Genomic DNA, 54,092 nt, shown 5'->3' with positions numbered 1-54,092 from the left:
GGCACAACGACAAGACCGGCCGGCCCACCGCCCGATCCCTCACCGCCTACGACCATTGACGCTCAGCCGTACGGCTTGGAATCAGTCATCTAGGGGTGGTTGCCCGCGGGAGCCGCAAGGGGACGGTAAGCGAATCTGATCCGCGTGCTCGCAGCAACAGTGAAAGGCCCACAGGCGCGGCTCCCGGCGTCCGACTAAAGCACGACCTCAACGACCAAGGAGATACGACGTCCGCGGACAACCACCCCGATTTTCAGGCCCGAACGGCCTCCACCGCCAGGGGAGATTGGAGACTAAAGCGGGTGCTGAACGTTCGAATCCTGCCGGGACACTGATCTCTGCCAGGGTATTTCAGGCCCTGACCTGTGGTTTCTCGACCGCAGGCCTTCTGCTTTGCAGAGCCTCGATATCCCCCCAGGGCACCCGTATGCAGCCGTAGGGCCACGAGTTGACTGGCTCCAGCAGTTCGGCAGTGTTCGTCCTTGCCAGTCCGATCGGTACAGGGATGAGGTGCTATCGAACGGGACAGATGGGCGCCCCGAATTCCGTAGGGGCACTCATACGCGCGGCTCCAGCAGCTTCGCCAGGAAGTCCTGCGTCGCCGGATCGACCGAGTACACAGCGGTGCCCATCATGCCGCGAGTCAGCAGCACCTTGTAGGTGTTGCGGATCAACCGGTCCGCCTGTTCGTCACTGACCCCCTTCCGCACCAGAGCCGGGTCCTTGCTGGCACTGCGAACGGTGACCAGCCTGCCGTCTCGATACACCAGGTCCGGGCCGAAGATCACACCGTTCCAGTCGTACTCGAAGCCCTGGGCGGTGTAGACGCACCCCACCTGCTCGAACCCGCCGGGTGCGGTGGCCCACAAGGCGCTGGCCGGAGCGTTCCCCACAGCCCTGTCACCCTTGACGTTCCACGGTCGCGTCCAATCGCCGACCCGTACGTCCGCGACCAGGCTGTCATCCCCGTTCGGGGCGCTCCAGGGCCAGCAGAACCCCGCCGTCATCCGCGCCGAGTACCCCGCGTCCAGCCTGCTCCTCAGCAGGGCCTCCAGCTCGTACGGCGACTCGGCGAGGGAAACGGCGAAGTGGTCGTCACCCGTCCATACCTCCGGAGCGTCGCCGTCCAGGCCCAGCAGCCGCAGCACCCACTCCTCGTACGTGCGGCTCCCGCCGCAGCGGAACTGCGCGTCAAGATCGACCTGGTGTACGGCAAGGCCGAGAGAATGGGCATATGCCGTGATGTCAGCGACCCGGCCCATCTCGCCCGGCCGTACCACCTGATGCTCGTCCAGCAGGAACACCGGCACCCGCGCGGCGGCGATCAGCTCGTCCAGCTGCGGCCGGCCCGTCCGCTCGGTTGACCTGGTGAACCGGTTGGCTGAGGTCTCGCGAACGCGGTGGGCCTCGTCGCAGATCAGTACATCGAGGTCGTTGGGCTTGGCGGTCATGAAGTTGTTGAAGTACTTGAACATCGCCTTCATCCGGGTCGACCCCTTGGCGACAACGCGCCTCATCGTCTCGGTGAAGGAGCGCGAGCCGGTGGCATGCAGCGCGGAGTAGCCGCGGTCGGAGAGCTCGCCCAACAGGGACAGCGCGATGACGCTCTTGCCGGAGCCGGGTCCTCCCGTGATGATCACTACCTGCTTCGAGTTGCCCGCCCGTGCCTTCTCCACCGCGTGCAGCACCATCTCGTACGCCAGACGCTGCTCGGCCAGCAGAACGAACTGATCGCGATTCTTGATCTCTCCCGCGGCGACCTTCAGCAGCTGCTTGGACGGGCGGATGGCGCTGGACAGCAGGCGATCGGCCGCCGCGGCCCCGGACTCGGGCGCGAACTGAGCCTTGAGGTAGTCGACGAACTGGCCCCGACGCGTCTTGCTGAAGAGCCGGCTGCGCTCGTCCTCGACGTGGTCATAGAGATCGTGGATGTCCGGATCGCTGGCGTTGTGCAGGTAAGCAACCCCACGCACCGCGTTCCTGTGCTGATCCAGGGCTCCGACGAAATCGGCCAGGTATTCGCAGTAGCCCAGCACCTGCACGACGGGATGAAGCTTGGGCCGATCCCCCATGCCCGACACCAGAACCAGGTCGGCGTCGTCCTCGTACAGCTCGGCCTGGCTCCACTGCTTGAGCTCGACGATCAGATAGGAGTCCGCTCCCGTCCGCCGGTCGCGCCCGGCGAGGATGACGTCGGCCCGCTTGCTGGTTAACGGGAGCTGGTACTCGATGAGCATCTCAACGCCACCCAGTCCGGCTTCGACCAGATCACGGGCCAGAATCGGGATGCTCCGGTCCCAGGACCTGCGTTCACCCTTGCCTGGGTTGATCCCTTGGGTGGCGCGCAGGTAGTCGGCGATCACATCGCTGAGGACGCGCTCGGGCACCGACTCGGACACCAGCTGGACCAGACTTTCCGCCGAATGCCGGAAAACGGCCACGGATCTACCCCCAGGCAGCACGAAAGACTCGTGCGGTATGGGGGCGTGTCCGCCATCAGAGCGGAAGCCCGTCGGGCCGCATCACCGATACGTCCTGAGATTACCGGGATCTTCACTCAATACAGTGCCCGATCAGCCAATCAGGGGCCCACGGCGCGCAGCGGTTACTCTCAAGCTTGATCGTCGCGCGCAAGGAGTCATGTATGATCTGGGGGCGACTGGAACAGGCAATACGCCGAGCAGAGGGCTGGCCGATCAAGCCAGGCCCGGTCTCGACCGCGCAATGACGCTTATGGCGTAGAACGTCTGAACCGGCCCTGCCGCCCTGCGCTTCGCCGACGAACCGGTCACTCAGCGTCACGCCCCGATCGGGGCGTACGCCGGTGCGGTGGAAGAACTCCGGGCGTTGTTAGCCCGCAGCCAGCGTGACAGCCACCGGCTTGCCATGGGTCAGTTGGAAGGCATCGGTCTTCCTGACCGCGATCGTGGTCGTCCCTGCCAGCGCGCCCACCGGGACCAGCCAGGCTGCTGAGGCCACTGTCGAGCAGCCTTTCAGGTTCTGGCTGACTGGCTGGACCAGCACCTATATGGAGTTGGATATCGGTTTTCTCCTGATATCGCTATTGGACATCAACTGGGCCAATCTGCTTTGCTCCTGCCCTCCGACGGGCGACAGACAAGGACAATGACATGCGAAATATCAGCGTCCGCCGTCTCCGGGCAGGGCATGCGCGCCACTTCGCCGTCAAGCTCATTCCTGGTGGGCGGCACTCTTACCTCGCGTACGGCGGCGGCGCCCGCTGACGCCGTTCCGGCCCGTGAACGCGGCCCACTTGGAGCGCTGTTTGCAGGACTGCAGTCCCGCACCGAAGTCCATAGAAGAAGACGGTGGCGGCTCACGGGAGCCTGACACCGACGCCCCCGTCGAGGAAGCCGACTCCCCTGAACGGCGATGCCGAGCCTGGCAGCATCAGTTCTCAGATCGTCCCGGCCGCTGAACCGTCTGCCGTGCTGGGGGGAGCGCGGCCATGGCGGCGGCCGCAGCCGGCGCCCCGGGCCCACGAGGGTCGTAACGACGACGTTCGCCGCTCTGTGCGGCACGCCGGACTGCGGTCCTATGGCACACGAGGCGAGGTCGGCACCGTGCAGATTCGACCAGCCTCGATCTACCAAGAGGTGGTGGATGCGGCTTGCGTAGGAACAGCCCAGGTGCTCTTCCTGCACCCATCTGTCAGGTCAGTACGTCGTCGACCGGCAATCAAGACAGTCGAAAGTGAGAACATCAATGCGGATGGCCCTCCCTGCCGTGGTGACGGCGGCGCTCCTTGTCGCGGCGAGCGGCGGGTGCAGCGACGGCGGCGAGCAGGCGAGGGGACGCCAGGCGTCTCCGACCGGCAGCCCCTCGCCTTCGGCGTCGCCGACCCCGGCCATCGCCGCCTCGGCGGCCGCGAATGTGCTCAAGCGGTACATTCTGGCGATCAACAGCGCCAACGGCCGGTTGGACAGCAAGCTGGCCGGCAAGGTCGAGACGGGATCGGCGCTGCAGATCCACACCGCGCAATACGAGGTGTACAAGCGGAACGGCCTGAAGTTCGGACGGGTGAAGTACACCGCCGGGCTGGCGGCCGCGCCCAGGTTCTCGGGTTACCCCAGATGGTTCTTCGCCGCGGCCACCGACCGCGGTACGCAGCCGGCCTCGCGGGACATCCTGGTGTTCGTGCAGGAGCGGGAGGGCGGGCCGTGGCGGGTGGCGTACACGCCGTTCTCGGCCACGACCAAGGGACCCCTCGCGCCGGGGGTTGACGTCGAAGACTTCCCTGAGGTGGTGGCCGGCGACGATGCCAGCCTTGCCCTGCCGCCCGGCGAGATCGCCACCGCACTCGCCGACGTCATCTCCCGCGGCACCCGAAGCCCGTCGGCCACGTTGTTCGCCTTCGGCCGGCTGATCAGGTCCCCGTATCGCTCGCTGATCGACAACAGGAACGCCTACCAGGGCAACGGCTGGGCGGGCCAGAGCCGGGCCAAGGACGCGGGCACGGCCGTGTACGCCGTACGCACGAAATCCGGTGGAGCTCTGGTCTGGTTCGGTGTCGACATCGAGCACTCCTACCGCAGTAAGACCCGCAACGACGGCATGATCTGGGAGAGCTCCAACTTCGGAGACTGGCACAAGGGCTTCGGCATACCGTCCACGGTGCGATCCTCGATGAGGCGCGCGGAGCGCAACGAGCTGCTCGCCTACATCCCGGCCAAGGGCAAGGGGAAGGTCCAGATCATCGCGAACCGATGGTTCCCGGTATCGGTCCGCGGCCGCTGACCACCATGACCCAGCGTCCATCGTGAGCCCTGCGGGCCGCACCGACGTTATGGCCGGCGCCAGGGGTCCCGTCCGCTCTGCCGCCGGCGTATCGGACACCTCAACCGAGACCGTGCCGACGAAGGGTCACGCCTGGTGTCAGCAACGCGGGAGGTCATACCTTCTTGACGACGATCGAGTCCGGGACCAGCTTCTCAAGGTCGTCCACGTCTGATGTGAAGACGGTGACGTGCCCCTTCTGCTGTCGTGCGATGACAGCGAGCACGGCGTCGATCGCGTACTTGTGCCCGTGCAGCTTGGCATCGGCCAGGAGCCGGCGGGCCTGGCGGGCCTGGTCCTTCCCGATGTCGGCGATGTTGAGCCGGGAGAGCACCCAGTCCCAGCGTTGCTCGGTGATCCTGCCGTCGTACGCCTCGACCATCGTCATCGGAGACGTCACCGCCTCCCCCTCGGCCCAGGTGGCGAGGTCGAGCCAGGCGATCATCTTCCGGTCGCCCCGTACAGCCAGGGACATGGCCTCGCAGTCGAGCACGAAGATCCGCAGCGGCTGCTGCCCGCGCTCACCGCTCGGCTTGCTCACGCAGCCTCTCCTGCGTTGCGCTTTCCGCGGGTACGGCGGCGCTCGTGCTCGGCGTCGAGATCTTCCAGCTCCTCCATTGCCGCTGCGCGCTCGTCATCGGTGACCGGCCCGTATTCTTCCTCCAGCCAGTTCACCAGCTCCAGCAGCCGGTCTCGGTCACGCTTGAAGCGCAACGCCTCGGCGACGTACGCCGACAGACCCCGTTCAGCCGCATCCGCGCGGATCTCCTCAAGAAGTTCCTCGGGGATCGTCACCGTCACTTTTTTGGTCGCCAAACCAGTGACCATACTCTGGTATTCGCCTCCTTACTAGCACGTCAGCGCGCTTTACAGTCGCCCACGTGGTAGCCGTAGCCGACCCGCCCGAACTCGATCTGGTGCCGCACCGGATAGGCGCTCGGGTGATCCGTTGGTCGTTCGATGTTCGCTACAAGGAAGGGGATCCGCTCGCTCTCCCATGAGCGGGGTTCGACTACGGGCACCGAGACAGGGGCTGCACGTCGCTCTGTCCAGCGTCTTGGCATGCGAACTCCGTGCGATCAGTTGGGGGCTGACAGCGCTTCAGTCGATCGTCTTATAGAGACATGCGCACCACTGGCGAATCGGTGGGGCCCGAATAAGGACTCTCGGCCGAATTGCCCGACTTTCGGGCTTGGCTTTGTCGAGGCTCGGGCAGCGTCAGCAGTATGAGTGACAGAAAACGGGCAACCAGCATTATTCGCTCCGTCTTCGCCGGCTCGGCCCTGCTCGCGGTCGCAGCCTGTGGGAGCGCTGCCACCCAGTCCAGGGCCGTCGAGGCTGCGCCCGCGGGCGGTGCCATCGCCGGCCTCGCGTCACCATCGGAGATTCCGGGCGACCCCAGCCAGGAACCCGGCGGCATGGCGGGCCTCGAGAAGGCGGGCGCCGCGGCCGTCGCCGCCGTCCAGGGCTCCACGATCCTCTCGGTCCAGGCGGAGAACGACGGTCAGCTCTGGGAGATCCAGCTGGCGGGGCCCGACGGCACGGAACGCGTGATGGAGGTGGACGCGTCAGGAAAGGTGGTCTCGGAACCTCGGGTCAAGGACACCGGCGAGACAGAGAAGGGCAGGGTCATGAGCATCGCCAAGGACGCCAAGGTCACCTTCAAGGAGGCGGTGGAGAAGGTGTCCTCGGCAGTGCCAGAGGGCAAGATCACCCACCTGAGCCTGGACAGGTACAACGAGAACACTCTCGTCTGGGACGCCGATGTCGTCACCCCGGACGGCACCTGGCACGGGGTCAAGGTCGACGCCACGACCGGCGACGTGACCAAGGAGGGTGGCTGAACCCTCGCTCGCTGCCGCCCAATCCTGTCGTTGTACGAACACGCTCACGATCATCCGCCTGCGCATCGCGGCTTCGAGGGATCCGCGCAATGTCTGGCCGAAGGTTACTGTCAGCCTCCGCCAAGGGCTGGTGACCGCATGAGGTTCTGCAGGAGCTCGGCCTGTTCGACGGCATCGTCCAGAGCGTTGTGCGTGTGAGGTCTGGCGGACAGCAGGTGGGGCGGCATGGTGCGCTTCGTCGAACGCACGATGGGCGTGGACGCCTTGGCCGCGTAGAGGGTCTTCATGTCCAGGCATCGGGAGTGGCCGAAGGGTGAGCCCTCGTCCGCGAACGTCATGAAGTACCAGTACATCCACATCCAGTCGTAGCCCAGCGGGTAGGCGGCGAACACCGGCGACGCCTGGGCCTCGTCGGCGCAGCGGGCGATCCAGGCGGCGGCCGCGTTCATCGCGTCGCGCGGCGCCTGCCCGTCGACGATCAACCGGGTTCTGTCCAGCCCGCTTACGGCGAGCGCCTCCGGGTCGTAGGTCTCGCTGATCGGCTGGAGTTCGGCGTAGAAGGTGTCCTTGGCCGGGTCCATCGCCTGGAAGGAGGCGCCGTCGAACGCTCCGGCGACGGCCAGTCCGAAGCTCAGCATGGAGTACGGCCCCGGGATCGGTCCGTCGGCCTCCACGTCGACGGAGAAGTACAGGTCAGGCTTGGCCATGGTCGCCTACGCGCTCGCGGCTCGAGTCTGCGCCGTCACGGTGACCCCGACAGCCGCTGCGGCGTCGAGGATCTGGCGCCGCGATTCCTCGACCTCGTCGGCGGGAAGGGATCCCGCTCGCAGGCGAGGCGGATGCACCGTTTGTCGTTCGCTGCTCAGCTGCACATGCGCTCCCGTGCCCAGTGGTGATCCGGTCCGTCTCGCGGAAGTGGGTGGAGATGCCGTTGCCTTCCGCCCTCTTGTCGGGCGGACCGGCCGAGGTGAAGAGCCCCGAAGCGACCTTTCGCCCGAGAGCAGCCTCCCAGCATTTCGGAAAGGTGTCACGGGCTACGCGGTCCTGCTGGCGGAGGTGGCGGCCGGGCAGGGGGTGCGGGTCACGCCTGCCGATTGCAACCCGGCGATCGTCACGTTGCCACGGGTCAGCACCGAGCCGCTGCCCGTCATTACTTAGGGTGATTTTTCGGGATCTTCACATCTCGTTCACGTAGATACATAACATGTATGCATTCAGGCGATCGACCCCATCGCAGCGGAGGCACCCCCCATGCCACCAGACCCTCCAGGTCCGTCGAAGCCGTGGTACGCGTGGAGCGAGGATCCCGAGCTGTCAGCCGACTGGCCGGCTCCCCGGGCGGACGTCGAGGTGGACCACACCCGGCTCAAGACGATCGGCACCGCGATGTGGACCGACCTCGGTGGTGGACGCAACCCCGACCCCGGAGCGGACACGTGGGAGGGGCTCCCTTCCCGCTTCAGCGGGCTCCTGCTGGACGACTTCACCGACTGGGCCTGGTGGGCTTCGATGCAGGCAGTCAGAACGGTCCTCATCACCGTCGACGACGCGCTCAAGCGGGGTGCCGTGGCCGTTCACCGCAGCTACGCCGACCTCGGCGGCCTGCTGTACGCCTCCGGCGACAACTACGACCGGGCCGTGGAGCAGCGCCCGCTGCTGGACAACTCGATCAACGGTATGGGGCTCCGGCACGACGTGGTCGACACCAAGCAGCCGTGGGAGGACGAGGACGTCTCGCCGTACAACGCGTCCAGCGTCAAGGAGTGTCTCGATTCCGTCGATCCGCTACGGCTGGCCGCGCAGGGCACGCTCTGCTCGGACCTGGCGATGTGGTTCGCCGAGCTCCAGGGCGACCTCGAGGGGCGGGCCCGCGAGCTGGCCAACGCGTGGCGCGGTCACACCTCCGAGCTCGCGCTCGAAGGGATGCGCAAGGTGCACGCGACCTGCCGGGCGCTGGCCCATGTGAGCGGGCAGACCGGCGAGACGATGAGCTGGCTGGCCGGGGTGCTCCTGCAGTACCAGTTGAACTTCGAGAGCGTCCTCGATCCCGACGGGCAGGAGGCCGGCGCCGAGCAGGGGGACGGCGACGGCTGGGCTCGGTCGATGGGAGCCGGGGCGCACGAGCGGGCACGTGACTACCTGCGGGATCTGAACGTCCAGCTGGCCGTCGCGCACGGCATGCTGCCCGACCAGGTCGAGACCCTGCTGCCAGGGGTCGTCGCCGCCGCCGGTGCGAGGGCGCCGCGCAGGCAGCGGGAGCGCGGGGGCGAGCACGTCCTGGGGAGCGGGGGTGGCGGGCGGGAGGCGGGCGGCTTCCCCGGCTACCCCGGCTACCTGGTGCCGCCGATCGCGCCCATGGCGGGTGGCGGTGGTGGAAGCGCGGGCACGGGAGGATCCCCGTCGCGTGGCCAGAGGCGGCTGCCGCCGAGCTCGTTCGCCGGCGAGACGAGGGTGCACGCGTATGAGCCGGAGCGGGACCGGGTGCGACGCGCACGGCCCCTGCCGGAGCCGCGCGAACAACGGCAGGCGGAAGATCGCCGGCCCGGCGCGGACCGGCCTGGCGCGGATCGGTCCGGCACGACCCGGCCCGGCGTGGACCGGCCCGGCACGACCCGGCCCGGCATGGACCGGCCCGGCGCGGATCGGCTCGGCACGGACCGGCCCGACGGGGATCGGTCCGGCGGCGCCGACCAGGCGGGGAAGGGCGACCGTGAGGGTGCCGACCGCCTCAAGAGGGCGTCCGGCCAACCGGAGGGCGACTCGGCCGAGCAGTTCGTCGACACCGCGGAGGAGCCGCGCCCAGACCAGGTCGTCGACGTGAGGGAGGAGCCCTGGCCGGGCCGGAGTCTCGACGCGATGGAAGAGCCCTGGCCGGGCTGGAGTCTCGACGCGATGGAGGAGCCCTGGCCAGGCCGGAGTCTCGACGCGACGGAGGAGCCCCGGCCAGGCCAGGGTCTGGACACGACACAAGAATCCGGCCCGGGCCAGAGTCTCGACATGATGCACGAGTCCCAGCCGGGCCAGGGTTTCGGCACGGCGCAAGAGTCCCATCCAGGCCAGGGTTTCGGCACGGCGCAAGAGTCCCATCCAGGCCAGGAGAGCATGGCGAACGGGCCGCACGACACCCGACCGGGCCAGGAAACCGACGTGGCCCACTCGCCCGCCGGCCGGGGGCCGGGTCAGGGGGATGACAGGGGAAACTCGCCGTGGGACCCCCGCCCAGGCGGCCGGGAGGACGATCCGGCGGACGCACCAGGTGAGAGGTCCCACCCGGCCCCGGAGGCTCGCGTGGGCGGGGACGGGGCTGCCGGTCCGCGCCCGGATCTGAACGACGAGGACCGGCCAGACGACGTGCTCAGGGGTGGGCGGTGAAGCGGCCGAAGCTGCCCTGGTGGTACAGGAGCGGACGGCCCCGGTGGTGGATGTCCGCCTCCGCCACCAGGCCGACGACCAGGATGTGGTCGCCCACGTCCACCCTCTCGTACGGCAGGCAGATCAGGTGCGCGGACACGTCCGCGAGCAGGGGCGCGCCGAGTTCGCCCGGCCGCCATCGGGTGGGTTCGGCGAACCGGTCGATGCCTTTGCGGGCGAACCGCGTGGCCAGTTCGGCCTGGTCGCTGGCGAGTACGTTGACCGCGAAGTGGTCGGCGGTGGCCAGCCACGGCCAGGTGGCGGAGGCTCGGTCGACGTAGAAGGAGACCAGGGGCGGGTCGAGGCTCACCGACGTGAAGGAGGTGGCCGTCAGCCCGACCGGCACTCCCCCGTTCTGCGCGGTGATCACGACGACACCGGAGGCGTGGACGGCCAGGGCCCTCCTGAACCGGTCGGCGTCCACGGCGCGCTCGGGCATCGTGTCGGTCATGAGCCCACCACATCGAGTTCGCGTTCGGGTGCTGCCGCGTACCGGGACGGCGGTCTGGCAAGCCCGTAGTTCTCCCGCAGTGTCCGCCCCTCGTACTCGGTCCTGAACAGCCCCCGGTCCCTGAGCTCGGGCACCACGTGGTCGACGAAGTCCTCGAGTCCTCCGGGCAGGATCGGCGGCATGATGTTGAAGCCGTCCGCGGCGCCGTACTCGAACCATTCCTGCAGTTCGTCGGCGATCTGCTCGGGTGTGCCCGCGATCACGCGGTGGCCGCGCCCGCCGGCGAGGCGGGACAGTAGCGCGCGTACGGTGAGCTGCTCGCGCCTGGCCAGGTCGACGACGAGTTTGCGGCGACTCTGCGCTCCTTCGGTGTCGACGCCGACGTCGGGGAGCGGCTTGTCGAGGGCGTCCTCGTCGAGGTCGACGCCGATGAGGGTGGACAGCTGGACGAGCCCGTAGGCGGGGATGAGCAGGTCGTCGAGTTCTTTCTCCAGGCGCCGCGCCTCCTCCTCGGTGGAGCCGATGATCGGGGAGATACCGGGAAGGATCAGCAGTTCCTCCTGGCGTCTGCCGTGGGCGCGCAGGCGGTTCCTGAGGTCGATGGAGAACGCGCGCGCCTCGCCCAGGGTCTGCTGGGCGGTGAAGACGGCTTCGGCGTGGCGGGCGGCGAAGTCCTTGCCGTCCTCGGACGAGCCTGCCTGGACCAGCAGCGGCCGGCCCTGGGGGGCGCGGGAGGTGTTGAGCGGTCCGCGGACGCTGAAGTGGGGGCCGGCGTGCTCGATCGGGTGGATCTTCCCGAGGTCGGCGTAGGTGCCGCCGGCGCGGTCGCCGAGGACGGCGTCGTCCTCCCAGCTGTCCCAGAGCTTGCCGACGACCTCGAGGAACTCGGTGGCCCTGGCGTAGCGTTCGGCGTGCGGCGGCCGTTCGACGCCGAAGTTGTGCGCTTCGGCCTCGCCGGCGGAGGTGACGATGTTCCAGCCGGCCCGGCCGCCGCTGATGTGGTCGAGCGAGGCGAACTTGCGGGCCACGTGGAAGGGTTCGTTGTACGTCGTGGACACGGTGGCGATCAGCCCGATGTGCTCGGTGACGACGGCCAGCGCCGACAGCAGCGTCAGCGGTTCGAGGCCGCCGAGCGCGTTGTGCTTCACGTTGCCCCACAGAGCCAGGCCGTCGGCGAGGAAGACCGAGTCGAGGGTGCCGCGCTCGGCGGTCCTGGCCAGGTTCTGGTAGTGGCGGACGTCGGTCAGCCTGGACGGCTCGGCGCTCGGGTGCCGCCATGCGGCCTCGTGATGGCCGACGCCCATGAGGAAGGCGTTGAGGTGCAGTTTTCTCGTCGTGTGGGTTCTCGTCATGTGGTCCTCCAGGTCGAGAAGCGGCGCTCCACGCTGACCAGGAGCTGGTTGAACAGCAGGCCGATGGCGGAGATCGTGATGATGCCGGCGTACATGTCGTGGATGCGGAAGCTGGATTGGGAGGCCTGGATGAGGTAGCCGAGCCCGGCCTTGGCGCCGACCATCTCGGCGAAGAGCAGGACGAGGATGGAGTACGCGCCCGCCAGCCGTACGCCGGTGAAGACAGTGGGGACGGCGGCGGGCAGGATCACTTTCTGGAACAGCCGGAACGGGCCGAGGCCCATGGATCGCGCGGACTTGACGAGCAGGGGTTCGACGGTCTTCACGCCGCTGATCGTGTTGAGCAGGATGGGCCAGGAGCAGGCGTAGAGGACGAATGTGATCTTGGTGGTCTCGCCGATGCCGAGGATCAGCGTGAACACCGGCAGCAGGGCGACGGCCGAGGTGTTGCGGAACAGTTCGAGCAGGGGGCTGAGGAAGGCCGCCACGGGCCGGTACCAGCCGATGGCCAGGCCGAGCGGGATGGCCAGGGCGATGGCGAGGGCGAATCCGGCGAAGGAGCGCAGCAGCGAGGCGCCGAGGTGCTCGCCGAGCTGGCCGGAGAGCAGCAGCTCGTACCAGGCCACCAGGTTCTCCGACAGCGGTGGCACGAACACCCGGTCGACGACGCCTGCCCTCGGCAGCGCCTCCCAGAGGGCGAGCAGCAGGACGATCGCGGCCGAGCGCTCGACGGCCGTCGACAGCCGCCCGGTCCTGGGCTTCCTCTGGGCGCCGGCGTCGGAAGGGCCGTGCCACCGCGCCTGGGCGGGCCGGCCGGACAGGGCGACCGGCGAGGTCAGCTCAGCCAACGGAGCCCACCTCCTCGCGGCGTGCGGCGGCGACCTCGTCGCGCAGCAGGGCCCAGATGTGGTGGCGGTAGTCGCCGAAGCGCGCCTCGGCGCGCAGGTCGCCCTCGCGGGAGCCGAACTCGACGGCGAGCGTCTCCTTGATGCGGCCGGGCCGGGAGGTCATCACGGCCACGCGCTGGCCGAGGTAGACGGCCTCGTCGATCCCGTGCGTGATGAAGACGATCGTCTTGCCGGTCTTCTGCCAGATGTGCAGCAGCTCCTCCTGGAGCGACTCGCGGGTCTGGGCGTCGAGCGCGGCGAACGGCTCGTCCATCAGCAGGACGTCGGGGTCGAAGGCGAGGCTGCGGGCGATGGCGACGCGCTGGCGCATGCCGCCGGACAGTTCGTGCGGGTAGCGGTCCTCGAACCCGGCCAGCCCGACCAGGTCCAGGTAGTGCCTGGCCCGCTCGGCGCGCTCCTTCTTCGGCACGGCCTTGGCCTCCAGGCCGAACTCGACGTTGCCGGTGGCCGTGCGCCAGGGGAAGAGCGCGTACTGCTGGAAGACGATGCCCCTGTCGAGCCCGGGGCCGGTGACGGGGACGCCGTCGATGAGGATCTGTCCCGAGGTCGGCGGGGTCAGGCCGGCGATGAGGTCGAGCAGCGTGGACTTGCCGCAGCCGCTCGGCCCCACGAGCGTGAGGAACTCGCCGGCGCGGATGTCGAGGTCGATGCTCTCCAGCGCGGTGAACGGCCGGTCGGCGCCTCTGACGTCGAACACCTTGCCCACGTCGCGGATGACGATCTTCATGAGGCGCTCCCGCCGGCGTAGGGGTTGTAGGCGTTGGTGAACAGCTCGGACAGCTTGACCTGGCCGGGCTGGATCTCGCCCTCGCGCTCCAACCAGTCGATCCAGGTCTGGAACTCCTTGTCGGCGATCACGCCGCCGGCGCCCGCGATGCCGGAGCTCTTCCAGAACGTCACGGCGGTGGCGTCCTCGCTGCGCCCGCGCCTGGCGATGATCTTCTGGAAGGTGGCGACCACCTCCTGACGGGGGTGGGTCTGCGTCCAGCGCACGGCCTTGGCGAACGCCTCGACGAAGGTCCTGGTGGTGCGGGGGTTGGCGGCGATGAAGTCCTCGCGCAGGACGACGGCGCCTGCGGTGAACGGGCCGAACAGGCCGACGTCGGTGAACAGCGGGCGCAGCCCGCCGCGCTGCAGCGCCTTGTCCTTGAGGATCCCGCCGAGGGTGCCGACGTCGAGCTGACCCTGGCGGATGGCCTGCTCGGTGTTGACGGGCGGGACGACGACGAGCTCGACCTGCTTGATCTCCTCGGGGGTCAGCCCCTCGCGCTTGAGGTACTCCTTGATGACCGCTTCGTGGTGCGCGCCGAGGGTGTTGACGCCGATCTTCCTGCCGATCAGGTCGCGGGCGGTCCTGATGGGGCTGTCGTCCTTCACGTAGTAGCCGTTGAAGCTCCGCTCGTCGGAGCCGTAGTAGCCGATGACCGCCTTGATCGGCGCCTTGGCCGCCTTGAGCTTGATGATCGCGCCGTTGAAGGCGCCGCCGATGTCGGTCTGGCCGGTCGCGACCGACTGGATGTTCTGGGGTCCGCTGGTGGTGTTGCCGACCCAGGTGAGCTTGATGTCGCCGAGGTAGCCGAGTTCCTGGGCGAGTTCGGGGAAGGTGACGGCGCCGGCGCTGCCCTGGTAGCGCAGTTCGGTCGTCTCGGCGCCGCTGCCGGTGGCCGAGCCTTCGGCCGTCGCGCAGGCGGCCAGCGTCGCCAGGGCCAGCGCGTACGGCAGGGCGTGTCTGATCTTGATCAAGGGAGTGTCCTCACGAGAGCACGGCGGCCCGCGGCGGGGCGGGCACGCCAGGGGAGTGTTCGTCGGTGGGTCGCGCGGGCGCCTTCGGCCACGCGGGAGGGAACGGCGCGCGATCGGCACGCGTGATGAGCTCCGTGATCAGCGACACTGCGCGCTGGCGACGTGGCCGTGGTCCACGTGCGGGCGCGTGGTCAGGTAGGGACCCTGCCTCATACCGGCGAACCTACGCGCTCGCGGGCATAAAGTAAATATTTCCTACTGGTTTTACATAGATAATTACCTATTGACCTTGTAGGGATATCGGAGATGCTGGGACCATGGCACTCTGGACCCCCGACCCCACCTTCTACCCCTCGCCCCGAGACGCCGCCGCCGCGCCGGCCGAACGCCTGGCCTACGTCGCCGCCTTCGACCGCAGCGCCGAACGGCCCGACGCGATCGCCGTGCTCGACACCGACCCCTCCTCCTCGCGCTACGGGCGCGTGGTGGGCTGGACCGACCTGCCGTACACGGGTGACGAACTGCACCACTTCGGGTGGAACGCCTGCAGCAGCGCGCTGTGCCCCTACGCGCCGCACCCGCACGTGGAGCGGCGCTACCTGGTCGTGCCGGGGCTGCGTTCCTCACGCATCTACATCCTGGACACCAAGGACCGGATCAGCCCCGAGATCGTCAAGGTCATCGAGCCGGAGGAACTGGCCGCACGGGCGGGCTACTCCCGCCCGCACACCGTGCACTGCGGGCCCGAGGGCCTTTACGTCTCCGCGCTCGGCGGGGCGAACGGCGAGGAGGGCCCCGGCGGCATCGCCATCCTCGACCACCAGTCCTTCGAGGTACTCGGCCGCTGGGAGGTCGACAGGGGGCCGCAGTACCTCGCCTACGACTTCTGGTGGCACATCAACCACGACGTGCTGGTCACCTCGGAGTGGGGCACGCCGTCGATGATCGAGGGCGGGGTCGTCGGCGAGCTGCTGCTCGGCCGGAAGTACGGTCACCGGCTGCACTTCTGGGACCTGCGCAGACGCCGGCACGTCCAGGAGGTCGACCTCGGCGACCAGTACCAGATGCCGCTGGAGCTGCGGCCCGCCCACGACCCGACCAGGACCTACGGCTTCGTCGGCGTCGTCACCAGCGTCGAGGACCTGTCGGCCTCGGTCTGGACGTGGTTCCACGAGGACGGCCGCTGGCAGGTGCGCAAGGTCATCGACATCCCCGCCGAGCCGGCCGACCCCGCCCTGCTGCCCGACGTGCTCAAGCCGTTCGGGGCGGTGCCGCCGCTGGTCACCGACATCGACCTGGCGGTCGACGACCAGCGGCTCTACGTCTCCTGCTGGGGGACGGGCGAGATCAAGCAGTACGACGTCGCCGATCCGTTCAAGCCGGTCGAGCTGGGCTCGCTGCGCATCGGCGGGATCGTCGGCAACCGCGCCCACCCGGCCGCGCCCGGCGAGCCGCTGCGTGGCGGCCCGCAGATGGTGGAGGTCAGCAGGGACGGCAGCCGCCTCTACGTGACCAACTCCCTGTACGGCGCGTGGGACGACCAGTTCTACCCCGAGGGCGTGGGCGCCTGGCTGGCGAAGATCGACACCGGGTCCTTCACCTTCGACGAGCGCTTCTTCCCGCACGGCGACGACTTCCGCGGCCTGCGCCCGCACCAGGTCAGGCTGCAGGGCGGCGACGCCTCCTCCGACTCCTACTGCTATCCGTGACGGTCACGGCGGCGCTCCTGCTGGGCGCCTTCCACGGTCTGAACCCCGCGATGGGCTGGCTGTTCGCCGTCGCCCGCGGCCTGCAGGAGCGCAGCAGGAGCCGGCTGCTGGCCGCGCTTCCCGCGATCGCGGCGGGCCACCTGGCCGCGGTGGCGTTGGTCGGCCTGGTCGTCGCGGTCACGGGTTCGCTGGTCACCGGAACGGTGCTGTCGGTGGCGGGTGGCGTGGTGCTCGTCGGCTACGGCCTGTGGCTGCTGCTGTCCAGGCGGCACTTCCGCTGGGTGGGGATGCGCCTGTCGCTCCTCCAGCTGGCGGGCTGGTCGTTCCTGATGTCCTCGGCCCACGGCGCCGGGCTGATGCTGATCCCGGTCTTCACCGGCCTCCAGGGCGAGCACGCGGGACACGGCTCTCACGCGCTCGCCGGGGGCCTGGGCGTGGCCGCGCTCCACACGCTGGCGATGTTCGCCGTCGCGGGAGCGGTCGCGCTGCTCGTCTTCGAGGTGGTCGGGCTGACCGTGCTGCGCAGGGCCTGGTTCAACGTCGACAAGGTGTGGGCCGTCGCCCTGGTGGGCGCCGGGGTGCTCACCCTGGCGCAGGCGTAGGGAGGATCCGTCGTGAGCCTGCCAGACTTCCTCGTCGTCGGCGGCCCCGAGGTGGGGCCGCGTCGCCGTCCCGCACGCCAGGCTCATCGTGGGCCCGCGCGACCCCGTCGAGCGGGCCCGCTCAGCGCAGCTCGGTGAGCAGTTCGTGGGAGCCGTCGGGCCTGGTGAACTCGTAGTACACGCGGGTGCGCCCGTCCGGCAGGTCGACCAGGTCGAGGTAACGCAGGCCGCCGCCCGCGTGCGGGGAGGCGGCGACCGGCAGGGTGCCGACGGGGCGCAGGTCGGCCGGGTCGCCGCCCTCGGCGATGCCCGTCCGCTCCTCGTAGTTCTCCGCCGCGCTCGCCCGCCCGTCGTAGAAGGCCTGGACGAGGCCGCCGGTGAAGCGCACGGCGCTGAAGCCTGTCACCGGCCGCCGCGCTGGGCGCGCCCGCCCAGTGCCCCTCCCCTGCGACGGGGGGCGTCGCCACGACCACCGCGCGGTCGGGAGCGGGAACCAGCGCCCCGATACGGCGCGCGTCCTCATTGATCGACATGTGCTCGACGGTAGGCCCCGACACGGGGTTCGGCATGGCCTTTCACCTTCTCTTGGCTGGTGGAGCAAGGTTTCATGTATTCCCTATTGACTTCATGGGGAATATCGCCGAGTGTCAAGGATGTGATCCACCGCGAGCCTCTCGTCGCTCGCCTCACGAGAAGGGTCCTCCACGGGCGGGGCGTTGGGAGGCGCCCCGCCCCCTTCCCCCCGGCGTACCCCACCTCCCCTGGCACCCGCCTTCCCGGCGCGCGCCCGCCCTCCCCGGCACACCCCCCACAGAAAGGCGCATTCCATGAGCGAGCACGAGACGCGGACCGACGGCGACAGCCGCGCCGCCCTCAACGAGGACTGGGCCGCCACGATCGTCGGCCTCGCCCTCCTCCTGCTGGTCATCACCGGAGTGATCCCGGCGGGGCTGATCCCGTGATGAGCACCACCCGCCTCCCCTCCCCGGCCACCGCCACCTGGGTGTGGCCCGCCGCGGGCGTGCTGACCGTGCTGGTCCTCGCCGCCGCGACCAGGTTCCTGGAGCGGAACGTCCCCGTGTGGTGGTCGGGCTCCGACCTGGCCAAGGCCGTCGAGTACCCCGTCTACGCCATCGCCCTCGGCCTGCTCGGCAACGTGGTCCTGACCGCCACCGGGCTCAGGGACCGTCTGGCGGGCGGCTTCCGCACCGAGTTCTTCATCAAGACGGGCCTCGTCCTGCTCGGCGCCTCGATCAACCTGAAGGTGATCGTCACCGCCGCCGGGCCCGCCGTCGTCCAGGGGATCGTGCTCATCGGCACGGTGTTCCTGTTCACCTGGTGGCTGGGCGGCAGGCTGGGCCTGGACGACAAGCTGCGCGCCCTGCTGTCGGCCGCCGTGTCGATCTGCGGTGTCAGCGCCGCCATCGCCGCGGCGGGAGCCGTCCAGGCCAGGCGGGAGCAGCTGGCCTACAGCGCGAGCCTGGTGATCGCCTTCGCGCTGCCGTCGATCTTCATCCTGCCCGGACTGGCCACGACGCTCGGGCTGAGCCCCGCGGTGGCGGGGGCCTGGATCGGCGGCAACATCGACACCACCGCGGCGGTGACGGCCGCGGGCGCCCTCGTCGGCGAGGACGCCCTGGCGGTCGCCACCATCGTGAAGGTCACGCAGAACGCCCTCATCGGCGTGGTGGTCGTGGCCCTGACCGCGTGGTTCGCCTTCCGCGTCGAACGCCGGCCCGACGCCGAGCGCCCCGGCGCCATCGAGTTGTGGCGCCGCTTCCCCAAGTTCGTGCTGGGGTTCGTGGCCGCCTCGGTCATCGCCACCTGGTACCTCGCCACCGTCCCCGCCGCCGCGGGCAAGGAGGTCGTCGGGGTGGCCAACGACCTGCGGGTGTGGTTCCTCATCCTCGCCTTCGTGAGCATCGGGCTGGAGTTCCGCGTGGCCTCGCTGCGGGAGGCGGGATGGCGTCCGGTCGGCGTGTTCGCCGCGGCCACCGTGGTGAACGTGCTGGTCGCGCTGGGACTCGCGGTCCTGCTGTTCAGCGGCTTCAGCGCCGGCGCGTAGGAGGGCATCGCCGGAGGCGCGTTGACAAATACGAGCGAAGACTTGTATTAATCCAAACACGAGTAATTCGTCGTGTTTGGAGTGAGTCGTGGGTGCATTCCTCGTCCGCCGGCGCCGCCTCGTCATGCTGCTGTCCCTGCTGGCCACGCTGGTCATGGGCGCGCTGGGGGCGGGGACGGTGAACGCGCTGTCGCTCGCCAGGTTCGAGGCGCCGGGATCGGAGTCCGACCGGGCGGGGGCCGAGCTGGCCGAGCGGTTCGGCACCGGCAGCGTCGACCTGATCCTGCTCGTCACGGCCGCGACCGGCACCGTGGACGACCCGGCCGTGGCGGCGGCGGGACGGGAGCTGACCAGACGGGTGGACGCCTTCGACGGGGTGGCGGAGGCGGCCTCCTACTGGACCAGAGGCAACCCCGCCACACTGCGCAGCGAGGACGGCACGCGGGCGCTGGTCGTGGCGCGCATCCCCGGCGACGCGGACGTGGTCCGCTCGCGGATCCTGCCCGCGCTGGTGCCCGAGGTCACCAAGGGCGACGCGGTCGTCTCGGTGCGCGCGGGCGGCGGCGAGGAGGTGTTCAGGCAGACGGTCCCGCAGGCCAGGCAGGACTTCCTGCGCGCCGAGATGATCATTTTTCCGCTGGTCTTCGCGCTGCTCTGGCTCTACTCCCGCAGGGTGCTCGGCGCGGTGCTGCCGATCATGGTCGGCGTCTTCGCGATGGTGACGACGCTGGCGCTGCTGCGCGTCGTGCTGCTCTTCGCCGACGTCTCGACGTTCGCGCTGAACATCACGCTGGCCATGGGGCTGGCGCTGGGCATCGACTACTCGCTGTTCGTCATGGCCCGCTTCCGCGAGGAGGTACGGCAGGGCCGCGCCCCGCACGACGCCGTCGTGGCCGCCGTCGCCCGTGCGGGCCGTACGGTGGTCTTCAGCGGGACGACGGTCGCCGCCTCGCTGGCGGTGCTGCTGGCTCTGCCGTTCGGCTTCCTGCGCTCCTTCGCCTACGCGGGGATCGCCGTGGTGATCGGCGGCGTCGTGGGCGCCGTGGTGGTGCTGCCGGCCGTCCTGGCGGCCGTGGGACCGCGGGTGATCCCGCGGCGCGACCGGGACGAGCGGGCCGTGGGCTTCTGGCACGCGGTCGCGACGCGGGTGATGCGCAGGCCCCTCCGGTACGGCGGCGCCGCCACGCTGGCGTTGATCGTGCTCGGCACGCCGTTCCTGGGGCTGGACTTCGGCGTGGCCGACGACCGGATCCTGCCGCCGAGCGCGCCCGCCCGGCAGACGCAGGAGATCATCAGGGCCGAGTTCCCCGCCGAGGAGACCGACGCGCTCCAGGTGGTGTCCACCGGCCCGGCCACGGGCGTCGCGGCGTACGCCGCCGCGCTGTCGCGCCTCGACGGCGTCGCGCAGGTCGACTCCGCGGCCGGCTCCTACGTCAGGGGCGTGCGGGCCGGCGACGGCGACCCCGCCAGGTTCCGCGGCGGAGAGGGGACCTGGCTGTCGGTCGTGCCCACCGCCGCCCAGATGGAGGGCGATCCGATCGAGCTGGTCTCGCGGGTACGCGCGGCGCCCGCGCCGTTCGAGGTGCTGGTCGGCGGCTACACGGCCGAACTCGCCGACTACCGCGCCTCGGTGGTGGACCGGCTGCCGCCGCTGATCGGGCTGATGTTCGCGGTCACCTTCGTGATCCTGTTCCTCATGACGGGCAGCGTGCTGATCCCGCTGAAGGCGACCGTGCTGAACCTGCTGAGCATGGCGGTGATGTTCGGCGCGCTCGTCTGGGTCTACCAGGACGGCCACCTGTCGGGGCTGCTCGGGTTCACCCCGACGGGAAGCATCGACCCGAGCATCCCGATCCTGATGTTCTGCATCGCCTACGGGCTGTCCATGGACTACGAGGTCTTCCTGATCGAGCGGATCAGGGAGGAGTACGCCAGGACCGGCGACACCGTCACCGCGGTCGCCCATGGCCTGCAGCGCGGCGCGCCCCTCATCACCGCCGCCGGGGCCATCCTCGCGCTGTCGTTCGCCGCCTACGCGACGGCCAGGGTGGTGTTCGTGCAGATGCTGGGGGTCGGCATGGCGGTGGCGATCCTCGTGGACGCCACCGTCATCAGGGCCGTCATGGTGCCCGCGTTCATGCGGCTGGCCGGGGCGGCCAACTGGTGGGCGCCCCGGCCGTTGCGCCGCCTGCACGCTCGGGTCACGCGGCCTCGAGCCAGATCGGACGCCAGTCGGGCAGCTCGTGGTAGCGGCGCAGCTCCGCCAGACCCGACAGCCAGCCGCCCCACGCCGCGTGCGGCGGACGGGCCGCGTCGAAGCCCGACTGGACGAACGTGAGCCTGGTCCTGCCGTCCGACTCCGCCAGCTCCCAGCTGGAGATGCCGGCCGATCCCCAGTCGACCGACATCGCGCGGCCCTCGACCAGGTCGACGACCTTGGCGGGGTCGGGGTTGTCGAAGCCGCCCATGGCCCAGCGGCCGCCGACGAACGGCTCGATCTCGATGGGGTAGCCGAACCAGCGGGTCGCCTCCGCGCCGTCGGTCAGCGAGCGGTAGACGTCGGACATGGGCGCGTCGATGACGACCTCCTCCCGCATGACGGCCGAGGTGTAGTCGACCTTGGGGGTGAGCTCGCGGCCCTCCACGTGGTCGACGAGGTTGGCCAGCGACAGCGCCCAGTACGTCTGCAGGGCGCCCCTGATGCTGGCTCCCGTGATCACGTCCTGGAAGTCGAAGTGGCTCTGCCTGAGAGTGACGATCGTCGTGTCGTCGCCCTCCTCCTCGAGGGAGATCTCGGTGGTGGTGGCCTCGCCGTCGAGCGTCCACTCCAGGGTCAGGGAGCGGTCGTCGGCGCGCAGCACCCGCTGGTGCGGCGCGTCGCCCTCGGGGGTGTGGCGGCCCCAGAACTCGAAGCGGTGGGGCAGGTCGGCCTCGGCGTGCTCGGCCAGCCACGTGCGCAGCGACGCGGGGTCGGTCAGCGCGTGCCACACCTGCTTGGCCGGGGCGGCGACGCGGACGCGCAGGGTCATCGGCTCAGTCATGTGTCTCTCCCTTGGGGTAGCAGGCCACGGCCAGCTTGAAGGCGTCGCCCTCGGCGCCGCCGTATCGGGTGAAGAGGTCCTGCAGGGCGTCGCGCAGGTCGTTCATGAACTCCTGGCGCCGCTCGGGCGGCACCCTGATCTCCCCCGAGACGCCGATGGACGGCAGCTCGGAGGCCGTGCGATCCAGGGCCGCGATGTCGGCTTGGACCTCCTCCATCAGGTCGAGGAGGTAGCCGAGCGACAGCTCGTCCTGCGCCTTCCTCAGGCCGCCGATGCGCCCGACGAGACGGGGCGAGAGCCAGTAGGAGCGGGCGGTGGCCTGATAGATGCCTTCGCTGATGCCGCGCACCTTGCGCTCGGACACCTGCTCGACCAGCCCGGCCTCCACCAGCCGTTTGACGTGGTAGTAGACGCGTTGCGGGGTCTGGGAGAGCCGGGCGCCGACCTCGGTGCAGGTGCGCGGCTCGGCCAGCTGCCGCAGCACCTCGATGCGCTGCGGCTTGAGCAGGGCCTCGGCCTGCTCGATCTGTTCCAGGTACAGGACGTCTCTCATTGCGAAAACAATGTTGTACGTAAAAATCCTGCTTGTCAATGAGCGTGACAGACTCCGGCGCATGGCTTTGGACACCGTGGTAGTGACAGGAGCCGCCGGGCTGGTGGGGACCGCGATCCGCGGTGCGCTGCGCGAGGCGGCCACCCGGCTGGTGCTCGTCGACCGCAGGCCGCTGACCCCCGAGGCCCCCGGCGAGGAGGTACGGCAGGCCGTCCTCGACAGCCCCGAGACGGTGGCCGGCATCGTCGCGGGCGCCGACGCGATCGTGCACCTGGCGGGCGTGCCCGACGAGGCCCCGCTGCCCGACCTATTGGAAGGCAACGTGCTGGGCACCCACCACGTCCTCGAAGCGGCCAGGCGCGCGGGCGTGCCCCGGGTCGTGCTCGCCAGCAGCAACCGGCTGACCGGGTGCTACCCCTCCGCCGTGACCGTCTCCCCCGACATGCCGCCCCGCCCCGACGGCCTGTACGGCGTGAGCAAGGTGGCCGTCGAAGCCCTCGGCAGGCTGTACGCCGACAAGTTCGGCCTGGAGGTCGTGTGCCTGCGCATCGGCAGCCTCGAACCCGAACCCGCCGACGCGCGCCAGCTGTCGACCTGGCTGAGCCCCGGGGACTGCGCCGGCTTCTTCGTCGACGCGCTCACGCGGAAGGACGCGGGCTTCCGCACGCTCTACGCGGTCTCGGCCAACACGCGGCGCTTCTGGGAGCTGAGCGAGGGCTACCAGCCGCAGGACGACGCCGAGGCGTACGCCGGCACGCTCGGCGGCACGGAAGGTCCGGCACTCCAGGGCGGCGCCTACGCCGACCCGGCGTACACCCTGCGGCACCTGACCTGAGGCCGCGCGGAAGCACCCCCGGGGCGGCCCGACCCCCGCCCCGGAGCCGCGGCTCGACCCCTACCCCCGAGCTTCCGACACGACCGACCCGTCCCCCGTGCCCGAAACCGCGGGAAGACCGCGGGGATGACTCGCCGCAACGCCCGCTTTCCAGGGCTCCTTCCTCTGGCGAGGACCCAGAGGCCGGGCTCCAGGGACCTGGCGCCCGGACGTGGAGCGGCGGGCGGGTCATGGCAGGAGGGGCAGGACCTGGTTGACCGTGCTCGCGTCCGCGAGGGAGAAGCGGGTCTTCGTCAGCGCGAACGCCAGCCCGGCCGCGGTGTCGCCGAAGGCCGCGCTCCCGTTGATGCCGACCATGCCGAACGAGGTCTCGGGGCGCGAGCCGTCGGGACGGCCCGCCGCGTAGCCCAGCGCCCACGTGACCGGGTTGCCCATGAGCTGGTCGGTGCCGGTGAAGGCGGGCGCGGTCACCTCGCGCAGGTGCTCGGGCGACAGCAGGCGCACGCCGTCCACCTCGCCGAGCAGGGCGGCGTACATCCGGGCGATCGCGCGGGCGGAGAAGGTGCCGCCCGCGGGGATGTCGGCGGTGAGCACGTCGGCCCTGTTGGCGTAGTCCGCGCCGGGCATGAGGGCGCGGGGCGTGCCGGGGAAGTCGCCCATGGCGGCGAGGATCGCGGCGTTGCCAGGCGCGTCGTCGAGGCGGGCCACCCTGCCCAGCGCGGCGGCCGGGACGCCGAGGAACAGCTCGTCGGCGATGCCGAGCGGCTCGGTGATCTCCTCACGGAGCACCTGCGAGACGGGTCTGCCCGTCGCCCTGCGGACGACCTCGCCGAGGATCCAGCCGAACGTGTGAGCGTGGTAGCCGGTCTTCGTGCCGGGCTCCCACCACGGCACCGAGCCGGCGATGCCGCGGCACATCGTGTCCCAGTCGCTCAGGTCCTCGACCGTGGTGCCCTCCGGTACGGCGGGCACGCCGACGGTGTGAGTGAGCGCGTGCCGTACGGTGGCCGCCGCCTTGCCGTGCGCGCCGAACTCGGGCCACAGCGCGGCGATCGGCGTGTCGTAGGACAGCACTCCGCGCGCCACGAGCACGTGGACGACGGTGGCGGTGACGGCCTTGCCGGTGGAGGCGCTGTAGACGAGAGCGGACGGCGCGAGGCCGCCGGCCGTGGCGTCGACGACGAGCTCGCCGTGCCGGTAGACGGCGACCTGGACCCCGCTCTCGGCACCCGAGGCGACCAGTTCGTCGATGGTCTTCTGGATGGTGTTCACGCCGGGCACACCTCCCGCCCCGCCTGACCGGTCAGCTCGACGAGCATGTCGCGCTGCTCGTCGGACAGCGTGCCCGCGGCTTCCGGGTTCATGGAGATCGTCAGTAGGTAGTTCATGCCCCTTGGTCGGACACCGCCGGGCGTTCTCGACACGCCGCGGAGAAAATCTTTGCGTGTTCGCGACGTGACACACCGTAGTCACTAGAGTCTGGGTCATGCTTGCCCTGATTGCCGCCGTGGCGGCCGCCGTCGCCGTGGTCGCGCTCACCGCCTTCCTGTTCAGGAAGCTTGGCACCGAGGACCGCGACCCGGGTGGCCCGTCCACCGGCCACGCGGGCGCGATGCTGTCGGCGCTCTTCCTCCTGGTGTTCGCGATCGCCATCATCGTGCCGTGGACCACGGCCGACGCCGCCCGCCAGAACACCTTCGCCGAAGGCCAGGCGGCCGTGGAGACCTACTGGGCCGCCGGCGACCTGCCCGAGGCCGACAAGATGTGGATACGGCAGAGCCTGAACGACTACGTCAGGTTCGTCGTGCGCGACGAATGGCCGCTGATGGCGGAGGGCCGGATGTCGCCCGAGGGCGGAGCGCGCCTCGACGCGCTGCGCAACAGGATCGACGCGGCCGACCTCGACGCGAACGCCAAGGCGCAGGTGCTCGACAAGGTCGAGGAGCTGTCGGCATCGCGCAGCCGCAGGGCCGCCGACGCGGGCACCACGCCGCCCGCGGGACTGCTGTGGCTGACCGTGCTGACCGGGATCGTGGTGATCGTCTTCCCGTTCCTCGCGGGGGCGCGGCCGCGCGGACTCACCCTGGTGCCGCTGATGGCGATGGCCGGGATGCTGGGCGTCGGCATCTACCTGACCTGGGACATCTCGCACGCGTTCGCGGGGGCGCTGGCGGTGGGGCCTGAGGCGTTGCAGGCCGCGCTGCAGGAGTTCCAGCGGATCGCGGGGAGCGCGTGAGGGCGGCGGCACTGGTGGCGGGCGCGCTCTGCCTGGGCCCCGCCCTGCCCACCATGCCCCAGCCGTCCGCCACCCCCGACCCCGCCCTCCCGACCTCCGCCGCCCTCTCCCTTCGCACGTCCGCCACCACCGGCTCCGCCCTTCCCACCTCCACCGCCGTCTCCCCTCGCACGTCCGCCACCACCGGCTCCGCCCTTCCCACCTCCACCGCCGTCTCCCCTCGCACGTCCGCCACCCCCGGCTCCGCCATCCTCAACCCGCGGAAGAGCACCACGACGTCCCACCCCGTGACCGCAGCCCGAGAGATCGCCACCTCCCACCCCGTGACCGCTTCCCGCAAGACCGCTATCGGCACCCGCGGCACCGCCGCCTCCGCCCCAGCGGTGGCGGCGCGGAAGAACCTCACCCCCGACGCGACAGGCACGACCCCGAAGAACATCACCCCCGGCCCGGCGACCAGCGCCCAAAGGGACGTCACCACCGACGCGACAGGCACGACCCCGAAGAACGTCACCCCTGAGCTGGCAGCCACCGCCCAGAAGAACGTCACCACCGGCCCGGCAACCACCGCCCAGAGGAATGCCACCGCCGACGTGACAGGCGCGGCCTCGAAGAACGTCACCGCATACCCGGCGCGCATGGCGCACGACAGCGCCGTCTCCGGCCCGGCGGTCGCGGCGCGGAAGAAGGTCACCGCCTACCCGGCGATCGGGGCCCGCGGAGGCGCCGCAGGGAGCGGCTACGGTCCGCGCCTCGCGCGCCGGGCGGGCGCCCGCCCGGTGGCGGTGCACCAGAAGGACGTCACGCCCGAGGACGAGGCGGACGAGCAGGGGTGGGTGAGCGTGACGGCACCGGGCCCCGGTGACAACGCGGTCGAGGTGAGCGTCGGCATCGCGGTGTGCATCAGCGTGGCGAACGTGGTGGTCCAGGTCGGGCCGGACGCCTGCCAGCCCCCTCCGCCGCCCCCCGCGCCCCCCACGCCGCCCGCCCCCACCCCCCAGCCCCCGGAGCCCGAGCCCGAACCGAAGCCCGAACCGAAGCCGCAGCCGCCGCCCGAGCCGACCCCCGCCCCCACCCGGCCGAGAAGCAAGCCGTCCAGGCCCACACCCCGTCCTGAACCGGTCCTGCCCGTGCGCGCCCGTCCACCGGTAAAGACGCCGGAGGCCACGCCGACCCCCTCGAAGCCGCCCGTGCCGCAACACGTCCACGCCAAGCCGGAGGAGCCGAAGCCTCAGCGGCGCAATCCGATGCGTTCGGTGCTGTTCCTGGTCGTGCTGACCACGGTGATCGCCTCGACCACCGCGGTCGCGTTCGGCGCGATCAGATAGGGGGAACCGCGACCGCCCGACGTGACCGAGGAGGGGACCCGCGACCGCCCCGCATGGCCGAGGAGGGGACCCGCGACCGCCCGACGTGACCGAGGAGGGGACCCGCGACCGCCCGACGTGACCGAGGAGGGGACCGGCGACCGCCCGGCGTGACCGGTTCGGCGCGACCGGGGAGGGAAACCCCGGCCGCCGGGCGGGATCACGTAGGGAAGCCGGGCGGGATCACGTAGGGAAACCGTGCCGCCCGGCGCGGCCGGCGAGAGGAACCCCGACGGGTCGGGTGTGCCGGGGTCAGATGACCAGCAGGGTCTTGCCCGTGGTCTGGCGGGTCTCGATCGCGCGGTGTGCCGCGGCCGCCTCCTCCAGCGGGTAGGTCTGCCCGACCGTCGGCACCAGCTGCCCCTCGGCGGCCAGTTCCAGCGCTCTGGCGACCAGCCGGCGCAGCTCGTCCTGGCTGGGCGGTCCGCCGCGCTCGATGACGGTGATCGGCAGGCCGTCCGTCCTCGACCACGATCCGCTCGCCATGCCGTACAGGCTGGCTCGGCCGCCGGGGCGGAGGGCGGTCAGCGCCTCGGTGCCCACGTTGCCGCCGACCCCGTCGAAGACCACGTCGACCTCGAGGGAGCGGGCCCATCCTTCGGCCGAGTAGTCGGCGTAGGAGCCGAAGCGCTCCACGACTTCGCGCTTGCCGCGCGCGGCCCCGGTCACGACGGCCCCGGCGGCCTTGGCCAGTTGCAGGAGCAGGCCGCCGACGCCGCCGCCGGCGGCCAGCACCAGGACGCGCTCGCCGGGCTTGATCTCCGCCTGCTCGTGGAGCATCACCGCGGTACGCCCGTCGGCGAGCAACGCCACCGCGTCGCGCAGCGGCACGCCGTCCGGCACGGGTACGGCATCGGCGGCGGCGGCCACGGCCAGCGAGGCGTAACCGCCCGCGCCGCCGGTGGTCGTCACCACTGTCGTTCCGACCAGCCCCTGGTCGACGCCTGGACCGACGGCGACGATCCTGCCGCCGACGCCGTTGCCGGGCGTGCGGGGCAGCGCGGGCGGCGCGAAGGGCCCGGTTCCCGCCCTCACCTGGGTCTCGACGAAGGTGATGCTCGCGAACGCCACCTCCACCAGCACCTGGCCCTCGCCGGGGGCAGGGTCGTCAACCGTGCGTGGCCGCAACACCTCGGGCCCGCCGAACTCGTCCATCACGATCGCTCTCATGCACCCACTCTATCGGAGCGATTCGCTCCGCATGAATAGCGGAACGAATCGTGCCGCAATGGCTCCTACGCTGAGACCATGAACTGGAACGCCCGTCGTCTCGCGCGCCACTTCCCCCAGCAGGGCGGCCCCGCCGACGTCGTCGCCGCGATGTGCGGGGCGCACGCGCAGATCCTGTCCGCCGCCGAGCTGTCGGTCAGCCTCCGGCTGCCCGGCACCACCAGGGTGGACGTCCGCGAGGCGCTGTGGACCGAGCGCAGCCTGACCAAGACGTACGGCCCGCGCGGCACCGTGCACCTGCTCCCCACCGCCGACCTGGCCATGTGGACGGGCGCCCTCTCGTCCATCCCCGCGGGGCGCGTCGACCTGCTCACCCCCGACCAGATCGAGAAGGTCGTCGAGGCGATCGGCAGCGCGCTCAAGGACCGGGCACTCACGATCGACGAGCTGGACGAGGCGGTCGTCGACATCGCGGGCCCCTGGGCGGGCGACCGCGTCATGGACGCCTTCCAGACGAAGTGGTCGCGCTGGCGCCAGGCGACCCACCTGGCGGCGCACCGGGGCGTGCTCGCGTTCGGGCCCAACCGGGGCCGCAAGGTGACCTACACCAGCCCGGACGTACGGCCCGCCGACCCCGGGACCGCGCAGGCCGAGCTGCTCAGGGCTTACCTCCACTCCTACGGCCCGGCCACGCCCCAGCACTTCGCCCGATGGCTGGCGGCGCCCATCACCTGGGCGGCCAGGGTGTTCGAGCGGGCGGCGCTCGACGAGGTCGAAGGCGGCTGGGTGAACGCGGGCGACACCGAGGCGGCCAGCGAGCCGGCGAGAGGCGTGCGGCTGCTGCCGTACTTCGACGCCTTCGTGGTCGGCTCGCATCCGCGCGAGCAGCTGTTCCCCGGCAGGGCGTGGGACCGCGCGCTGGGCGGAGGACAGGCGGGCAACTATCCGGTGCTGCTGGTCGACGGGATCGTGGCGGGGGTGTGGCACCAGCGCCGGTCCGGCAGGCGCCTGGACGTCACCGTGGAACCGCTCGACGAGCTGAGCGCCGCGCAGCTGAAGGAGCTGGACGAGCAGGTCGGCAGGGTGGGCGAGATCCTGGAGGCCACCCCTCGGCTGACGATCGGCACGATCACCGTGGGGCCGCACGCGTAGCCGATCGGCGCGCTCCGTCCGGTGGCGGTGTTCAGAGGTGGGCACCACGTCAGGTGACGTGGTTCGCGGGTGGACAGCGGGTCAGGTGACGAGGCCGGCGGCAGGGTGTGCGGGTGGGCAGCGGGTCAGGTGACGGGGTCGGTGACGGTGTCCGGAAGGGGCACGCTTGGATGTGGGCATGCGCATCGGGATACTCGGCCCCCTCCACGTGCCAGGCGCGACGGTTCGCGGCGCCCTGCCGCGCGCGCTGCTGGTCAGGCTGGCGCTCGACCCCGGCAGGGTGGTGGCGGCCGAACGCCTCGTCGACGACCTGTGGCAGGACGACCCGCCCGCGCACCCGGCCGCCGCGCTCCAGTCGCTCGTCTCGCGCGCACGCAGGGAGGTTCCTGGCCTGATCGTCACGCATCCGTCCGGCTACCTGCTCGACGTGCGGGCCGACGACGTCGACGCGTGGCGGTTCGAGCGGCTGGCGCGCGAGGGCGCGGCCGAGGAGGCGCTGTCTCTGTGGCGCGGTACGGCTCTCGCGGACGCCTCCGGCCTGCTCTTCGCCGTCGCGCCCGCCGCCCACCTAGAGGAGCTGCGCCTGGCGACGCTCGCGACGCGGATCGGGGCCGACCTGGCGCGGGGTGTCGACGCGACGGCCGAGCTCGAGGGGCTGGTCGCCGCGCATCCGCTGCGGGAGCCGTACCACGCGCTGCTGGTGCGGGCGCTGCTGTCGGCAGGGCGGCGGGCGGAGGCGCTGGAGGTGTTCGAGCGGATCAGGCGGCGGCTGGCCGACGAGCTCGGCACCGACCCCGGTCGCGAGCTGCTCGACGCCTACGAGGCGGCGCTGCGGGAGGATCCGGGCTCGACGCTGCCCGCCCAGCTGACCAGCTTCGTCGGGCGTGCCGCCGACGTGGCCAGGGTGCGCGAGCTGCTCGGCGTCGCCAGGCTGGTCACGCTGACCGGTCCGGGCGGCGCGGGCAAGACGCGGCTGGCGATCGAGACCGCCGCCACTCTCAGGGTTCCCGACGGTGTGTGGCTCATCCCGCTCGCGCCCGCGTCGGACGTGCTGACCGCGTTGTCCAGCGCGGTGAAGGCCGCCGATCCCGTGGCGGCGCTGCGCGGCACCTCCCCGGTGATCGTGCTGGACAACTGCGAGCACGTGATCGACCAGGCGGCCGACGTGGCGGCGCGGCTGCTGGCCGAGATCCCGGGGCTGCGCGTCATCGCCACCAGCAGGGAGCCGCTGGACATCACCGGCGAGCACCTGCACGCCGTGCCGCCGCTGGACGAGGTGGCGGCCGTCGAGCTGTTCCGCGACCGCGCGGCCGCCGCCAGGTCGGGGCTCGACCTGTCCGGTGTGGCGGACATCTGCCGCGAGCTCGACGGCATCCCGCTGGCGATCGAGCTGGCCGCCGCGCGGCTGCGCACCCTGTCGCCCGCGCAGCTGGCCGCCCAGCTCGGTGACCGGTTGTCGTTGCGCGGCAGCCGTACGGCCGAGCCCCGGCACCGCACGCTGCGCGCTGTGATCGACTGGAGCTGGGAGCTGCTGTCGCCCGGCGAGCGGCGGCTGCTGGCCAGGATGTCGGTGTTCTCCGGCGGGGCCACCTACGAGGCGGTGCGCGAGGTGTGCGGGCCCGGCATCGAGTCGCTGGTGGACAAGTCTCTGGTGACGTTCACGGGCGAGCGCTACACCGTGCTGGAGACCGTGCGCCGTTACGCCGCGGAGAAGCTCGACGACCCGTCGGTCGTGGCCGCCCACGACGGCTACTACACCGCGCTGGCCGAGCGGGCCGACGCCACCCTCAGGACGGAACGCCAGCTCGAAGGGCTGGCGGTGTTCGAGGCCGAGCAGGCCAACCTCGACGCCGCCCTCGGCCGTACCGACGATCCGCTCAGGCTCTTCCTGGCCAGGACCTGGCTGTGGATCATGCGGGGCCGGCGGCGGGAGGCCCGGGCGTGGGCGTCCAGGATGCCCGCGGGGGACGGGTTCGCGGCCGAGCTGTGCGCGGCGATCATCGGCGGCGAGCCGGGTCCGGCGCTGCTGGCCTCCGACCATCCCGCGGCGCTGGCCTGGTGGGGGCTGACCGGCGCGGCCGCCGCGCCCGGCGACGTCATGGCGCGGGTGCGAGGGTCGCTGGTCAGGCTCGGCGACCACCCCGACCCGTGGATCAGGTCGACGGTGAGGCTGATCGCGGGCATCGTCGAGTTCGAGTACGGCACGCCCGGCGCGGCCGACGCCCTGCTGGCGACCGCCCTCGACGGCTACACCGCGACCGGCGACCGCTGGGGCAAGGCCATGACCCTCACCTGGCTGTCCCTCGCCGCGGAGAACCGCGGCGAGACGGCCCGAGCGCTGTCCTTCGCCACGGAGTCCGTACGGCACGCCACGGCCATCGGCGGCCTGGAGGCGATCCCCGGCCCCGTGATGCTCAGGGTGCGCCTGGCCCAGCTGCATGCCAGGCTCGGCGACTTCGCCGCCGCCGGGGCGGCGCTCGACCAGGCGTGGGAGGCGGCCGAGTCCGACCCGGTGGCCCGCGCCCGCGTCCTGCACGGTCGGGGCGAGCTGGCGCGGCGCGGCGGCGATCCCGTGACGGCCGCGAAGCTGTTGCGCGAGGCGCTGACGCTCGTGGAGGGAGCGCCCGCGCAGCTGGTGGCGCTCATCCATCTGGAGCTGGCCACGGCGTCGGGCTCGCGCGACCACGCGGACATGGCGCTGGAGCTGACGGCGGGGTGCGACGACAAGACCGTGCGGGCGACCGTGCTGGAGGGCGCGGCGGCGTGGCGGCCCGCCCCCGAGGCGGCCGCCATGGTGGCCGAGGCCCGTCGGCTACGCGGTCTCGACACCGAGCCGTGAGCCGGTGGGCGCCCCCAACGCCGTGCCGGTGGGCGCACGCAACGCCGTGCCGGTGGGCGCACGCTCGCTACGCGGTCTCCACGCCGAGCCGTGACAGGTAGGCGCGCACGCCCGCCTCGTCGCCGTCGTAGCCGACGTAGCCGTCGGGCCGGACGAGCAGCACGCCCTCCTGGCCCGGCAGCGGGGGCAGCACCCGCACCGCGTCGCCGTACCGCTCGGTGGTGTCGGCGAGCAGCGTGAACCGGCCGCCGCCGTACACGCCCGGCACCCGCTCACCGCCGCGCGGGCCCTCCGACAGCGGGCCGTACCAGTAGCCGAGGGTCAGCTGCTGCGTCTCCTCGTCCCGTGTGTGGTCGCCCTCCCTCAGCAGGCGGGTGCTCAGCCCGAGCACGTGCTCGGCGACCGGCATCCGCTCCTGCTCGTAGCTGTCGAGCAGCGGCTCGGAGCCGACGGCCAGCTTCCAGCCGAGGTTGTAGGCGTCCTGCACGCCGGTGTTCAGCCCCTGGCCGCCGGCGGGCGAGTGGACGTGCGCCGCGTCGCCGGCCAGGAAGACCCTGCCCACCCTGAACCGCTCGGCCATCCTGATGTTGACCCGGTACTCCGACCGCCAGACCACCTCCGTCGGCTTCACGCCCGCGTGCTCGTCCAGGATCCGCGTCACGTCGTCCTCCCCGGTGTAGGGGGCGGTGAGCTGGAACAGGTCTGTTCCCGGCAGCGGGCACAGGCTCACGTCCAGCTTGCGGCTGGCCATGTCGCCCCACAGGTGCCAGTGCTCCCTGTCGACGTCGGGGACCTTCACGTCGGCCAGCAGCATCCGCTCGCTCTCGAACGTCTCCCCCACGAACCCCACGCCCAGCGCCTTGCGCACGGTGCTGCGCCCGCCGTCCGCGCCCACCAGGTAGGCGCACCTGATCCGCTCGCCGTCGGCGAACGTGGCCGTCACCCCCTCGGCGTCCTGCTCGAACGCCGTGACCTCCACGCCCAGTTCCACCTCGTGGCCGAGCCGCGCCAGCCGCTCCCTGAGGATCCGCTCGGTGCGCCACTGCGGCTGCATGATCACCATCGGGTACGGCACGCTCGCGCTGGGCTCCTTCGGCTCGTGCATGCGGCCCTCCCACACCGTCTGCCCGTCCTTGTAGGCGCGCAGCGGGGGATAGACCGCGCCCGTCGCCAGGATCTCGTCGATGACCCCCATGTCGTGGAAGATCTCGAGCGTGCGCGGCTGCAGCCCCTTGCCCCGCACACCCTCGGGGTGCACGGGAGACTTCTCCACGATGCGCAGGTCGACGCCGCGGCGGGCCAGCTCGATGGCGAGGGTCAATCCGGTCGGCCCGGAGCCGACGATGAGAACGTGTGTCATGCCGCTCACCCTGCACGGCGCCGCTGTCATATCGCTGTCATGGACTGGCGGCGGCTGTCATGGCGCCGCGCGCAGTGATTCGATACGGTGTTCGGGTGCTTCTGCTCATCGACGTCCAGCGGAACATGCTGGAGCCCCCCACCCCCGTCCCGGCCTGGGAGAGCGTGTCAACGGCGATCGGCGCCCTGCTCGACCGGGCGCGTGCCGCCGGCGAGCCGGTGGTCTGGGTCCGCAACAACGGCGGGCCCCGCGATCCCGACGTGCCGGGTTCGCCGGGGTGGGAGCTGGTCCACCGGCCGCTCGAGGGTGAGCCCGTCATCGACAAGGAGGTCCCCGACTCCTTCGCCAACACCGACCTGATCGACCTGCTGCCGCCGGCCGGCCACGTGGTGGTGGCGGGCATGCAGAGCGAGTACTGCGTCCGCGAGACCTCGCTCACGGCGCTGGCCCTCGGCCACGAGGTGACGCTGGTCAGCGGCGCCCACGCCACCTACGACGCCGACCGGCCGGCCGGCGAGATCGCCGCCGAGGTGGAGAGGGAGCTGGCCGCCTCGGGCGCCAGGATCGCGCGGGTCGACGAGATCACCTTCTGAGGGCGTGGGCCGTGCGCGGCCCGCCAAGGCGTGTCAGGGGGTCGCGGGGGGCTCGGGCGCCGGGCCGGGTGCGGCGTCGGCGCGGACGGCGTCGAGGTAGTCGGCGATCGCGTCCCTGTTGCGGGTCAGGCAGGAGATGCGCCGGGTCATGCGATCGCGCTCCTGTTCCAGCGTGGAGAGCATCTCCGGTGTCGCGTCGGTGAAGTGGATGATTCTGGGCTTGTCGAGGCAGGGCAGGATCTGTTTGATGATCCTGGTCGGCAGGCCCGCGTCGAGCAGCCCTCTGATCTGCAGGACCCGGTCGACGAGACGCTCGTCGTAGGTGCGGTAGCCGTTCGCGCAGCGGTCGGGGGCGATCAGCCCCTGCTCCTCGTAGTAGCGCAACAGCCGGCGGTGCGTGCCGGTCCGCTCGGACAGCTCTCCGATGCGCATGTGCTCCACCTCACACCTCGTCACATTGACCTTCACATCTATGTGATGGTTTGAGCATACGAGCCATGAGAGATCACGACACCATTGTCGATCCCCACGTCGCCGCCGATGACCGGAAACTCCCGCTCGCCGCGCTTCTGGCGTTGACCACGGCCGCCTTCATCACCGTTCTGACCGAGGCGCTGCCCGCCGGCGTGCTCCCCTCGATGAGCGCCGACCTCGGCGTCAGCGTGTCAGCGATGGGGCAGTCCGTGACGATCTACGCGATCGGCACGGCGGTCGCGGCGATCCCGCTCTCCGCCGCCACAGCAGGGTGGTCGCGCAGGCGGTTGCTGCTGGCCGGGGTGGCGGGGTTCGCCGTCGCCAACACGGTGACGGCGGTCTCGGCGTCCTTCCCGTTGACCATGGCGGCCAGGTTCGTCGCCGGGGTGGCCGCGGGGCTGGTGTGGGCCCTGCTGGCCGGGTACGCCCGCCGGCTGGCCCCCGACCACCTGCAGGGCAAGGCGATCGCGGTCGTCATGGCGGGCATCCCGCTCGCGCTGTCGCTGGGCGTGCCCGCGGGGACCTTCCTCGGCGGGGTGCTCGGCTGGCAGGTGACGTTCTCGGTCATGACCGGGTTGGCCGTCGTCCTGGTCGCGTGGATCCTGCTGGCGGTCCCCGACCAGCCGGGACAGCGGCGTGCCGGCCGGCCGCCGATCCTGCGGACCCTCACCGCCCCCGGCGTGGCCCCCATCCTGGTCGTCACGCTGGTGTTCGTTCTGGCGCACACCATCCTCTACACCTACATCGCCACCTTCCTCGACCGGTTCGGCATGGGCGACTCGGTCGACCTCGTCCTGCTGCTGTTCGGCGCCGCCTCCCTGGTGAGCATCTGGATCGTCGGCGCGCACATCGACCGGCGGCTGCGCGCGCTCACCGTCGCGGGCACCGTCCTGGTCGCCGTGGCGGCCGCCGCCCTGGCGGTGCCGGCCGGCAGCCCCGCCCTGGTCTACGTCGCGGTGACGGTGTGGGGGCTCGGCTGGGGCGGCGTCCCCACCCTGTTGCAGACCGCCGCCGGCCAGGCGGGTGGCGAGGCGGCCGACACGGCCCAGGCGATGCTCGTCACCTTGTGGAACGCGGCCATGGCGGGCGGCGGCGTGGCCGGCGGCGTGCTGCTGAACCTCCTGGGCGCCGCCTCCTTCCCCTGGACCGTCCTGGTGCTCCTGACGCCGGTGCTGGCCGTCGTGATCGCCGCGCGCACCCACGGCTTCCCCGCCCGCCGCGCGAACCCGGCTCCCTCGAAAAGTTGAGAAGGCCTCCGCATGTCGCGCAGGGCCGTCCGGCCGCGTGAACCATTTCCTCGGCCGGGAGACGCTGACCCACGCGGAGAACCCGGCCTGAATGCCCGGCGGTTTCTCCCTCCGGCGCCGCGAGAAAAGAAAGAATGGCGAAAGGAACGGCCGGAAAGCCATGCGAAAGAATGGCGCGAGGGGCGGTCATCCGGTCGTGGATCGGCGCCGGGTTCTCAGGATGGTGACGGCCAGCCGGAAAGCGGCGCGGCGGCGGCCGGGGGCGACCAGCAGCGCTCCCCGCCACATCAGCCGCAACCCGCTCAGCAGCTCGGCCCGGCCGTCCTGCGTCAGGGCGACCGCCAGCGGGCGGGCGCACGGGACCTCCCCGCGCAGCACGGGGAACTCCCGTACCAGGTGCGGGTCGCGGCAGGAACGGACGAGCACGGGCGGGGCCAGCACCCCGGACAGCGCCGACGCGATGGCCGAACACCCGCCGCACCCGCTGTCGTGGACGACGACGAGTGCCTTCACCATCCTGCCGCCCACAGGCCGAGCAGCAGGGAAGCGATGGTCCCGACCGCGGTCGCGACGGCCAGCAGCCGCTGGTTGCCGAGCCAGAGCTCCGTCCACTCCCCGTCGTCACCGTGGGTGATGCTGGCCGCCGCCATGATCCAGCGCGCCGCGGCGAAGCCCACCGCCGCGGCCATCGCGCCGGAGAACGGCACGGCGAGCAGCAGCGACACGAGCACCAGGTGAGGCAGGGCCGACGGGGAGTACGTGCGCATGCCCGTCCCCATCTCGAACCCGAACTGGATGCCGCCCAGCACCCGGCCGCGGCCGAGCACGTGCTCGGGCACGAGCCGCCGGTTCTCCGGGACCGTCAGCGTGATCAGGCCCGCCTCCCGCAGGAAAACCACCACCGCCAGGAGGGCCAGGCCCGCGAGCCGGACGTACGGCGGAAGCAGCGCCTGGAGCACGCCACCGATCGCCCCGGCGACGAGGGCGACGCTCGACGCCCCGAGCAGCAGGCCGACACCGAAGTAGGCCAACGCACCAGAACCGCGCCAGACCGACGCGCTCAGCAGGAATGCCGAGTTGTGGCTTCAAGTGCTGCCGGAGTTGGCGTACCCGGCGTTGAGGCCCGCCCAGAGGAACAGGAGGAAGGCCGGGGCCTTCACCGCCCACGGCACCGCGGCGCCGAGCACGATCGGCGCCGCGAGGACGACGGGGTGAAGGCCCAGCCGGCGAAGTGCGATCACAGGAAGCACATGGCGATCGTCAGGCCGGTGTAGCTGTCGCCGTCGTTCCAGCGGACGAAGGTGCTGGCGTCGGAGCAGCGGTAGGTGGTGCCGCTGGAGGTCCACCGCCAGGCGTTGCGCCTGCTGCAGGTGGTGACGCGCGTGGAGGTGTAGCCCTCGTCGTAGTAGCCGCGCCAGCCTTCGAAGTGGTATCCCCTCGACCCGGACGAGCAGGGGTAGCTGCCCATCCGCCAGCCGCCGAAGCAGACCTTCTTGTTGTCCACCCACCAGTTGTTGGCGCCCTCGCCGTACCCGTAGGGGTAGCCGTCACTGCAGTTGGCGGCGGTCCACTCCGAGGTGGGCCCGGCGGCGTGGGCGGCCCGCTTGGACAGGACCCACTCGAACGGCACCAGCGTGGCGGAGATCGCGCCGACCAGCAGGCCGCGCAGCACGGTCCGGCGGGCGACCGGGGCGTCGGGGATGAGGCTGCGGACGAGGCTCGGGGCCGCGCCTTCGGGCGCGGTCTCGGCCGAAGGGATGAGGTCAAGACGCATGGCTGCTCCCGGAGGTCGAGAGGGAGGGGATGAGGTCGTGGAACAGGGTGGGCAGGTCGGTGTCGGCGTAGACGAACCGCCGGTCCGTGATCCGTCCCGTGGCGTCGACCGCGAGCACGCACGGGGTGTATCCCTCGTGGAGGGCGGTCCACAGGTCGGGATCGGCCACCTTCTCGACGGGTCCGTCGAAACCCTGCGCCGAGTCCGCGTGGGAGAACACCGCGACGACGCGTGTCCTGGACCGCGACACGGCCGCCGCGGCGGCCCAGACCTGCCGGCAGATGGAGCAGGAGGCGTCGAGCATGAGGACGAGCGTGCCGTCCTGGTCACGGCCGGGCCTGAGCGCGGGCGGCGCCTCGCGCACCTCGTCGTCGAGCCGGTCGCGCCCCGGTTTCAGCACGGTCTGCTCCATCATCCGCAGCCGGGCGTAGACGGCGCCGACCGCGAGGATCGCGAAGACCGACAGGAGGAGGGACAGCAGGGCGAGAGCCGTGGCGAGGCTCATCCGCCCCACACGGCCTTCACGCCCGCCAGGACGGCGGCGGCCTTGTCGTGCTCCTCGGTGCTTCTGAGCTGCGCGGCCTCGGCCGCCCGCCGGTGGAAGACGAGTTCGGTGATGGAGGTGGCGTTGGCGATGATGTAGCGCCACTCGAACGGCGTGCCGCGCACCGCGTCGGCCTGCTCGGGGTCGAGGCCCAGCGGCTCCTTCCACACCTCCGCGTCGCCCTGCGTCGCGCCCCTCCAGGTGGGCAGCTCCTCCCGCGCGCCCCGGGCGTCCTTGACCATCATGACCATCCGCTCGCTGTTGCCGATGAGCACGGTGGTGGACTGCTGGAGGTTCGCCACCGCGTCGGCCGGCACCAGCCGCGCGCCCTCCGGCGAGTCGGCGAAGGTCAGGTTCGCCACCAGGCGGTTCAGGACGGCGCGGCGGGGGGCGGGGCCGCCGAACCAGGTGGTCGCCTCGTTGTGCGGCCCCGCCCACACCAGGCAGCTGTTGGTACGGTCGGCCGCCTCGTACAGCACCAGGTCGAAGCCCGAGCGGCGGAACGTCTCGACCTTGCCGCCGGGGAAGATCTTCCTCGGGATCACCTGCCGCTGGCCGGCGGGGGCCAGGTCGAAGCTCTGGACCAGCGGGGGCCCGGCGAACCGGGTGTGCGCGTGCCAGGCCAGCTGGTCGGCCTCGGGCGGAAGGGTGATGGTGACGCGGGCCCCGTCGGGAGCTAACCGCACGATTTCGGAAAGAGTCGCGACCACGCGTCCCCCTTTTTTCCAGGTGGTGAGTCACAAGAACTTCCATAGTGTTGGATCCACGGCCGCGCCCCGTCAAGGAATTTCGGAAATCCAGAAGTAGCGCAACTATCAATGACATTCGCCGCGGTTTCAGCGTGTAATGGAGTCATGACCCGCACGGGATTCTTTCTCGCCTTTCTTTTCTCCTTTCTTCTCGCCTTTCCCTGGACAGCGACGCCCGCCCTGGCGAAAGGTGTGGACAGCGGGGTCCTCACCGGCCCGGGGCTTTCCGTCCCCCTCCGCATCAGCCCGGACGACGAGCGGACGGCGGCGAGCCTGGACCTGGTCCGGGAGGGCTCGGCGGTCACCGTCGCGCTGGTCGCCGAGCTGCCGGGCGAGTTCCGTCCCGCTCCCCCGCCCGGCGACCTGGGGCCGCGCTACCGCCTCGCCTGGCACCTGCCGGAGGACGACTCCGAAGTCGTCCAGGATCTGTATCCGTACGCCGCGGGCGCCCCCCTCGTCCACACCCCGGCGCAGCGGCACGTCGTCCGGACGGGCTGGCACCGGGCCCCGGCCTTCCTCAAGGACGCGCTGGTGGGTGTCGGCCTGCCGGCCGAGCCTCCCCGGCCATGGTGGGCCGCCTGGTGGTGGGCGGCGGCCGCCGGGCTCGTCGTGATCGTCACGATCGCGCTGTCCTGGCGCCGCCTCGCGCGCGCGGCGGGCGCGAGCCGCCGGCCGACCGGCCAGACCGGGTAGCGCGCCGCGCGGGCGGGGAGCGACCCGGGAACGGCTCGCGTCAGGGGGCCAGGCTGTGGAAGAGGGCGACGCGCTCGCGGTGGTAGTCGAGGTCCTCCTCGTCGTGGACCACCCCGGCGGCGACGGCCTTGTGGAAGTAGGCGTACTCGCGGCGCAGCTTGTGCCTGATCAGCTGGGCCAGCTCCTCCTCCGTCAGCGGGGCCGCGGTGCCGCCGGCGGCGAGGTAGGCGTCGACGAACTCCTTGCCGGCGCCCAGCTCGTCGTCGCCCCACTCCAGCGCGGCGGCGGCCAGCTCGACCTCGGGGGCGCCGACGAACGTCTCGTCCCAGTCGAGGACGGCGACGACGGCGCCGTTCCTGGCGAGGGTGTTGCCGGTGTAGTAGTCGCCGTGGAGCGGGTGCCTGACCGGGTGCGTGCGGTGGAACTCGGCCAGCCACCGGTCCAACGCGGGGTCGTCGAGGCCGGCGGCGTCGCGGGGCGGCTCGCCGTACAGGCCTGACTCCTGGAAGGCGGGTGACGGGCGCGGGCCGGGACGGCAGTCGGCCAGGGCGGCGTGCAGGCGGGCCAGCAGCCGCGCGCCCTGGGCGCGCTGCTCGGGCTCGTCGGAGTCGGGCCAGCTCCCCTCGACGTACGGCCAGAGCGAGACGAGGCGGCCGTCGACCCTGATGACGGTGTCCCCGGTGGGGGTGGGCAGCGGGGCCACGGCCTCGGGCATCCGGTCGGCGGCGTGGCGGGCGACGGCGTGGCACCATTCGGCGTCGGCGGTGGCGCGCGACGCGGGGCCCACCCGGACCACGTGCCCGCCGAGCAGGTAGGCGGCCGACTCCTCGCCCCCGTGCAGGCGCTCACCGTCGCCGGCGGGGATGCCCCAGACGGAGGTGACGGCGCGGCGGACGGCATCGGTGAGCGGGGTGCCGGCGTAGATCATCTCTCCAGTCTGGCCGACGCGACCCCGACACGAGACCACCGAACTGACGATCGATTGCCCTGGTACGGGAGTGCACGCAAGGGTGGGGCCATTGTCCGACGCTCATGAGGAGCCCCGTGACCGACGTCCCCGTCACCGTCGAAGCCCGCGGCAGCGACTTCGCACGACTGGCACGCAAGATCAACGAAGCCGGCCTGCTGGACAGGCGGCCTCTCTACTACACGCTTCGCCTCAGCCTGGTGGGCCTTTTCTTCGCCGGCGGCTGGGTGGCGTTCGTCCTGGTGGGCGACTCCTGGTGGCAGCTGCTCGTGGCCTTCGCGCTGGCCTTGGCGTTCGCGCAGGTGGCGCTGGCCGCACACGACCTGGCGCACCGGCAGGTGTTCCGGACCCGCCGGCCGAGCGAGTTCGCCGGCCGCCTCGTGGGCAACCTGCTGATCGGCATGGGCTACGGCTGGTGGACCGACAAGCACACCCGCCACCACGCCAATCCCAACCACGAGGACCATGACCCCGACGTCTCACCCGCGGTGATCGTCTGGTCGACCGACCAGGTGGAGCGCGCCCGCGGCCTGCCCAGGTTCGTGGCGCGCTGGCAGGCGTTCCTGTTCTTCCCGCTGCTCACGCTGGAGAGCTGGCACCTGCACGTGGCCAGTTTCAAGGCGCTGCGCACCAAGGCGATGCGGCGGCGCGGCCTCGAGGGGACGCTGCTGGTGCTGCACTTCGCGTGGTACTTCGGACTGATCTTCAGCGTGCTGCCGTTCGGCATGGCCGTGGTGTTCACGCTGGTGCACCAGGCGGTCTTCGGTGTCTATCTCGGCTGCACGTTCGCGCCCAACCACAAGGGCATGCCGGTGCTCACCGCCGCCGACGAGCTGGACTTCCTTCGCAAGCAGGTGCTGACCTCGCGCAACGTCCGCGGCGGCTGGCTGGCCGACGTGGTGTTCGGCGGGCTCAACCACCAGATCGAGCACCACCTGTTCCCGAACATGCCCACGCCCAACCTGCGCAGGGCCCGGCCGATCGTGCGGGCGTACTGCGAGGACCTCGGGGTGGAGTACGTCGAGTCGGGCGTGTTCAGCTCCTACGGCCAGGCGCTCCGCCACCTTCACGAGGTCGGCCGCACGCTAAGAGGAGCCGAGGCGGGCGCGTAGCCGCTCCCGTCTCACCTCGAGCTCGGAGATCAGGACGTCCTGCTCGTCGGCCATGCTCAGCATCGCCGCCCGCTCGATCGCATCCGTCGCGCCCATGTCCCTGACCTGGGCGCGAATCTCGGCGGTCGACCCTTTCAGCTTCGCGATGTCCTCGTCGAGCCGGCGAAGCTCGTCTTCGGGCCGGCGGCGCTCATCCTGTGTGCTCATTCCGATCCCTTACCCGGCCGAAATGCCTTCAATGTGTAGAGGAGAGCGGCAAGGGCCGTGAGCGTAGGCGCCGGTGACGGTGTAGACGGCCCCCATGACCAGGGGCGGGAAGTAGCCAGGACGCGTACCGGGCCGACCCTGTCGGACAGGGCGCCGCCGAGCGGCCTGGCGATCACCGCGGCCAGGGAGAAGCCGGCCGCGCGCAGGCCCGACTCGGTCTGGGACAGGTGGAAGCATTTCGCTACGTTCTGCGATGAAGGCGGGGTATGGCCCAGGCGGTGGATCGGGAGGCCGTCCGGCGCCGGTCGGCGCGACAGAATGGACGCATGAGAGTGACGATCGCGGCGGTGACGGTCATCCTGCTCGGGTCCGCGATCACCGCGCTGATGAAGTCAGGCGTCACCCTCACCGTGCTCGACGTCGTCCTGCCGCTGGTGGCGGCCGGCGCGCTGTTCTTCAGGCACCGCCATCCCGTCGCCGTCCTGCTCGTCGTGATGATCGCCACCGCGGTCTACTACCCCCTCTCCGCCCAGGACGGGCCCGTCCTGGTGGCGCCCATGCTCGCCCTCTACACCGCCGCCGACCTCGGGCACCTGGTGGCCGCGGCCACGGTCGCGGGCATGGCGCTGCTGGGCATGGGGCTGGGCGAGACCGGCGGCGTCCGGCACGTCGACGACAGCCTGTTCCTCATGATCGCCGGCTGGATGGTGGCCGTGGTGGCGAGCGGCGGCGTGACCCGCAACCGGCGCGCCTACCTCCAGGAGGCCGAACGGCGGGCCGCCGAGGCCGAGCACAGCAAGGAGGAGGAGGCCAAGCGCAGGGAGACCGAGGAGCGGCTGCGCATCGCGCGTGAGCTGCACGACGTGCTCGGCCACAACATCTCGTCGATCAACGTGCAGGCCGGGGCGGCGCTCCACGGCATCAGGAAGCGGCCGGAGGACGCCGAGGCGGCGCTTCGGGCGATCAAGGAGACCAGCAAGGAGACGCTGCGGGAGCTGCGCGCCACCCTGGGCGTCCTGCGGCAGGTGGACGAGGGGGCGCCGACCGCTCCCACGGCTGGGCTGCGGCAGCTCGACGAGCTGGTCCGGCGCACCGGCCTCGACGTCACCAGGCGGGTCTCGCACGGCGACCTTCCCGTCGAGGTGGACCTCGCCGCCGCGCGGATCGTCTCCGAGGCACTGACGAACGTCTCCCGCCATTCGGCGGCCGGAAGCGCCCGGCTCACCATCACCGAAGAATCCGGAAAGATAGCGATAACAGTGGAAGACGACGGGCCCTCCGCCGTCTTCACGGGAGGAAGCGGGTACGGCGTGCAGGGCATGAAGGAGCGGGCGGCCGCGCTGGGCGGCACGCTGGAGGCGGGGCCGCGCCCCGAGGGCGGCTACCGCGTCGTCGCCGAGCTGCCGCTGTGATCCGCGTCCTGCTGGCCGACGACCAGACGCTGGTGCGGGCCGGGTTCCGGTCCATCCTGTCCGACGAGGACGACATCGAGGTGGTCGCCGAGGCCGCCAACGGCGTCGAGGCCGTGGCCAGGACCCGCGAGCTGCGCCCCGACGTGGTGCTCATGGACATCAGGATGCCCGAGCTCGACGGCCTGGAGGCCGGGCGCCAGATCGTCACCGACCCCCGCATGGCCGGCACGAAGGTGATCATCCTCACCACCTTCGACCTCGACGACTACGTGTACGGCGCGCTCAAGGCGGGCGCCAGCGGCTTCCTGGTCAAGGACACCGAGCCCGCCGAGCTCATCCACGCCGTCAGGGTGGTGGCCCGAGGAGACGCGCTCATCGCCCCCTCGATCACCCGCAGGCTCATCGCCGAGTTCGCCGGCCGGGTCAAGCGCCCCGCCCCCGGCCCGGAGCTCAACTCGCTGACCGACCGCGAGCGCGAGGTGCTCGAACTGGTCGCGCACGGCCTGTCGAACGACGAGATCGCCACGCGGCTCGTGCTCAGCCCCGCGACCGCGAAGACCCACGTCAGCCGCATCATGACCAAGCTGAACGTGCGCGACAGGGCCCAGCTGGTCGTCCTGTCCTACGAGGCCGGTCTCGTCACGCCCGGATGGCTTACGCCCTGAGGAGTACCCGCCACGCAACCGTGGGCCGATGCGGCGGCGCATGCCGTACCGGGAGGGTCGGGGCATGGAAACGGTGGACCTGGCCCGCTTGCAGTTCGCGCTGACCGCGGGGGCGCACTTCCTCTTCGTCGCGTTGACGCTCGGACTCGCGACGCTGGTCGCGGTGCTGCAGACGGTGGCGACGCTGACCGGCAGCCCGCTGCACCAGCGCATGGTGCGGTTCTGGGGCCAGCTCTACATCATCAACTACGCCATGGGCATCGTGACGGGGCTGGTGATGGAGTTCCAGTTCGGGATGTCGTGGAGCGGGCTGACGCACTTCGCGGGCAACGTCTTCGGCGCGGCCCTGGCGATCGAGACGCTGGTCGCCTTCTTCGTCGAGTCCACCTTCCTCGGCCTGTGGATCTTCGGCTGGAACCGGCTCAACAAGTGGGCGCACCTGGCGCTGATCTGGATCGTGACGCTGACCGCCTACGCCAGCGCCTTCTGGATCCTGATCGCCAACGGCTTCCTGCAAAACCCCGTCGGCCACCAGGTCGTGGACGGCGTGCTGCGCCTCACCGACTTCGGCGCGCTGACCGCCAACCCCGCCTCGCTCGTCGCCTTCGGGCACGTCCTGAGCGGCGCGATGGTCGTCGCCGGGTTCTTCATGGCCGGGGTGAGCGCCTACCATCTGCGCAGGCGCACCACCGAGCAGGACTTCTTCCGCAAGTCGCTCCGGATCGGCGCCGGCCTGGCCCTGCCCGCCACGCTGGTCACCGCGACCTTCGGCGGCATGGGCTTCCAGACCCTCCAGCCGGGCAAGGCGGCGGCCTGGTCCGGCGGCGCCGACGACCTCGCCCGAATCCAGGCCGACATGGTGGCCCGCTTCGGCCCCGGCGACCACCTGCCGCCCGTCGGCCTGGTGCAGGCCGCGGGCATCACGATGATGCTGCTGTTCGCCGTCATGCTCTTCTTCTCGGCGGCCGGCTTCCTGCTGATGCTGTTCCGGCCCGCCGTCCGCGGGTTGCGGATCTGGCACTGGCTGCTGACCGCGATGATCCCCGTCCCGTTCGTCACGATGCTGGCGGGATGGGTCTTCCGGGAGGTGGGCCGCCAGCCATGGGCGGTGTACGGCCTGCTGACCACGGCCGACGCGATGTCCCCGCTCAGCGCCACGGAGGTGCGCGTCTCCCTGATCGCCTTCAGCGCGGTGTTCGGGGTGCTGATCCTGGTCAACTACTGGCTGCTGGCCAGGACCGCCAGGCGCGGCCCCGACGCCGTCGCCCTGGGTGCCGAACGCCCGATCGAGACCCCCGTTCCCGCCCTGACCTTCTGAGGACGCCACCATGGAGATCTTCGTCCTGGCCTTCTTCGCGCTCGGCTACTTCCTGCTGGCCAGCGCGGACATCGGGGTGGGCATGCTGCTGCCGTACCTCGGGAAGACCGCCACCGAGCGCAGGACCGTCATCGCCGCGATCGCCCCCTTCTTCCTCGGCAACGAGGTGTGGCTGGTGGCGCTGGCCGGCGTGCTCGCCGGGCTGTTCCCCGAGCTGGAGGGTGAGCTGCTGGGCGGCAACTACCTGGCCCTCGTGGCGTTGCTCGTCAGCTGGATCGTGCGCGACATGGGGCTGTGGCTGCGCGGCCGGGTGCCGGCGGCGTGGTGGCAGGCCGGCTGTGACGGGGCGATCGTGGCCGGCTCGTGGGGGCTGGCGCTGGCCTGGGGGGTGATCTTCACGCGGATCCTGCCGGTGCCGGTCGCGGCGGCGCTCGTGGTCGCGGTGCTGTTCGCCATGCACGGGCTGGCGTTCGCGGGGCTGCGGCTGACGGGCCGGCTGCGGGAGCGTGCCGTGCGGCTGACCGGAGGCTCCGGCGAGAGGCCCACCTACGCGCTGACGGCGGCGGCGCTGACCGGCATCGTGGTGCTGGCGGGGGCGGACCTCGACCTGGCGGCGTCGGCGGCCGACGGGGCCACGCTGGCGCTGCTGGTGCCGGTGATGCTGGTCCTGATGCCGCTGCTGGTCCTGGCGCAGGCGTGGGTGTGGTGGACCTTCCGCCACCGCGTCACGGGACCCTCCTACCTCTGACCCCCGACGCGCCTCGCCACCTTCTACGCCTCCGCCATCCAGGGCATGTCGGCCCAGGCCCGCGACGGCGCCACCCGCGAGGAACCGGAGCGGGTGGCACGGCCGGCGATGCCGGCCTACCCGGTCACCGAGCGATGATCGAGGCGTCCTCCGGCGGCATGTCCTCGCGCGGGGCGGCGCGCAGCCAGCGGCAGCCGTGCGGCGCCATCGGCAGCGTCACCCTGCCGTCCTCGACGTCCATGCTCTCGTCGGAGAGCAGGTCGGTGAGCACGCAGTCGCCCCGGTCCTTCAGCAGCAGCTCGACCTCCGTCGCGGTGTCGCCCAGGTTGTGGACGGCCACCACGGTCGCGCCCGCGGCGTCGCAGCGGTGCGCGAAGATGCTCGGGTTGCCGGTCTCCAGCACCGTGTTCTCGCCCCATGCGAGCTCCGGGCACTCCCGGTAGCGCTCGATCAGCAGCTGGAACCAGCGCAGCAGCGAGTCGGGGTCCCGTTTCTGGTCGGCGACGTTGACCCGCTCGGGGGCGAAGCTGCCGCCGGGGATCCCCCGCACGGGCTCGGCCTCGCTGAAACCGCCGCCGCGTGACCACTGCATCGGGGTCCTGACCGCCATCCTGCCCTCTTCGTCGAGGTTGTCACCCATGCCGATCTCCTCGCCGTAGAAGATCACCGGGGTGCCAGGCATGGAGAACAGCAGGCTGTAGGCCATCTTGACCCGGCGCAGGTCACCGCCGAGCATCGAGGGCAGCCGGCGGCGCAGGCCCCTGCCGTAGATCTGCATGCTCTTGTCGGGGCCGAAGGCCTCGAACACCTCCTGCCGTTCCTCCTCGCTGAGCTTGTCCAGGGTCAGCTCGTCGTGGTTGCGGAGGAAGGTCGCCCACTGGCAGTCCTTGGGCGGCATGATGCGCTCGCGCAGCGCCTGGTAGATCGGCTCGGCCTCGTCCCTGGCCAGCGCCAGCCAGATCCGCTGCATGAGGATGAAGTCGAAACACATCGTGAGCTGGTCGCCGTTGCCGTCGCCGAAGTAGCCGACGAGGTCCTTGTAGGGCATGTTGACCTCACCCAGCAGGATCGATCCGCCCTCGCGCCGGCACATGAAGGCGCGCAGGTCGGCCAGGAAGGCGTGCGGGTCGGGCAGCTTGTCGCCCACGTTCTCGATGAGGAACGGCACCGCGTCCACCCTGAACCCCGACAGGCCCAGCTCCATCCAGAAGCCGAGGATGCGGGCGATCTCGTCGCGCACCTCCGGGTTGGCGACGTTGAGATCGGGCTGGTGGCGGTAGAAGCTGTGCAGGTAGTACTGCCCGGTCCGCTCGTCGAACTGCCAGATCGAGTCCTCCTTGTCGGGGAAGACGATCTGGCTGGGGTCGTCGGGTTCGGGCGTGTCGCTCCAGACGTACCAGTCGCGCAACCGCGACTGCTTGCTCGATCGCGAGTCCTTGAACCACGGGTGCTGGTCGGAGGTGTGGTTGACCACCAGGTCGGCGATCACCCTGATCCCCCTGTCGGTCGCGGTGCGCATGAACTCCACGAAGTCGCCGAGCGTGCCGAGCCGGGGGTCGACGCTGTAGAAGTCGGTGATGTCGTAGCCGTCGTCCCTGTTGGGGGTGGGGAAGAAGGGCATGAGCCACAGGCAGGTGATGCCCAGGCTGTGCAGATAGTCGATCTGCTGGGTGAGGCCGCGGAAGTCGCCGACCCCGTCGCCGTTGCCGTCCTTGTAGGTCTCGACGTCGAGACAGTAGATCACCGCGTTCTTCCACCAGAGATCGCTGGTATAGGTCAGGCGCATCCGCCTCCGCTACCCGATCAGGCGTATGGTGAACGCGTGCGGACCAGGTTGCCTGCTGCGCTGCTGCTCCTGCTGTCCACACTGTTCCTGGCCGGCGGGACGCCCCCGCCTGCCCCCGTCGTGGCCGCCGTCCACGCGCAGATCGCCGGAGCGGCCGATCACCAGCAGGTCCTGCCCGACCCCACCAGGCCGCACGCCCACGCGAGCAAGGGCGTGCACGCCACGGGCGGCGGCCTCGCCATCCTCACCGCCGCCCTTCCGTACGGCCGGCGCGCCGCGCTGACCGCTGTCGCCGGCGCCCGCCCGAGGGCGCTCGGCGGCGAGCACCACGCGAGCGCGCCGGCCCGCGCGCCGCCCACCTCCACACCGCTCTCCTGACCCCATCAAGAGCCTTGTGGAGGCCCCATGTCCCGTGCGCCGTTGTGGCGTGCGGTGGCGGCGCTTGCCGTCATCGCGACTTCGTTGTTCCTAGCCCTGACCATGCCGCCGCGCCTCGGTCTCGACCTGCGCGGCGGCACCCAGCTCGTCTTCGAGACCAGAGACTCGCCCACCGCCAAGGCCGACGCCGAGGCCACCGACCGGGCGCTGGACGTGCTCCAGCGCAGGACGGACGCGCTGGGCGTGGTCGACCCGACCCTCGTCCGCTCGGGCGAGAAGCGCATCATCGTCGAACTGCCGGGCGTGCTCGACCCGCGCAAGGCCGCCGAGGTGATCGGCAGGACCGCGCAGCTGTCCTTCCACCCCGTCCTCGGCGACGACGGCCAGACCCGCGACGAGGACGGCCGGCCGCTCCGTCTCGGGCCGGCCGCGATCAGCGGCGACGGCGTCACCGACGCGGGGGCGGGCACCGACCCGCAGCGCGGCGGCGCCTGGTTCGTCACCGTCGACTTCCGCGAGAGCGCGCCGTGGCAGAAGCTGACCGGCGCGGCCGCCTGCGAGCCCGTCGGCGACCCCAAGCGCAGGGTCGCCATCGTGCTCGACGACAAGGTCATCTCCTCGCCGCAGGTGAACGAGGGGACGCCGTGCCGTACCGGCATCCCCGGGGGTTCCACCGAGATCACCGGCTCCTTCACCCCCGAGGAGGCGAAGAACCTCGCCGTGCTGATCAAGGGCGGTTCGCTGCCCGTGCCGCTGGAGATCGTCGAGCAGCGGACGGTCGGCCCCACCCTCGGCGCCGACGCCATCGCCGCCAGCGCGCAGGCCGCCGTGGTCGGCGTGATCCTGACCGGCGCCTTCATCATCCTGGTCTACCGGGTCGTCGGGCTGCTGGCGGCGATCGCGCTGGTGAGCTACGGCCTCATCTCCTACGCCGCCCTGGTCGCCCTCGGCGCCACGCTCACCCTGCCGGGCCTGGCCGGATTCGTGCTGGCGATCGGCATGGCCGTCGACGCCAACGTGCTGGTCTTCGAGAGAGCCAGGGAGGAGTACGGCCGAGCGGGCCTCAAGACCGCGCTCGACCAGGGGTTCGCGAAGGCCTGGAGCGCCATCGCCGACTCCAACGTGACCACGCTGCTGGCCGCCGGGCTGCTGTTCTGGCTGGCCTCGGGCCCGGTCAAGGGGTTCGGCGTGACGCTGTCGATCGGTGTGGTCGCCTCGCTGATCTCAGCCATGATCATCACCAGGGCGCTCACCCAGTGGATCATCGGCAGGACGCCGCCGCGAGCCTCGGGTCTCGCCTCGATCGGCAGGGTGCGCGCCTGGCTGACCGCCCGCAGCCCCTTCGTGATGCGGCACGCCCGCCGGTGGCTGGTGGGCGCGGCCGTCCTGGTGCTGGTCGCGGTCGCGGGGCTCGTCTCGCGCGGGCTGAACTTCGGGGTCGAGTTCACCGGAGGGCGGCTCGTCGAGTTCACCACGTCCACGCCGATGAGCACGGACACGGCCAGGGCGGCCGTCGCGGGCGCCGGACACCCCTCGGCCGTCGTGCAGAGCTCGGACCAGGGGATCTCGGTGCGGACCGGGCAGATCACCGGCGACGACGTCGAACGCATCCAGCGGGCGCTCGGCGACCGGGTCACCAAGGTGCGCGACGAGCTCATCGGGCCCTCCCTCGGCGCCGAGCTGCGGCGCAACGCGCTGATCGCGCTGGGCGTGGCGCTGGCGGCCCAGCTGGCCTACCTGGCGGTGCGGTTCCGGTGGACGTTCGGCGCGGCGGCCGTGCTGGCGCTGCTCGTCGACACGGCGGCGGTCGTGGGCACCTTCGCCTGGCTCGGCAAGCCGATCGACGGGGTGTTCCTGGCGGCGATGCTGACGATCGTCGGGTACTCGGTGAACGACAAGGTGGTGGTCTTCGACCGGGTGCGCGAGCTGTGGGCGCGGCAGCGGACCAGGCCGTTCCCCCAGGTGGTCAACGAGGCGATCCTGCAGACCGTGCCGCGCACCGTGAACACCGGGCTGGGGGCGCTGTTCATCCTGGCGGCGCTGGCGGTGTTCGGGGGTGACTCGCTGCGGGACTTCGCGATCGCGCTGCTGATCGGGATCGTGGTGGGGACGCTGTCGTCGTCGCTGGTGGCCGGGCCGTTGGCGATCGAGTTCGAGCGGTACAGCAAGCAGCCGCCGCCGTCGCCGCCCGCCCGCCGTACCTCCCGGCCCCGCGAGGGCTCCGGCGCGGTCCTCTGACCACCGGCCGGACGGCTCCCTGACGCCCCGGCCCCGCTCCCACCCGCACGGCACGCAGGGTGATGGCGGGGCCGGGGCCCCTACCGGGAGGCGCCGTCGCCCGGCACCGGCGGCCGTACCAGGCGAGGGCCTACCGGTGGGCGGATCACTCGCTCCCTCCGTACGGCAGCGCCGGCACCCAGAACTCCACCGTCGTCCCCCGGCCCGGCTCGCTCCTGATGGCCCACCAGCCTCCGGCCGCCTCCGCGCGTTCGCGCATCTCCAGCAGCCCGAAGTGGTCGCGCCCGGACAGCGTCTCCACCGGCTTGGCGAGGCCGACGCCGTCGTCGGTCACCCTGACGAGCACGCCGTGGTCGGCGGAGACCAGCGACACCTTCACGCTCTCCGCCCGCGCGTGCTTGTGGACGTTGGAGAGCGCCTCCTGCAGGATCCGGAAGATCGTGATGCGCGTTTCGGGCGGCGGCTCGCGGACGAGGTCGTGGCTGACGCTGACGGTGAGGCCGGTGCCCGCCACCGTCTCGTCGAGATAGCCCTGGACGGCGTCGATCAGGTCGTCGTCCAGTCCCGGCGGCCGCAGCCTGAAGGTGAGGCCGCGCAGCCGCTGGACGGCCGCGCTGACGGCCTCGCCGAGCCGTTCGACGGCGTCGGCGTGCTCCGGCGGCACCCGGTCGGCCAGGAGCTGCAGCCGCATCCCGACGGCGACCATCGACTGGATGGTGTCGTCGTGGACGTCCCAGGCGATGCGCCGCCGCTCGCGCTCCTGCGCCTGGACCAGGTGGGCGAGCAGGCGTCCGCGCTCGTCGAAGGCGCGCTCTGCGGTACGGCGCTCGGTCATGTCGCGGGTGACCTTGCCGAAGCCGCGCAGCCGTCCGGACTCGTCGAACAGCGCGGTGATGATGACGTTCGCCCAGAACCTCGTGCCGTCCTTGCGGACCCGCCACCCCTCGTCCTCCAGCCGTCCCTCCGCGATCGCGGTCTCCAGCTCGCGCTCCGGCTTTTTCGCGGCGACGTCCTCGGGCGGGTAGAAGACCGAGAAATGGCGGCCGATGATCTCCTTGGCCGTGTAGCCCTTGACCCGCTCGGCGCCCGCGTTCCAGCTGATGATGTGACCCCGGGGATCCAGCATGAAGATCGCGTAGTCGACGATGCTCTGCACCATCAGGTGGAGGTCTGTGTCGGCGTCGGCCATACCGCAGCATGCCACGCCCACCCCCGCGAGCGGTACGGCACGCATGTCAGCCGACGGCCGCGCCCGCCCTGGCGCCGTCGGAGTCCGTCGCGGCCACCAGCTCGCACCAGACCACCTTGCCGCCGTCCAGCGGGGCGGCACCCCACCGGGCCGACACCTGCTCGACCACGTGCAGGCCCCAGCCGTCACGCGGTCCAGGCTCGCGGGGCGCGGGCAGTTCGGCGGCGGCATCACCCACCTCGATGCGGATCCGCGACTCGTCTCCCGCCAGGCGCAGCAGCGGCGGCCCGTCGCCGTGCAGCAGCGCGTTGGTCACCAGCTCCGAGACGACGAGCAGCACGTCCTCGCGCGCACCACGGTAGGCGGTCTCGACCACGAACCGTCCGGCGATCTCGCGGGCGGCCGTGATGCTGGACAGCTCGGCTTCCAGCCGCTCCTCGATCTCGTATGCCATGCCCCTCACTTTCCCCACCAGGGCGTGGCCTCACGAGACGCAATTTCCCCAGCGGCCAGTAGTGCAGATGCATCAGTCAAGCAGGCCGTCCCTGCGTGCGATGACGACGGCTTCCAGCTTGGAGCGCGCGCCCAGCTTCTCCAGCACCCGCTGGACGTGGTTGCGCGCGGTGTTGCGGGCCACGCCGAGCCGGCGGCTGATCTCGACGGTGCTGGCCCCCTCTCCCAGGAGCGCCAGCGTCTGGCGCTCCCGCGCGGTCAGCCCGCCGCCCGGGTGCGCCGCCCTTCCCGTCAGCCGGTCGAGCACGTCGGCCAGCAGGTCGGGCGTGAAGACCATGCCGCCGGCGGCCACCTCGCGGACGGCCGCCTCCAGCTCCTTCAGCCCCGACGACTTGGCGATCAGGCCGGCGCCACCGGCCGCCACGGCCCTGGTGGCCATGGCGGCGCTCACCTCGCCGGCGACCACCAGCACGCGCACCCCGTCGGCGGCCGACGCGAGGCTGCCGATCGCCTCGATCCCGTCGCCGTCGGGCAGCCGCCGATCGAGGAGCACCACGTCGGGCCGCAGGCGTCCGGTCTCGGTGCCCGCCTCCGCGATCGAGACCGCCCTGCCCACCACCTCGATGCCGTCGGCCCGGTCGAGCGCCATGCCGAGCGCCTCGGCGACCATGTCGTGGTCCTCCACGAGCAGCACCCGGATCGACGGCATGGGCTCATTCTCTTTCAGCCCTGGGCTCGTCTGGCGGCCAGGGCGGCGCCGACGCGCTGCACGTCGCCGTCGTCGGCGGGATCGAGGCCGGTCAACGCGGGGTCGCGGGCCTGATGGGCGTCGCGGAGGGGGTGCTCAGGTGGTTCCTGCCGTTCAGGGGCGGCGACGGGCTTCGCCGGTTTCGAGATCTTCTGGGACGGCAGGCGGTACGCCGACAACCTGGTGAGCGGCGCGGCGAGCGAGCACACCGCCGCCGCGGCCGTCTGCGCCGGGATCGTGCCCGCCGGGCGGCTGCCGCTGATCAGGGAGTTCCTGCTGGACCGGGCGGCGCCCTGCTGGGCGCCGCCGACCACGTCGCCGGGCTGTGCAAGGACTGGGCCGCGCTGGGGCAGGGCACCTTCCGCGAGTGCTGGGACGGCGGGTCGTACTGTCACGGCTGGTCGGCCACGCCCAGCAGGGACCTGCTCGTCCACACCCTGGGGATCACGCCCGCCGAGCCCGGCTACGAGAGGGTCAGGATCGCGCCCCGGCTGGGTCACCTGCGCTGGGCGCGCGGTGCCGTACCGTCGCCGCACGGGCTGATCGCGGTCGAGGTACGGGATGACACGATCACGGTGGACTCGCCGGTCCCGTACGAGATCGTGCATCCCGACGGGCGGGTCAGCAGGGGTCAGGGCTCGGGGACCACGGACCTTCACGTCTTGGTCGAGTGAGGGGCGATCGGCGACAAATGAGGCTAACCTCTCGCCCATGAGTGACTACGCGATCACATTCGACCTCGTCGACGCCAACAATGACGGGCTGATCTCCGCCGCGGAACTGGTCCGCCTGATGGAGGTGCTCGGCCAGCCGATCACGATCGAGGCCGCGCAGGCCGGTGTCGCCAGGCTGGACCGCGACGGTGACGGCCTCATCTCGCTGGAGGAGTTCGGCCGCTTCATCCAATAGTTATAAAAACAAGCACTTGCTTCCCAGCTCCTCTGTCAGTTAAGTAACAAGTGGCGACGGGAGGGGTTAAGGGCATGAAGGGTGACTGGAGCGACGGACGCCGCCTCTGGGAGTCCGCTCCCCCCGGCATCGTCCACGGGTTGCGACCCGGCATCGGCAGGCTCTCCGACGAGGTGATCGAGGAGATCCAGGCCCGCATCCCCGAGTACGCGAGGCCGTCGGACGAGATCTACATCAAGGTCGTGCGGAGGGCGGTCGAGGAGGCCATCGGCCGCTTCCTCGACCGCATCGAGAACCCCGACGCCCCCTGGGATCCCGAACCGTTCCGCATGATCGGCAGGGGAGAGGCCGCCGAGGGCCGCAACCTCGAACCGCTGCAGACCGCCATGCGCCTGGGCGCCAGGGTCGGCTGGCGGCGGCTGACCGAGCTGGCCGAGCCGCTCGGCCTGACGC

54 protein-coding genes and 1 pseudogene (1 of these 55 only partly in view) are annotated in these 54,092 nt (G+C 71.3%); 26 read left to right on the top strand and 29 right to left on the bottom strand.

The window, feature by feature from the left end:
* Nucleotides 1-557: 557 nt before the first annotated feature.
* Both ACWENQ_RS37385 and ACWENQ_RS37380 read right to left on the bottom strand, forming a co-directional pair.
* Nucleotides 558-2,399, bottom strand: coding sequence for a DNA/RNA helicase domain-containing protein (locus ACWENQ_RS37385; RefSeq protein WP_452418453.1), 1,842 nt, complete (start codon nucleotides 2,397-2,399; stop codon nucleotides 558-560).
* A gap of 451 nt (nucleotides 2,400-2,850) precedes the next feature.
* A complete protein-coding gene (locus ACWENQ_RS37380; RefSeq protein ID WP_452418452.1) occupies nucleotides 2,851-3,024 on the bottom strand; it encodes a hypothetical protein in 174 nt (57 codons plus the stop codon).
* Nucleotides 3,025-3,732: 708 nt separating this feature from the next.
* Here ACWENQ_RS37380 and ACWENQ_RS37375 point away from each other — a divergent pair.
* Nucleotides 3,733-4,758, top strand: coding sequence for a hypothetical protein (locus ACWENQ_RS37375; RefSeq protein WP_452418450.1), 1,026 nt, complete (start codon nucleotides 3,733-3,735; stop codon nucleotides 4,756-4,758).
* A 154-nt stretch (nucleotides 4,759-4,912) separates the two neighbouring features.
* Here ACWENQ_RS37375 and ACWENQ_RS37370 read toward each other — a convergent pair whose 3' ends face one another.
* Both ACWENQ_RS37370 and ACWENQ_RS37365 read right to left on the bottom strand, forming a co-directional pair.
* A complete protein-coding gene (locus ACWENQ_RS37370) occupies nucleotides 4,913-5,338 on the bottom strand; it encodes a hypothetical protein (protein WP_452418449.1) in 426 nt (141 codons plus the stop codon).
* The gene (locus tag ACWENQ_RS37365; protein ID WP_452418447.1) at nucleotides 5,335-5,613 is read right to left on the bottom strand and encodes a CopG family transcriptional regulator; all 279 of its coding nucleotides are present in this window, start codon (nucleotides 5,611-5,613) and stop codon (nucleotides 5,335-5,337) included. The genes ACWENQ_RS37370 and ACWENQ_RS37365 overlap by 4 nt, the downstream gene beginning before the upstream one ends.
* Nucleotides 5,614-6,023: 410 nt before the next feature.
* Between ACWENQ_RS37365 and ACWENQ_RS37360 the strand changes: the two genes are divergently transcribed.
* The gene (locus ACWENQ_RS37360; protein WP_452418446.1) at nucleotides 6,024-6,641 is read left to right on the top strand and encodes a PepSY domain-containing protein; all 618 of its coding nucleotides are present in this window, start codon (nucleotides 6,024-6,026) and stop codon (nucleotides 6,639-6,641) included.
* A gap of 110 nt (nucleotides 6,642-6,751) precedes the next feature.
* Here the strand turns inward: ACWENQ_RS37360 and ACWENQ_RS37355 are convergent, their stop codons facing one another.
* Nucleotides 6,752-7,348 carry an exonuclease gene (locus tag ACWENQ_RS37355; protein ID WP_452418445.1) on the bottom strand — a complete coding sequence of 199 codons (597 nt, stop codon included), beginning with the start codon at nucleotides 7,346-7,348 and terminating at the stop codon, nucleotides 6,752-6,754.
* Nucleotides 7,349-7,892: 544 nt separating this feature from the next.
* On the opposite strand from ACWENQ_RS37355, the gene ACWENQ_RS37350 reads away from it, so the two are divergent.
* Nucleotides 7,893-10,013 (top strand): hypothetical protein, encoded by a 2,121-nt coding sequence (locus ACWENQ_RS37350; protein ID WP_452418444.1) that lies wholly within the window; start codon nucleotides 7,893-7,895, stop codon nucleotides 10,011-10,013.
* Here ACWENQ_RS37350 and ACWENQ_RS37345 read toward each other — a convergent pair.
* From ACWENQ_RS37345 to ACWENQ_RS37325, 5 genes are read right to left on the bottom strand one after another with little or no spacing between them, the layout of a single operon-like run.
* On the bottom strand, nucleotides 9,997-10,503 hold the full coding sequence (locus ACWENQ_RS37345) for a flavin reductase family protein (RefSeq protein ID WP_452418442.1): 507 nt from the start codon (nucleotides 10,501-10,503) through the stop codon (nucleotides 9,997-9,999). The genes ACWENQ_RS37350 and ACWENQ_RS37345 overlap by 17 nt on opposite strands.
* Nucleotides 10,500-11,855, bottom strand: a complete 1,356-nt coding sequence (locus tag ACWENQ_RS37340) for an LLM class flavin-dependent oxidoreductase (RefSeq protein WP_452418441.1) — start codon at nucleotides 11,853-11,855, stop codon at nucleotides 10,500-10,502. The genes ACWENQ_RS37345 and ACWENQ_RS37340 overlap by 4 nt, the downstream gene beginning before the upstream one ends.
* Entirely contained in the window at nucleotides 11,852-12,703 is an 852-nt protein-coding gene (locus tag ACWENQ_RS37335) for an ABC transporter permease (protein WP_452418440.1), read from the bottom strand. The genes ACWENQ_RS37340 and ACWENQ_RS37335 overlap by 4 nt, the downstream gene beginning before the upstream one ends.
* Entirely contained in the window at nucleotides 12,696-13,490 is a 795-nt protein-coding gene (locus ACWENQ_RS37330) for an ABC transporter ATP-binding protein (RefSeq protein ID WP_452418438.1), read from the bottom strand. Before ACWENQ_RS37330 ends, ACWENQ_RS37335 begins: the two co-directional genes overlap by 8 nt.
* The gene (locus ACWENQ_RS37325) at nucleotides 13,487-14,506 is read right to left on the bottom strand and encodes an ABC transporter substrate-binding protein (protein ID WP_452418437.1); all 1,020 of its coding nucleotides are present in this window, start codon (nucleotides 14,504-14,506) and stop codon (nucleotides 13,487-13,489) included. The genes ACWENQ_RS37330 and ACWENQ_RS37325 overlap by 4 nt, the downstream gene beginning before the upstream one ends.
* 317 nt (nucleotides 14,507-14,823) lie before the next feature.
* Here ACWENQ_RS37325 and ACWENQ_RS37320 point away from each other — a divergent pair, with 317 nt between their 5' ends.
* Both ACWENQ_RS37320 and ACWENQ_RS37315 read left to right on the top strand, forming a co-directional pair.
* Complete coding sequence (locus tag ACWENQ_RS37320; protein ID WP_449918342.1) at nucleotides 14,824-16,215, top strand: selenium-binding protein SBP56-related protein; 1,392 nt, start codon at nucleotides 14,824-14,826, stop codon at nucleotides 16,213-16,215.
* Nucleotides 16,212-16,817 carry a hypothetical protein gene (locus tag ACWENQ_RS37315; RefSeq protein ID WP_449918344.1) on the top strand — a complete coding sequence of 202 codons (606 nt, stop codon included), beginning with the start codon at nucleotides 16,212-16,214 and terminating at the stop codon, nucleotides 16,815-16,817. Before ACWENQ_RS37320 ends, ACWENQ_RS37315 begins: the two co-directional genes overlap by 4 nt.
* Nucleotides 16,818-16,938: 121 nt before the next feature.
* Here the strand turns inward: ACWENQ_RS37315 and ACWENQ_RS37310 are convergent, their stop codons facing one another.
* The gene (locus tag ACWENQ_RS37310; RefSeq protein WP_452418435.1) at nucleotides 16,939-17,223 is read right to left on the bottom strand and encodes a hypothetical protein; all 285 of its coding nucleotides are present in this window, start codon (nucleotides 17,221-17,223) and stop codon (nucleotides 16,939-16,941) included.
* A gap of 421 nt (nucleotides 17,224-17,644) precedes the next feature.
* Between ACWENQ_RS37310 and ACWENQ_RS37305 the strand changes: the two genes are divergently transcribed.
* The 3 genes from ACWENQ_RS37305 (at nucleotide 17,645) to ACWENQ_RS37295 (ending at nucleotide 21,220) form a co-directional block, all read left to right on the top strand.
* A complete protein-coding gene (locus ACWENQ_RS37305) occupies nucleotides 17,645-17,779 on the top strand; it encodes a hypothetical protein (protein ID WP_354914462.1) in 135 nt (44 codons plus the stop codon).
* Nucleotides 17,779-18,882, top strand: a complete 1,104-nt coding sequence (locus tag ACWENQ_RS37300) for a YeiH family protein (RefSeq protein WP_452418434.1) — start codon at nucleotides 17,779-17,781, stop codon at nucleotides 18,880-18,882. Before ACWENQ_RS37305 ends, ACWENQ_RS37300 begins: the two co-directional genes overlap by 1 nt.
* An 88-nt stretch (nucleotides 18,883-18,970) precedes the next feature.
* Nucleotides 18,971-21,220, top strand: a complete 2,250-nt coding sequence (locus tag ACWENQ_RS37295) for an MMPL family transporter (protein ID WP_452418433.1) — start codon at nucleotides 18,971-18,973, stop codon at nucleotides 21,218-21,220.
* On the opposite strand, the pseudogene ACWENQ_RS37290 reads toward ACWENQ_RS37295, so the two are convergent.
* A pseudogene (locus ACWENQ_RS37290) lies at nucleotides 21,186-21,911 on the bottom strand (SRPBCC family protein); the annotation flags it as partial. The gene ACWENQ_RS37295 and the pseudogene ACWENQ_RS37290 overlap by 35 nt on opposite strands.
* Before the next feature lie 4 nt (nucleotides 21,912-21,915).
* Complete coding sequence (locus ACWENQ_RS37285; RefSeq protein ID WP_354914456.1) at nucleotides 21,916-22,476, bottom strand: helix-turn-helix domain-containing protein; 561 nt, start codon at nucleotides 22,474-22,476, stop codon at nucleotides 21,916-21,918.
* A gap of 61 nt (nucleotides 22,477-22,537) precedes the next feature.
* On the opposite strand from ACWENQ_RS37285, the gene ACWENQ_RS37280 reads away from it, so the two are divergent.
* Entirely contained in the window at nucleotides 22,538-23,311 is a 774-nt protein-coding gene (locus tag ACWENQ_RS37280) for an NAD-dependent epimerase/dehydratase family protein (RefSeq protein WP_452418431.1), read from the top strand.
* Between the two features lie 228 nt (nucleotides 23,312-23,539).
* On the opposite strand, the gene ACWENQ_RS37275 is transcribed toward ACWENQ_RS37280, so the two are convergent.
* The gene (locus ACWENQ_RS37275; protein WP_452418429.1) at nucleotides 23,540-24,583 is read right to left on the bottom strand and encodes a serine hydrolase domain-containing protein; all 1,044 of its coding nucleotides are present in this window, start codon (nucleotides 24,581-24,583) and stop codon (nucleotides 23,540-23,542) included.
* A gap of 214 nt (nucleotides 24,584-24,797) precedes the next feature.
* On the opposite strand from ACWENQ_RS37275, the gene ACWENQ_RS37270 reads away from it, so the two are divergent.
* Both ACWENQ_RS37270 and ACWENQ_RS37265 read left to right on the top strand, forming a co-directional pair.
* A complete protein-coding gene (locus ACWENQ_RS37270) occupies nucleotides 24,798-25,547 on the top strand; it encodes a bestrophin-like domain (protein WP_452418427.1) in 750 nt (249 codons plus the stop codon).
* Nucleotides 25,544-26,875 carry a hypothetical protein gene (locus ACWENQ_RS37265; protein WP_452418426.1) on the top strand — a complete coding sequence of 444 codons (1,332 nt, stop codon included), beginning with the start codon at nucleotides 25,544-25,546 and terminating at the stop codon, nucleotides 26,873-26,875. The genes ACWENQ_RS37270 and ACWENQ_RS37265 overlap by 4 nt, the downstream gene beginning before the upstream one ends.
* 291 nt (nucleotides 26,876-27,166) lie before the next feature.
* Here the strand turns inward: ACWENQ_RS37265 and ACWENQ_RS37260 are convergent, their stop codons facing one another.
* The gene (locus ACWENQ_RS37260) at nucleotides 27,167-28,084 is read right to left on the bottom strand and encodes a zinc-binding dehydrogenase (protein ID WP_452418424.1); all 918 of its coding nucleotides are present in this window, start codon (nucleotides 28,082-28,084) and stop codon (nucleotides 27,167-27,169) included.
* 78 nt (nucleotides 28,085-28,162) lie between these two features.
* Here ACWENQ_RS37260 and ACWENQ_RS37255 point away from each other — a divergent pair, with 78 nt between their 5' ends.
* Together ACWENQ_RS37255 and ACWENQ_RS37250 are read left to right on the top strand one after the other, a co-directional pair.
* Entirely contained in the window at nucleotides 28,163-29,236 is a 1,074-nt protein-coding gene (locus tag ACWENQ_RS37255; protein ID WP_452418422.1) for a winged helix DNA-binding domain-containing protein, read from the top strand.
* 178 nt (nucleotides 29,237-29,414) lie between these two features.
* On the top strand, nucleotides 29,415-32,075 hold the full coding sequence (locus ACWENQ_RS37250; RefSeq protein WP_452418421.1) for a BTAD domain-containing putative transcriptional regulator: 2,661 nt from the start codon (nucleotides 29,415-29,417) through the stop codon (nucleotides 32,073-32,075).
* A gap of 67 nt (nucleotides 32,076-32,142) precedes the next feature.
* Here the strand turns inward: ACWENQ_RS37250 and ACWENQ_RS37245 are convergent, their stop codons facing one another.
* On the bottom strand, nucleotides 32,143-33,435 hold the full coding sequence (locus tag ACWENQ_RS37245) for an FAD-dependent monooxygenase (RefSeq protein WP_452418419.1): 1,293 nt from the start codon (nucleotides 33,433-33,435) through the stop codon (nucleotides 32,143-32,145).
* Between the two features lie 95 nt (nucleotides 33,436-33,530).
* Here ACWENQ_RS37245 and ACWENQ_RS37240 point away from each other — a divergent pair, with 95 nt between their 5' ends.
* A complete protein-coding gene (locus ACWENQ_RS37240) occupies nucleotides 33,531-34,028 on the top strand; it encodes a cysteine hydrolase family protein (RefSeq protein WP_452418417.1) in 498 nt (165 codons plus the stop codon).
* Nucleotides 34,029-34,061: 33 nt separating this feature from the next.
* Here the strand turns inward: ACWENQ_RS37240 and ACWENQ_RS37235 are convergent, their stop codons facing one another.
* Nucleotides 34,062-34,460, bottom strand: a complete 399-nt coding sequence (locus ACWENQ_RS37235) for a MerR family transcriptional regulator (protein ID WP_449918372.1) — start codon at nucleotides 34,458-34,460, stop codon at nucleotides 34,062-34,064.
* 65 nt (nucleotides 34,461-34,525) lie between these two features.
* On the opposite strand from ACWENQ_RS37235, the gene ACWENQ_RS37230 reads away from it, so the two are divergent.
* Nucleotides 34,526-35,749 (top strand): MFS transporter, encoded by a 1,224-nt coding sequence (locus ACWENQ_RS37230; protein ID WP_452418416.1) that lies wholly within the window; start codon nucleotides 34,526-34,528, stop codon nucleotides 35,747-35,749.
* 186 nt (nucleotides 35,750-35,935) lie between these two features.
* Here ACWENQ_RS37230 and ACWENQ_RS37225 read toward each other — a convergent pair whose 3' ends face one another.
* The 6 genes from ACWENQ_RS37225 to ACWENQ_RS37200 are packed head-to-tail and all read right to left on the bottom strand — an operon-like array spanning nucleotide 35,936 to nucleotide 38,777.
* The gene (locus ACWENQ_RS37225; RefSeq protein ID WP_452418414.1) at nucleotides 35,936-36,265 is read right to left on the bottom strand and encodes a hypothetical protein; all 330 of its coding nucleotides are present in this window, start codon (nucleotides 36,263-36,265) and stop codon (nucleotides 35,936-35,938) included.
* Nucleotides 36,259-36,780 carry a hypothetical protein gene (locus ACWENQ_RS37220; RefSeq protein WP_449918377.1) on the bottom strand — a complete coding sequence of 174 codons (522 nt, stop codon included), beginning with the start codon at nucleotides 36,778-36,780 and terminating at the stop codon, nucleotides 36,259-36,261. Before ACWENQ_RS37220 ends, ACWENQ_RS37225 begins: the two co-directional genes overlap by 7 nt.
* A 54-nt stretch (nucleotides 36,781-36,834) precedes the next feature.
* A complete protein-coding gene (locus ACWENQ_RS37215; protein ID WP_449918380.1) occupies nucleotides 36,835-36,999 on the bottom strand; it encodes a hypothetical protein in 165 nt (54 codons plus the stop codon).
* Nucleotides 36,987-37,523, bottom strand: a complete 537-nt coding sequence (locus tag ACWENQ_RS37210) for a hypothetical protein (RefSeq protein WP_452418413.1) — start codon at nucleotides 37,521-37,523, stop codon at nucleotides 36,987-36,989. Before ACWENQ_RS37210 ends, ACWENQ_RS37215 begins: the two co-directional genes overlap by 13 nt.
* Nucleotides 37,513-38,028, bottom strand: coding sequence for a hypothetical protein (locus tag ACWENQ_RS37205; protein WP_449918385.1), 516 nt, complete (start codon nucleotides 38,026-38,028; stop codon nucleotides 37,513-37,515). The genes ACWENQ_RS37210 and ACWENQ_RS37205 overlap by 11 nt, the downstream gene beginning before the upstream one ends.
* Nucleotides 38,025-38,777 carry a hypothetical protein gene (locus ACWENQ_RS37200; protein ID WP_452418411.1) on the bottom strand — a complete coding sequence of 251 codons (753 nt, stop codon included), beginning with the start codon at nucleotides 38,775-38,777 and terminating at the stop codon, nucleotides 38,025-38,027. Before ACWENQ_RS37200 ends, ACWENQ_RS37205 begins: the two co-directional genes overlap by 4 nt.
* A 144-nt stretch (nucleotides 38,778-38,921) precedes the next feature.
* Here ACWENQ_RS37200 and ACWENQ_RS37195 point away from each other — a divergent pair, with 144 nt between their 5' ends.
* Nucleotides 38,922-39,509 (top strand): hypothetical protein, encoded by a 588-nt coding sequence (locus ACWENQ_RS37195; RefSeq protein WP_452418409.1) that lies wholly within the window; start codon nucleotides 38,922-38,924, stop codon nucleotides 39,507-39,509.
* Nucleotides 39,510-39,549: 40 nt separating this feature from the next.
* Here the strand turns inward: ACWENQ_RS37195 and ACWENQ_RS37190 are convergent, their stop codons facing one another.
* Nucleotides 39,550-40,437: a phosphotransferase enzyme family protein gene (locus ACWENQ_RS37190; protein ID WP_452418407.1), complete on the bottom strand. Its 888-nt coding sequence runs from the start codon at nucleotides 40,435-40,437 to the stop codon at nucleotides 39,550-39,552.
* A gap of 104 nt (nucleotides 40,438-40,541) precedes the next feature.
* Here ACWENQ_RS37190 and ACWENQ_RS37185 point away from each other — a divergent pair, with 104 nt between their 5' ends.
* Nucleotides 40,542-41,588, top strand: a complete 1,047-nt coding sequence (locus ACWENQ_RS37185; protein ID WP_452418405.1) for a fatty acid desaturase family protein — start codon at nucleotides 40,542-40,544, stop codon at nucleotides 41,586-41,588.
* On the opposite strand, the gene ACWENQ_RS37180 is transcribed toward ACWENQ_RS37185, so the two are convergent.
* Nucleotides 41,562-41,795, bottom strand: a complete 234-nt coding sequence (locus ACWENQ_RS37180; RefSeq protein WP_354914428.1) for a hypothetical protein — start codon at nucleotides 41,793-41,795, stop codon at nucleotides 41,562-41,564. The two genes, ACWENQ_RS37185 and ACWENQ_RS37180, sit on opposite strands and share 27 nt — an antisense overlap.
* Before the next feature lie 326 nt (nucleotides 41,796-42,121).
* Here ACWENQ_RS37180 and ACWENQ_RS37175 point away from each other — a divergent pair, with 326 nt between their 5' ends.
* The 4 genes from ACWENQ_RS37175 to ACWENQ_RS37160 all read left to right on the top strand — a co-directional run bounded on the left by ACWENQ_RS37175 (nucleotide 42,122) and on the right by ACWENQ_RS37160 (nucleotide 45,938).
* Nucleotides 42,122-43,207, top strand: coding sequence for a sensor histidine kinase (locus ACWENQ_RS37175; RefSeq protein ID WP_452418404.1), 1,086 nt, complete (start codon nucleotides 42,122-42,124; stop codon nucleotides 43,205-43,207).
* The gene (locus ACWENQ_RS37170; protein WP_449918401.1) at nucleotides 43,204-43,872 is read left to right on the top strand and encodes a response regulator; all 669 of its coding nucleotides are present in this window, start codon (nucleotides 43,204-43,206) and stop codon (nucleotides 43,870-43,872) included. The genes ACWENQ_RS37175 and ACWENQ_RS37170 overlap by 4 nt, the downstream gene beginning before the upstream one ends.
* 64 nt (nucleotides 43,873-43,936) lie before the next feature.
* Nucleotides 43,937-45,190, top strand: a complete 1,254-nt coding sequence (locus tag ACWENQ_RS37165) for a cytochrome ubiquinol oxidase subunit I (protein ID WP_452418403.1) — start codon at nucleotides 43,937-43,939, stop codon at nucleotides 45,188-45,190.
* A gap of 10 nt (nucleotides 45,191-45,200) precedes the next feature.
* Nucleotides 45,201-45,938 (top strand): cytochrome d ubiquinol oxidase subunit II, encoded by a 738-nt coding sequence (locus ACWENQ_RS37160; RefSeq protein ID WP_449918407.1) that lies wholly within the window; start codon nucleotides 45,201-45,203, stop codon nucleotides 45,936-45,938.
* Between the two features lie 124 nt (nucleotides 45,939-46,062).
* On the opposite strand, the gene ACWENQ_RS37155 is transcribed toward ACWENQ_RS37160, so the two are convergent.
* A complete protein-coding gene (locus tag ACWENQ_RS37155) occupies nucleotides 46,063-47,724 on the bottom strand; it encodes an alpha-amylase family protein (protein ID WP_452418402.1) in 1,662 nt (553 codons plus the stop codon).
* Nucleotides 47,725-47,760: 36 nt separating this feature from the next.
* Between ACWENQ_RS37155 and ACWENQ_RS37150 the strand changes: the two genes are divergently transcribed.
* Entirely contained in the window at nucleotides 47,761-48,102 is a 342-nt protein-coding gene (locus ACWENQ_RS37150; RefSeq protein WP_452418401.1) for a hypothetical protein, read from the top strand.
* Between the two features lie 27 nt (nucleotides 48,103-48,129).
* A complete protein-coding gene (secD, locus tag ACWENQ_RS37145) occupies nucleotides 48,130-50,340 on the top strand; it encodes a protein translocase subunit SecD (RefSeq protein ID WP_452418399.1) in 2,211 nt (736 codons plus the stop codon).
* Between the two features lie 145 nt (nucleotides 50,341-50,485).
* Here secD and ACWENQ_RS37140 read toward each other — a convergent pair whose 3' ends face one another.
* From ACWENQ_RS37140 to ACWENQ_RS37130, 3 genes are all read right to left on the bottom strand, one after another.
* Nucleotides 50,486-51,529, bottom strand: coding sequence for a PAS domain-containing sensor histidine kinase (locus ACWENQ_RS37140; RefSeq protein WP_452418397.1), 1,044 nt, complete (start codon nucleotides 51,527-51,529; stop codon nucleotides 50,486-50,488).
* Nucleotides 51,530-51,575: 46 nt separating this feature from the next.
* Nucleotides 51,576-51,983: an ATP-binding protein gene (locus tag ACWENQ_RS37135; protein ID WP_452418396.1), complete on the bottom strand. Its 408-nt coding sequence runs from the start codon at nucleotides 51,981-51,983 to the stop codon at nucleotides 51,576-51,578.
* Between the two features lie 72 nt (nucleotides 51,984-52,055).
* A complete protein-coding gene (locus ACWENQ_RS37130) occupies nucleotides 52,056-52,691 on the bottom strand; it encodes a response regulator transcription factor (RefSeq protein WP_449918418.1) in 636 nt (211 codons plus the stop codon).
* Nucleotides 52,692-52,804: 113 nt separating this feature from the next.
* On the opposite strand from ACWENQ_RS37130, the gene ACWENQ_RS37125 reads away from it, so the two are divergent.
* The 3 genes from ACWENQ_RS37125 to ACWENQ_RS37115 form a co-directional block, all read left to right on the top strand.
* Nucleotides 52,805-53,404: an alpha-L-rhamnosidase C-terminal domain-containing protein gene (locus ACWENQ_RS37125; protein WP_449918421.1), complete on the top strand. Its 600-nt coding sequence runs from the start codon at nucleotides 52,805-52,807 to the stop codon at nucleotides 53,402-53,404.
* Nucleotides 53,405-53,441: 37 nt separating this feature from the next.
* Nucleotides 53,442-53,639 carry an EF-hand domain-containing protein gene (locus ACWENQ_RS37120; RefSeq protein WP_354914402.1) on the top strand — a complete coding sequence of 66 codons (198 nt, stop codon included), beginning with the start codon at nucleotides 53,442-53,444 and terminating at the stop codon, nucleotides 53,637-53,639.
* A gap of 74 nt (nucleotides 53,640-53,713) precedes the next feature.
* Nucleotides 53,714-54,092 carry the beginning of a helix-turn-helix domain-containing protein gene (locus tag ACWENQ_RS37115; RefSeq protein WP_354914400.1) on the top strand. It continues 809 nt past the right edge of the window, so the window shows 379 of its 1,188 coding nt (coding positions 1-379); its start codon is at nucleotides 53,714-53,716; its stop codon lies beyond the right edge, outside the window.

Source organism: Nonomuraea sp. NPDC004354, assembly GCF_053602555.1.
Note: the sequence above shows the minus strand (reverse complement) of the source record. Positions and strands in the feature narration are given on the sequence as shown.

Bases quoted from the DNA above. Each gene is read 5' to 3' on its own strand.
- ACWENQ_RS37375 (WP_452418450.1), top strand. From the start codon at position 3,733: ATGGCCCTCCCTGCCGTGGTGACGGCGGCGCTCCTTGTCGCGGCGAGC.
- ACWENQ_RS37360 (WP_452418446.1), top strand. From the start codon at position 6,024: ATGAGTGACAGAAAACGGGCAACCAGCATTATTCGCTCCGTCTTCGCC.
- ACWENQ_RS37355 (WP_452418445.1), bottom strand. From the start codon at position 7,348: ATGGCCAAGCCTGACCTGTACTTCTCCGTCGACGTGGAGGCCGACGGA.
- ACWENQ_RS37350 (WP_452418444.1), top strand. From the start codon at position 7,893: ATGCCACCAGACCCTCCAGGTCCGTCGAAGCCGTGGTACGCGTGGAGC.
- ACWENQ_RS37345 (WP_452418442.1), bottom strand. From the start codon at position 10,503: ATGACCGACACGATGCCCGAGCGCGCCGTGGACGCCGACCGGTTCAGG.
- ACWENQ_RS37340 (WP_452418441.1), bottom strand. From the start codon at position 11,855: ATGACGAGAACCCACACGACGAGAAAACTGCACCTCAACGCCTTCCTC.
- ACWENQ_RS37330 (WP_452418438.1), bottom strand. From the start codon at position 13,490: ATGAAGATCGTCATCCGCGACGTGGGCAAGGTGTTCGACGTCAGAGGC.
- ACWENQ_RS37320 (WP_449918342.1), top strand. From the start codon at position 14,824: ATGGCACTCTGGACCCCCGACCCCACCTTCTACCCCTCGCCCCGAGAC.
- ACWENQ_RS37305 (WP_354914462.1), top strand. From the start codon at position 17,645: ATGAGCGAGCACGAGACGCGGACCGACGGCGACAGCCGCGCCGCCCTC.
- ACWENQ_RS37300 (WP_452418434.1), top strand. From the start codon at position 17,779: ATGAGCACCACCCGCCTCCCCTCCCCGGCCACCGCCACCTGGGTGTGG.
- ACWENQ_RS37285 (WP_354914456.1), bottom strand. From the start codon at position 22,476: ATGAGAGACGTCCTGTACCTGGAACAGATCGAGCAGGCCGAGGCCCTG.
- ACWENQ_RS37280 (WP_452418431.1), top strand. From the start codon at position 22,538: ATGGCTTTGGACACCGTGGTAGTGACAGGAGCCGCCGGGCTGGTGGGG.
- ACWENQ_RS37270 (WP_452418427.1), top strand. From the start codon at position 24,798: ATGCTTGCCCTGATTGCCGCCGTGGCGGCCGCCGTCGCCGTGGTCGCG.
- ACWENQ_RS37260 (WP_452418424.1), bottom strand. From the start codon at position 28,084: ATGAGAGCGATCGTGATGGACGAGTTCGGCGGGCCCGAGGTGTTGCGG.
- ACWENQ_RS37255 (WP_452418422.1), top strand. From the start codon at position 28,163: ATGAACTGGAACGCCCGTCGTCTCGCGCGCCACTTCCCCCAGCAGGGC.
- ACWENQ_RS37250 (WP_452418421.1), top strand. From the start codon at position 29,415: ATGCGCATCGGGATACTCGGCCCCCTCCACGTGCCAGGCGCGACGGTT.
- ACWENQ_RS37245 (WP_452418419.1), bottom strand. From the start codon at position 33,435: ATGACACACGTTCTCATCGTCGGCTCCGGGCCGACCGGATTGACCCTC.
- ACWENQ_RS37235 (WP_449918372.1), bottom strand. From the start codon at position 34,460: ATGCGCATCGGAGAGCTGTCCGAGCGGACCGGCACGCACCGCCGGCTG.
- ACWENQ_RS37230 (WP_452418416.1), top strand. From the start codon at position 34,526: ATGAGAGATCACGACACCATTGTCGATCCCCACGTCGCCGCCGATGAC.
- ACWENQ_RS37225 (WP_452418414.1), bottom strand. From the start codon at position 36,265: ATGGTGAAGGCACTCGTCGTCGTCCACGACAGCGGGTGCGGCGGGTGT.
- ACWENQ_RS37210 (WP_452418413.1), bottom strand. From the start codon at position 37,523: ATGCGTCTTGACCTCATCCCTTCGGCCGAGACCGCGCCCGAAGGCGCG.
- ACWENQ_RS37205 (WP_449918385.1), bottom strand. From the start codon at position 38,028: ATGAGCCTCGCCACGGCTCTCGCCCTGCTGTCCCTCCTCCTGTCGGTC.
- ACWENQ_RS37195 (WP_452418409.1), top strand. From the start codon at position 38,922: ATGACCCGCACGGGATTCTTTCTCGCCTTTCTTTTCTCCTTTCTTCTC.
- ACWENQ_RS37190 (WP_452418407.1), bottom strand. From the start codon at position 40,437: ATGATCTACGCCGGCACCCCGCTCACCGATGCCGTCCGCCGCGCCGTC.
- ACWENQ_RS37185 (WP_452418405.1), top strand. From the start codon at position 40,542: ATGAGGAGCCCCGTGACCGACGTCCCCGTCACCGTCGAAGCCCGCGGC.
- ACWENQ_RS37180 (WP_354914428.1), bottom strand. From the start codon at position 41,795: ATGAGCACACAGGATGAGCGCCGCCGGCCCGAAGACGAGCTTCGCCGG.
- ACWENQ_RS37175 (WP_452418404.1), top strand. From the start codon at position 42,122: ATGAGAGTGACGATCGCGGCGGTGACGGTCATCCTGCTCGGGTCCGCG.
- ACWENQ_RS37165 (WP_452418403.1), top strand. From the start codon at position 43,937: ATGGAAACGGTGGACCTGGCCCGCTTGCAGTTCGCGCTGACCGCGGGG.
- ACWENQ_RS37160 (WP_449918407.1), top strand. From the start codon at position 45,201: ATGGAGATCTTCGTCCTGGCCTTCTTCGCGCTCGGCTACTTCCTGCTG.
- ACWENQ_RS37155 (WP_452418402.1), bottom strand. From the start codon at position 47,724: ATGCGCCTGACCTATACCAGCGATCTCTGGTGGAAGAACGCGGTGATC.
- secD (WP_452418399.1), top strand. From the start codon at position 48,130: ATGTCCCGTGCGCCGTTGTGGCGTGCGGTGGCGGCGCTTGCCGTCATC.
- ACWENQ_RS37140 (WP_452418397.1), bottom strand. From the start codon at position 51,529: ATGGCCGACGCCGACACAGACCTCCACCTGATGGTGCAGAGCATCGTC.
- ACWENQ_RS37135 (WP_452418396.1), bottom strand. From the start codon at position 51,983: ATGGCATACGAGATCGAGGAGCGGCTGGAAGCCGAGCTGTCCAGCATC.
- ACWENQ_RS37130 (WP_449918418.1), bottom strand. From the start codon at position 52,691: ATGCCGTCGATCCGGGTGCTGCTCGTGGAGGACCACGACATGGTCGCC.
- ACWENQ_RS37125 (WP_449918421.1), top strand. From the start codon at position 52,805: ATGGGCGTCGCGGAGGGGGTGCTCAGGTGGTTCCTGCCGTTCAGGGGC.
- ACWENQ_RS37120 (WP_354914402.1), top strand. From the start codon at position 53,442: ATGAGTGACTACGCGATCACATTCGACCTCGTCGACGCCAACAATGAC.